Origin of the sequence: Myxococcus sp. CA056 (assembly GCF_013336715.1) — a bacterium.
Taxonomy (GTDB): Bacteria; Myxococcota; Myxococcia; order Myxococcales; family Myxococcaceae; genus Myxococcus; species Myxococcus llanfairpwllgwyngyllgogerychwyrndrobwllllantysiliogogogochensis.
On the sequence record NZ_JABUMT010000003.1, the window covers coordinates 976,713 to 1,024,806 of the forward strand.

The 48,094-nt window shown below is 67.8% G+C and carries 34 protein-coding genes and 1 pseudogene; 12 read left to right on the forward strand and 23 right to left on the reverse strand.

Going from position 1 to position 48,094, the window contains the following annotated elements:
* Positions 1–40: 40 nt before the first annotated feature.
* Positions 41–2,671 (forward strand): DUF3656 domain-containing protein, encoded by a 2,631-nt coding sequence (locus tag HUA76_RS18470; protein WP_174461593.1) that lies wholly within the window; start codon positions 41–43, stop codon positions 2,669–2,671.
* A gap of 90 nt (positions 2,672–2,761) precedes the next feature.
* Here HUA76_RS18470 and HUA76_RS18475 read toward each other — a convergent pair whose 3' ends face one another.
* The 3 genes from HUA76_RS18475 to dnaE form a co-directional block, all read right to left on the reverse strand.
* A complete protein-coding gene (locus tag HUA76_RS18475) occupies positions 2,762–3,805 on the reverse strand; it encodes a prephenate dehydrogenase/arogenate dehydrogenase family protein (protein ID WP_174461594.1) in 1,044 nt (347 codons plus the stop codon).
* Between the two features lie 85 nt (positions 3,806–3,890).
* Entirely contained in the window at positions 3,891–4,718 is an 828-nt protein-coding gene (locus HUA76_RS18480; protein ID WP_174461595.1) for a crotonase/enoyl-CoA hydratase family protein, read from the reverse strand.
* A gap of 75 nt (positions 4,719–4,793) precedes the next feature.
* Positions 4,794–8,345, reverse strand: coding sequence for a DNA polymerase III subunit alpha (gene dnaE, locus HUA76_RS18485; RefSeq protein WP_141640669.1), 3,552 nt, complete (start codon positions 8,343–8,345; stop codon positions 4,794–4,796).
* A gap of 339 nt (positions 8,346–8,684) precedes the next feature.
* Here dnaE and HUA76_RS18490 point away from each other — a divergent pair, with 339 nt between their 5' ends.
* Both HUA76_RS18490 and HUA76_RS18495 read left to right on the forward strand, forming a co-directional pair.
* A complete protein-coding gene (locus HUA76_RS18490) occupies positions 8,685–9,134 on the forward strand; it encodes a Spy/CpxP family protein refolding chaperone (RefSeq protein WP_141640670.1) in 450 nt (149 codons plus the stop codon).
* A gap of 96 nt (positions 9,135–9,230) precedes the next feature.
* Positions 9,231–10,031 carry a hypothetical protein gene (locus HUA76_RS18495; protein WP_174461596.1) on the forward strand — a complete coding sequence of 267 codons (801 nt, stop codon included), beginning with the start codon at positions 9,231–9,233 and terminating at the stop codon, positions 10,029–10,031.
* Positions 10,032–10,057: 26 nt separating this feature from the next.
* Here HUA76_RS18495 and HUA76_RS18500 read toward each other — a convergent pair whose 3' ends face one another.
* Genes HUA76_RS18500 through HUA76_RS18515 form a run of 4 tightly spaced genes read right to left on the reverse strand, consistent with a single transcriptional unit; the run spans position 10,058 to position 13,723 of the window.
* Positions 10,058–10,693, reverse strand: a complete 636-nt coding sequence (locus HUA76_RS18500) for a carboxypeptidase regulatory-like domain-containing protein (protein WP_174461597.1) — start codon at positions 10,691–10,693, stop codon at positions 10,058–10,060.
* Positions 10,693–12,381, reverse strand: a complete 1,689-nt coding sequence (locus HUA76_RS18505) for a caspase family protein (protein WP_174461598.1) — start codon at positions 12,379–12,381, stop codon at positions 10,693–10,695. Before HUA76_RS18505 ends, HUA76_RS18500 begins: the two co-directional genes overlap by 1 nt.
* Positions 12,368–13,147 (reverse strand): hypothetical protein, encoded by a 780-nt coding sequence (locus HUA76_RS18510; protein ID WP_174461599.1) that lies wholly within the window; start codon positions 13,145–13,147, stop codon positions 12,368–12,370. Before HUA76_RS18510 ends, HUA76_RS18505 begins: the two co-directional genes overlap by 14 nt.
* Positions 13,148–13,150: 3 nt before the next feature.
* Complete coding sequence (locus HUA76_RS18515; protein WP_174461600.1) at positions 13,151–13,723, reverse strand: sigma-70 family RNA polymerase sigma factor; 573 nt, start codon at positions 13,721–13,723, stop codon at positions 13,151–13,153.
* 318 nt (positions 13,724–14,041) lie between these two features.
* Between HUA76_RS18515 and HUA76_RS18520 the strand changes: the two genes are divergently transcribed.
* Positions 14,042–14,800, forward strand: a complete 759-nt coding sequence (locus HUA76_RS18520) for a hypothetical protein (protein ID WP_174461601.1) — start codon at positions 14,042–14,044, stop codon at positions 14,798–14,800.
* Positions 14,801–14,908: 108 nt separating this feature from the next.
* On the opposite strand, the gene HUA76_RS18525 is transcribed toward HUA76_RS18520, so the two are convergent.
* From HUA76_RS18525 to eis, 5 genes are all read right to left on the reverse strand, one after another.
* Positions 14,909–16,930 (reverse strand): glycoside hydrolase family 88 protein, encoded by a 2,022-nt coding sequence (locus HUA76_RS18525; protein WP_254614277.1) that lies wholly within the window; start codon positions 16,928–16,930, stop codon positions 14,909–14,911.
* A gap of 226 nt (positions 16,931–17,156) precedes the next feature.
* Positions 17,157–18,365, reverse strand: coding sequence for a substrate-binding domain-containing protein (locus HUA76_RS18530; RefSeq protein WP_174461602.1), 1,209 nt, complete (start codon positions 18,363–18,365; stop codon positions 17,157–17,159).
* Positions 18,366–18,399: 34 nt separating this feature from the next.
* Positions 18,400–19,260 (reverse strand): WGR domain-containing protein, encoded by an 861-nt coding sequence (locus HUA76_RS18535; protein ID WP_141640678.1) that lies wholly within the window; start codon positions 19,258–19,260, stop codon positions 18,400–18,402.
* Positions 19,261–19,323: 63 nt separating this feature from the next.
* Positions 19,324–20,319, reverse strand: a complete 996-nt coding sequence (locus HUA76_RS18540) for an NAD-dependent epimerase/dehydratase family protein (protein WP_141640679.1) — start codon at positions 20,317–20,319, stop codon at positions 19,324–19,326.
* A 150-nt stretch (positions 20,320–20,469) separates the two neighbouring features.
* Entirely contained in the window at positions 20,470–21,651 is a 1,182-nt protein-coding gene (eis, locus tag HUA76_RS18545; protein ID WP_371823493.1) for an enhanced intracellular survival protein Eis, read from the reverse strand.
* Positions 21,652–21,777: 126 nt separating this feature from the next.
* Here eis and HUA76_RS18550 point away from each other — a divergent pair, with 126 nt between their 5' ends.
* Positions 21,778–22,185, forward strand: a complete 408-nt coding sequence (locus HUA76_RS18550) for a hypothetical protein (protein ID WP_174461603.1) — start codon at positions 21,778–21,780, stop codon at positions 22,183–22,185.
* 12 nt (positions 22,186–22,197) lie between these two features.
* Here HUA76_RS18550 and HUA76_RS18555 read toward each other — a convergent pair whose 3' ends face one another.
* The 3 genes from HUA76_RS18555 to HUA76_RS18565 form a co-directional block, all read right to left on the reverse strand.
* Positions 22,198–23,292 carry a PEP-CTERM sorting domain-containing protein gene (locus HUA76_RS18555; RefSeq protein ID WP_174461604.1) on the reverse strand — a complete coding sequence of 365 codons (1,095 nt, stop codon included), beginning with the start codon at positions 23,290–23,292 and terminating at the stop codon, positions 22,198–22,200.
* Positions 23,293–23,393: 101 nt separating this feature from the next.
* Positions 23,394–23,921, reverse strand: a complete 528-nt coding sequence (locus HUA76_RS18560; RefSeq protein WP_141640682.1) for an FHA domain-containing protein — start codon at positions 23,919–23,921, stop codon at positions 23,394–23,396.
* An 18-nt stretch (positions 23,922–23,939) separates the two neighbouring features.
* On the reverse strand, positions 23,940–24,125 hold the full coding sequence (locus tag HUA76_RS18565; RefSeq protein ID WP_174461605.1) for a hypothetical protein: 186 nt from the start codon (positions 24,123–24,125) through the stop codon (positions 23,940–23,942).
* Between the two features lie 134 nt (positions 24,126–24,259).
* On the opposite strand from HUA76_RS18565, the gene HUA76_RS18570 reads away from it, so the two are divergent.
* Positions 24,260–27,562, forward strand: a complete 3,303-nt coding sequence (locus tag HUA76_RS18570) for an Ig-like domain-containing protein (RefSeq protein WP_174461606.1) — start codon at positions 24,260–24,262, stop codon at positions 27,560–27,562.
* Between the two features lie 115 nt (positions 27,563–27,677).
* Here the strand turns inward: HUA76_RS18570 and HUA76_RS18575 are convergent, their stop codons facing one another.
* On the reverse strand, positions 27,678–29,228 hold the full coding sequence (locus HUA76_RS18575; protein WP_141640685.1) for a GspE/PulE family protein: 1,551 nt from the start codon (positions 29,226–29,228) through the stop codon (positions 27,678–27,680).
* 551 nt (positions 29,229–29,779) lie between these two features.
* Between HUA76_RS18575 and HUA76_RS18580 the strand changes: the two genes are divergently transcribed.
* Together HUA76_RS18580 and HUA76_RS18585 are read left to right on the forward strand one after the other, a co-directional pair.
* Entirely contained in the window at positions 29,780–30,211 is a 432-nt protein-coding gene (locus HUA76_RS18580) for an Imm30 family immunity protein (protein ID WP_174461607.1), read from the forward strand.
* 323 nt (positions 30,212–30,534) lie between these two features.
* Positions 30,535–30,687 (forward strand): hypothetical protein, encoded by a 153-nt coding sequence (locus tag HUA76_RS18585; protein ID WP_174461608.1) that lies wholly within the window; start codon positions 30,535–30,537, stop codon positions 30,685–30,687.
* On the opposite strand, the gene HUA76_RS18590 is transcribed toward HUA76_RS18585, so the two are convergent.
* Positions 30,668–31,501, reverse strand: coding sequence for a hypothetical protein (locus HUA76_RS18590; RefSeq protein WP_174461609.1), 834 nt, complete (start codon positions 31,499–31,501; stop codon positions 30,668–30,670). The two genes, HUA76_RS18585 and HUA76_RS18590, sit on opposite strands and share 20 nt — an antisense overlap.
* Positions 31,502–32,476: 975 nt before the next feature.
* On the reverse strand, positions 32,477–34,408 hold the full coding sequence (locus HUA76_RS18595; protein WP_174461610.1) for a hypothetical protein: 1,932 nt from the start codon (positions 34,406–34,408) through the stop codon (positions 32,477–32,479).
* 209 nt (positions 34,409–34,617) lie between these two features.
* Between HUA76_RS18595 and HUA76_RS46460 the strand changes: the two are divergent.
* From HUA76_RS46460 to HUA76_RS18605, 3 genes and pseudogenes are all read left to right on the forward strand, one after another.
* Positions 34,618–34,719: pseudogene (locus tag HUA76_RS46460) on the forward strand (IS5/IS1182 family transposase); the annotation flags it as partial.
* A 25-nt stretch (positions 34,720–34,744) separates the two neighbouring features.
* Positions 34,745–35,395 carry a TetR/AcrR family transcriptional regulator gene (locus HUA76_RS18600; protein WP_174452960.1) on the forward strand — a complete coding sequence of 217 codons (651 nt, stop codon included), beginning with the start codon at positions 34,745–34,747 and terminating at the stop codon, positions 35,393–35,395.
* 105 nt (positions 35,396–35,500) lie between these two features.
* The gene (locus tag HUA76_RS18605) at positions 35,501–37,978 is read left to right on the forward strand and encodes a GH25 family lysozyme (protein ID WP_174461611.1); all 2,478 of its coding nucleotides are present in this window, start codon (positions 35,501–35,503) and stop codon (positions 37,976–37,978) included.
* Positions 37,979–38,049: 71 nt separating this feature from the next.
* Here HUA76_RS18605 and HUA76_RS18610 read toward each other — a convergent pair whose 3' ends face one another.
* Both HUA76_RS18610 and HUA76_RS18615 read right to left on the reverse strand, forming a co-directional pair.
* Positions 38,050–38,604, reverse strand: a complete 555-nt coding sequence (locus HUA76_RS18610; RefSeq protein ID WP_174461612.1) for a dihydrofolate reductase family protein — start codon at positions 38,602–38,604, stop codon at positions 38,050–38,052.
* Between the two features lie 183 nt (positions 38,605–38,787).
* A complete protein-coding gene (locus HUA76_RS18615; RefSeq protein WP_254614278.1) occupies positions 38,788–41,226 on the reverse strand; it encodes an FG-GAP-like repeat-containing protein in 2,439 nt (812 codons plus the stop codon).
* A 459-nt stretch (positions 41,227–41,685) separates the two neighbouring features.
* Here HUA76_RS18615 and HUA76_RS18620 point away from each other — a divergent pair, with 459 nt between their 5' ends.
* Positions 41,686–43,014 (forward strand): M12 family metallopeptidase, encoded by a 1,329-nt coding sequence (locus HUA76_RS18620; protein WP_174461614.1) that lies wholly within the window; start codon positions 41,686–41,688, stop codon positions 43,012–43,014.
* Between the two features lie 57 nt (positions 43,015–43,071).
* Here the strand turns inward: HUA76_RS18620 and HUA76_RS18625 are convergent, their stop codons facing one another.
* The 3 genes from HUA76_RS18625 to HUA76_RS18635 form a co-directional block, all read right to left on the reverse strand.
* Entirely contained in the window at positions 43,072–44,496 is a 1,425-nt protein-coding gene (locus HUA76_RS18625; protein ID WP_174461615.1) for a DUF1552 domain-containing protein, read from the reverse strand.
* Positions 44,493–46,202, reverse strand: a complete 1,710-nt coding sequence (locus HUA76_RS18630; protein WP_254614279.1) for a DUF1592 domain-containing protein — start codon at positions 46,200–46,202, stop codon at positions 44,493–44,495. The genes HUA76_RS18625 and HUA76_RS18630 overlap by 4 nt, the downstream gene beginning before the upstream one ends.
* A gap of 240 nt (positions 46,203–46,442) precedes the next feature.
* Positions 46,443–47,819, reverse strand: coding sequence for a hypothetical protein (locus tag HUA76_RS18635; protein WP_174461616.1), 1,377 nt, complete (start codon positions 47,817–47,819; stop codon positions 46,443–46,445).
* Positions 47,820–48,094 lie beyond the last annotated feature (275 nt).

Consider the following 48,094-nt stretch of genomic DNA (forward strand, 5'->3'; position numbering starts at 1 on the left):
GACGGGCGCGATGGCAGCCTCGCTGTGGTAGAGGGCGGACATGCGCCGTCGTCCTGAAATCCTCGCCCCCGCTGGAGACCTCGACTCGATGAAGGCCGCGCTGGCCAGTGGCGCGGACGCCATCTATTTCGGGCTGGACGAGGGCTTCAACGCGAGGGCCCGGGCGGAGAACTTCTCGCTCGCCACCCTGTCGGAGACGCTGGCGCTGGTGCACCGCGCGGGCGCGCGCGCGTTCCTGACGATGAACACGCTGGTGTTCGAGCCGGAGCTGCCGGTGGTGGAGGACATCCTGCGGCGAGTGGCCGCGGCGGGCGTGGATGCGCTCATCGTCCAGGACCCCGCCATCGCGCTGGTGGCTCGCGCGGTGTGTCCCCAGATGGAGGTCCATGCCTCCACGCAGATGACGATTTCGAGCGCGGAGGGTGCGCGTTTCGCTCGCGGCCTGGGTGCCACGCGCATCGTCGTGCCGCGTGAGCTGTCGGTGGCGGAGATTGGACGGCTGGCGGCGGAGACAGACATCGAGCTGGAGGTGTTCATCCACGGCGCGCTCTGCATGTCCTGGAGCGGCCAGTGCCTTACGAGTGAGGCGTGGGGTGGGCGCTCGGCGAACCGGGGGCAGTGCGCGCAGTCCTGTCGGCTGCCGTATGACCTGGTGGTGGATGGACAGACAAAGGACCTGGGCGACGTGCGCTACCTGCTCAGCCCCAAGGACCTGGCCGGTGTCATGGCGGTGCCGAAGCTGATTGAGATTGGCGTGCACTCGCTGAAGATTGAAGGCCGGCAGAAGGGGCCGCAGTACGTGGCCACGGCGGTGCAGGGCTATCGACGCTGGGTGGACGGTGTGTCGGCGGGCAAGGCGGACACGGGTGCGCTGCGCAAGGACCTGGCTGACATGACGCTGTCGTACAGCCGGGGCTTCTCGCACGGCTTCTTCGCGGGCTCGGACCACCAAACGTTGGTGGAGGGGCGCTTCCCCAAACACCGAGGCGCGTACCTGGGCGTGGTGGAGGCGGTGCAGGGCCGCGACGTGCTCGTGGCGGAGGACCCGGAGGGACGTCCGTGGACGGGCGGGCTGGGGCAGGACGACGCGCGGACGAAGTCGGAGGCGCCGCAGGGCAAGGTGTCTTCGCCGCTGGAGGGCGATGCGCCGGTGGCCGCGGAGTTGTCCCCTCGTCCGGGCATGGGCGTCGTGTTCGACGACGGGCACCCGGAGGACAAGCACGAGGCGGGCGGGCCGCTGTTCCGCGTCGAGCGCACGAGTCACGGCTGGGTGCTGGGCTTCGGCAATCCCGGGCCGGACATGGCGCGAGTGGCGCGCGGGCAGCGCGTCTGGGTGACGAGTGATCCTTCCCTGGCGAAGCACACGGAGGAGCTGCTGGCGCAGGGTGAGCCCGAGGGCCGTGTCCCGCTGGCGCTGACGGTGTCGGGGACGGCGGGAGGACCGCTGGTGGTGACGGGCACGGCGCGAGGAGGCCACGTGGCCACGGCGTCGAGCACGGTGCCGCTCGCGCAGTCTCGCGGGGGTGGGATGGACGCGGCGCTGCTCAAGGACAAGCTGGCGGCGCTGGGTGGCACTTCGTTCCACCTGACGGAGCTGGACACGACGGCGCTGGGTGCGGGGCTGCATCTGCCGGTGTCGGAGCTGAAGGCGCTGCGTCGCTCGCTGGTGGCGGAGCTGACGGAGGCGGTGTCTCGGGGACCGGCGCGCACGGTGCGGGAGACGGCGGTGCTGGAGGAGGTGCGGGCCTCGCAGCGCGAGCGCGTGGTCGCGTCACCGGTGGCTGACAGTGCGTTGCTGTTGCCGCTGTGTCGGACGGACGAGCAGCTCGAGGCGGTGATTGCGGCGGGGCTGCCGGAGGTGGAGCTGGATTGGATGGAGTTGGTGGGGCTCCAGCGGGCAGTGGAGCGGGCGCGGGCGGCGGGGCTGCGCGTGACGATTGCGACGGTGCGGGTGCAGAAGCCCGGCGAGGAGGGCTACGACGCGCGCATCGCGAAGCTGAAGCCGGATGCGGTGCTGGCGCGGCACTGGGGCGCGATGATGCACTTCCTGGAGCGGCCCTTTGCGCCGGGGGAGTCACGGCCGGCGCTGCATGGGGATTTCTCGCTCAACGTGACCAACTCCGTGACGGCGCTGCATCTGTTGGGGCTGGGGTTGGACACGCTCACGTTCGCGCATGATTTGGACGCGGTGCAGTTGGGGGCCATGTTGGAGCACCTGCCGGCCGAGCGTTTCGCGGTGACTGTGCACCACCACATCTCGACGTTCCACACGGAGCACTGCGTGTATTCGCACACGCTGTCGCATGGGCGCGATTTCAAGAGCTGTGGACGCCCGTGCGAGAAGCACCGGTTGTCGCTGAGGGACCACAAGGGCCTGGAGCATCCGGTGGTGGTGGACGTGGGCTGCCGCAACACGGTGTTCAACGCGCAGGCGCAGAGCGCGGCGTCACTGGTGCCATCGCTGCTGGCGCGAGGAGTGAAGCGTTTCCGGGTGGAGTTCGTCCGGGAGTCGCGCGAGGAGGCCACGCGTGTCCTGGGGGCGTATCAGGAGCTGCTCGCGGGCCGCATCTCTCCGGCGGAGACAGTGCGCCGCGCGGCGGTTCATGAGCAGTTCGGTGTGACGAAGGGGACCATGAAGGTCCTCAACCCCACGTTCACCGTCCAGCGCTGAGCTGGGACGAGGCGGCGAGCGAAACGGTCCGGTGTGGTTGCGGCAAGGGCTTTCGCCGAAGCGTTCAGCGAGGGGCGCTACTCCCGGGGCTCACGCTTCCCCGTCGGGTCCAGCGACGGAGTCACGGGAAAGGCGAAGCACGGCACGGAAGACATCGTCCAGCGCGGCGGTGTCGAGGCCGTCCCGCTCGGCCCACTGGCGTCGGGTCTCCATCATGGAGGACTCACGCTCCGCATCGGGAAACGGCAAGCCGTGCGCCGACTTCACACGGGCCGCCTCTTGAACGAGGCGTGCGCGCCGAGCGAGCAAGGACACGAGTTCGCGGTCGACACTGTCGATGCGCTCTCGAACCCCCAGGAGCGCGGGGGGTGCGGACTCAGGCGTCGGACTCGCGGCCCCTGCTTGTGGTTCGAGTCCCTGATGGAGCTGAGTGAGTGCATCCATCAACCGGACACGGGCCTCTCGCGCATACGGGTTCTCCGTCTGCACGACGGCGAACAGGTGTGGCACCTCCAGCCGTGCGTACTCTTCAAGCCGAGCCATGGGCTGGAAGCTGGGAGGCGCGAAGGGCAGGTCTCTGCCCGCCCCTGCCTTCACAAGTCCGTGGGCCAGGAAGAACGTAAGCACATGGGTGCGGGACATCAGCTCGTCATGGGCCTCGGGCGACATCTCCGTCACCTCGCAGCCCAGGAGTTCGAACAGCGCACGGGTGCGGCGCACGGCCTCCGGATGGAGAGTGTTCGGACACACCACGGTGCGCCGAGTATCGCCACGCGCCAGGCTCGCGGGGCCGAAGAGCGGATGCGTGCCCACCCAGGGAATGTCACGCCCCAGGACAGAGGCGAGCACTTGCACCGGCCGCACCTTCACGCTGCCCACGTCGATGACGAGGTGGGTGGGTGACAGCATGGGGCGCAGCTCCATCAACGCATCACGCATGCCGGAGACAGGCATCGCCAGCACGAGGACGGTGGAGCGAGAGGCCAGCTCCGCGAGCGAACGAGCCTGAAGTTTTGGCGGGACCTCGTCCCGCCTCGGGTCAAACACGCTGTGCGGCACGCCCGCGTCGGACAGCAGCCCCGAGAGGGCGCGACCGAAGCGCCCATAACCCAGCAACCCAACCGTCTCCGTCATGCCGTGGGACTCCCGAGACTCGACTTCATGGGAATCCTCGCACTGTGAGAGCAGCGGGTGAAAGCCCCTCGTGAGAGGGGCGGGCTCACCGCCCCACGAATTTCGCGGGGCGACGCTCGGCGAAGGCGGAGAAGGCTTCTGCGAGGTCGTGTGATTGGAGGAACGCGGAGTTCCACACGGCGACGTAGCGCAGGCCGTCCGACGTGGACTTGTCCGCGCAGTATTCCATCACCTGCTTGGCGCCCTGGACGACGAGGGGCGGGTTCTCGGCGATGCGTCGCGCGGTGGCGCGGGCCTGGGTGAGCAGTTCCTCGGCCGACGGGAAGACCTCGTTGACGAGTCCCATGCGGAGGGCGCGCTCGGCATCCACGTCGCCACCGGTGTAGGCCAGCTCACGAGTGTGCCCCTCTCCGATGATGCGAGGCAGGCGATTGAGAGCGCCCAGGTCCGCGACGATGCCGACCTTCACTTCGCGCAGGGAGAACTTCGCGTCGCGGGAGCAGTAGCGGAAGTCACACGCGGCGATGAGGTCCATGCCTCCACCGATGCACCAGCCATGCACGGCGGCGATGAACGGCTTGCGACAGCGGGCAATGCCTTCGGTGGACTGCTGCATGTCGCCAATCAGCTTCAGGAGCTTCGTGCGCTCCAGGGCGAGGTTGTTGTCACCGGTGAGCAGCGGTCCCAGGGACTCCATCATCCCCATCAGGTCCAGGCCGTAGGTGAAGTGGTCACCGTTGCCCCGGACGAGCACCACTCGCACGGATTCATCCTCGTCGAGCGCGCGAATGGCCTCGGGCATCTCCCGCCAGAAGTCCGGGCCCATGGCGTTGCCACGACCGGGGCCCAGGAGAATCACTTCGGCGACTCCATCCGCCTTCTCAATGCGCAGCGACTTGTAGGTGGTGTCCATGACGGCCTCCCGCGTGAGTGGGCGAACCGTACCTCACCCACGCGGAAGCGGCGTGGTGCCAGAGCACCACTGCCGTCACCCGAACTCCACCACCCGCATCCCGAACAAGCGGTCCACCGCCAGCAACAGGTCGTCATGCACCTGCACCTTGAGCGACGTGTTCCCGATGAGCGCCTCCGCCTCACCGTGGAACAACACACTCACGGCCACCGGCGTGGCACCGGCGAACTTCTTCGCCAGCTCATGCAGCTTCGCCACGCGGTCTTCCGTCAGCAGGTCTGCCGGCACGCGCAGCTCCAGCCGCTTGGTGCGCTTCTCACGCACCTCCTTCAGGCTCTGGATGTCGTCGACAATCAGCTCCGGCGTGGGCGAGTCCTCGTCCCGCTGGCTGATCTGCACCGTCCCCGTCACCAGAATCGGGTCGTCCGACTTGAGCAGGTGCTCCCAGTTCTCGAACCCCGGCTTGGGCCCCTGCTTCGCCCACTTGCCATCCCGCCCCATGACGTTGCGCGTGCCGTCCTTGCCCGGGAAGCACACCAGCTCAATCGACCCGGACAGGTCTTCAATCGTCACCCACGCCATGCGCTTGCCCGTCTTCGTGGGCCGCTCGCGCAGCACCGTGACGACGCCCGCCACCGTGAGCTTGTCGTCCTTGCGCGCGCGCTGCACCGACGTAATCGGCTTCGCGTAGCGCTTGAGCTCCTTGTCGTACTGATGCAGCGGATGGCCAGACACGTAGAAGCCGATGGCCTCCTTCTCCAGCGCCAGCCGCTCCTTCTCCGACCACTCCTCCACCACGACGTAGTCGTCCTTCATCGCGGCGCCGCCCGAAGCGGGCCCCGCGAGCATGCCAAACAACGAGCTCTGCCCCGCCGCCTTGTCCTTCTGGCTGGACGAGCCGCGGTTCATCGCCCGCTCAATCGTGTCGAACACCTGCCGACGCGGACGCTTCTCGAAGTCGAACGAGCCCGCCTTCACCAGCGCTTCCAACACCTTCTTGTTGACGCGCCGGCTGTCCACGCGCTCGCAGAAGTCGAAGAGACTCTTGAAGGAGCCGTCCTTGCGCGCATCCAGGATGGACTCGATGGCGCCCTCGCCCACGCCCTTGATGGCGCCCAACCCGAAACGAATCTTCCCCTCCACCGCGCCGAACTGGAGGTCGGACTGATTCACGTCCGGCGGCAACACCTGGAGGCCCGACTCGCGCGCCTCACCAATGTGCTTCACCACCTTGTCCGTGTTGTCCTTCTCGCTGGAGAGAAGGGCCGCCATGAACTCACAGGGGTAATGCGCCTTCAGCCACGCGGTGTGAATCGTGACGAGTCCGTACGCCGCCGAGTGGCTCTTGTTGAAGCCGTACTCAGCGAACTTCTCCATCAGGTCGAAGATTTCGCCAGCGACCTTCAGGTCGACGCTGTTCTTCGCGCAGCCCTCGAGGAAGCCGGCCCGCTCGGCCTGCATGACCTCGGCCTTCTTCTTGCCCATGGCGCGGCGAAGCAGGTCCGCGCGGCCCAGGGTGTACCCACCCAGGACCTGCGAAATCTGCATCACCTGCTCCTGGTACACGATGACGCCGTACGTGTCCTTGAGCACCGGCTCCAGCGCGGGATGCGGATACGACACCTTCTCCCGGCCGTGCTTGCGGTTGATGAAGACGTCCACCATGCCGGAGTCCAGAGGACCCGGGCGATAGAGCGCGCCCGCGGCGATGACGTCTTCGAAGCAGGACGGCTTGAGCTTCACCACCATTTCCGTGAAGCCACTCGACTCCATCTGGAAGACGCCGGCCGTGTCGCCCTTGGCCATCAACTCCCAGACCTTGTCGTCATTCAGCGGAATCTCATGCCGCGGAATGTCCTTCTCGTGGTTGCGCTTCACCAAATCCAGCGCGTGCTGGATGACGGTGAGGGTCTTCAGGCCGAGGAAGTCGAACTTCACCAGGCCCGCCGCCTCCACCTCGTCCTTGGCGAACTGGGTGATGAGCGTCTTCTCACCCGGCGGCTGGTAGACGGGCACGAACTCCCACAGCGGCTTGTCGGCGATGACCACGCCGGCCGCGTGCATGCCCGGCTGACGGTGCAGGCCCTCCAGCGCGAGCGCGATCTCCAGCACGTCCTTCGTGGTGACGGGCCGCCCCTCCACTTCGCCGATGTTGGAGGGCTTCTCCATCATCTCCTTGAGTCGAGGCTCCATTTCGATGGCCTCCTTCAAGGTGATGTTGAGGACTTCCGGCACCAATTTCGCGATGCGGTCACCTTCGCTGAAGGGCAGCGCGAACACGCGGCACACGTCGCGCAGCACGCTCTTCGCCTTCAGTGAGCCGAAGGTGATGATCTGCCCCACGTTCATCTCGCCGTACTTGCGGCCGACGTACTGGATGACCTCGTCCCGCCGGTCCTGGCAGAAGTCGATATCGAAGTCGGGCATCGACACGCGCTCCGGATTCAGGAAGCGCTCGAACAGGAGGTTGTACGGAATCGGGTCCACGTCGGTGATGCGCAGCGCGTACGCGACGAGGCTGCCGGCGCCGGAGCCACGGCCCGGGCCCACGGGGATGCCCATCTTCTTCGCCCAGTTGATGAAGTCCTGGACGATGAGGAAGTAGCCGCTGAACCCCATCTTCTGGATGACGCCCAACTCCAGCGTCAGGCGCGCCTGGTACTCCTCCCGGTCGATGGGATAGCTGACGGTGGCCGCCAGTTCGATGAATCGCTCGCGCAGGCCCTCGTAGGCCAGCTCCGACATGAAGCTGTCCGGCGTGTGGCTGTCCGGCACCTTGAACGTGGGCAACATGGGCTTGCCCAGCTTCAGCTCCAGGTTGCACTGCTCGGCGATGCGCTGCGTGTTGTGGACGGCCTCCGGAATCTCCTTGAAGAACTCCAGCATCTCCGTGGGGCTGGTGACGTAGAGCTTGTCCGTGGCGTGCTTCATCCGCTTGCTGTCCGCCAGCGTCTTGCCGCTGGCGATGCACATCAGCAGCTCGTGCGCGCGCGCGTCCTCGCGCTTGATGTAGTGCGCGTCCGCGGTGGCGCACAGCGGGATGTCCATGTCCCGCGACAACTGCATCAGGTTCACGTTCGCCTTGTCCTGCTCAGGCATCCCGTTGGACTGCACTTCGAGGAAGAAGTGCCCGGGCTCGAAGATGTCCTTGTACTCCTGGGCCGCGCGGCGGGCGTGGTCCATGTCCCCACGGAAGCACGCGCTCGTCACCTCACCACCCAGGCACGCCGTCAGCGCGAAGAGTCCCTTGCTGTGGTCCGCGAGCACCTTCTTGTCGATGCGCGGGTGGTAGTAGAAGCCCTGCATGTACGCGGTCGAGGACAGGTAGCGCAGGTTCGCGTAGCCCTCCGCGTTCTTCGCCACCAGGATGAGGTGGTGGTTGACCTTCTCCGAGCGGTCCTCGCGACCCTTGGCGCCCGCGACGTACGCCTCCATGCCGAGGATGGGCTTGATGCCCGCGTCCTTCGCCTTCTTGTAGAAGTCGATGGCTCCGAACATGTTGCCGTGGTCCGTCACGGCGACACTCGACATCCCCTTCTCCTTCACCGTCTTGATGAGGTCCTTCATCCGGATGGCCCCATCGAGCAGTGAGTAGAGCGTGTGCAGGTGGAGGTGGGTAAAGGACATGGCCCGAACACTACGTTCGGCCCCGGCCTCCCGCTACTCTCTCGAACGCGTCAGGGTGGCCCGTCCCACAGGCCGAGAAATCGGCCTCGAAAGTCGTTCTGTCGGGAGCGGAAAGGCGGGGCGCGGCCCGAAATCGGGGCCCCCAGGGCCGGTGGGCCGGGCTCTCCCTCCAGCCGTCCAGGCGGGCGCACCCGGGGCGAAACTCCAGGGCCGGGGGGCTTCACACTTCTTCACGCCCGGTACAAGCGCCCGAAAAAGCGGCCCGGCACATTGGGCAACATCGCCAACACGGCGAAGCCACCCGGGCCCGCGTCGGGCCCCGCATTCGGAGAGAGTCCCATGATGAAGAAGCTCGCCATCGCCGGTTCCGCCGTCGTCGCCGTCGTCCTGCTCAGCGGTTTCGCCTTCCGCGGCGGCCACCACGGCTGGGGCCACAACCCCGAGCGCATCAAGCAGATGGTGTCGTGGAAGCTGAACGACAAGCTGGACGACATCGACGCGACGGACGCCCAGCGCAAGTCCATCAACGCCGTGAAGGACCGCCTCCTCGACGAGGGCGCGAAGCTCGCGAAGGAGCAGCACGCGGTGCGCTCGGAGGTCGTCACCCAGCTCGAGTCCACCACGCCCGACGCGCAGAAGCTCCACGCGCTGGTGGACGAGCGCATCGACGCGATGCGCGCGTTTGCCCACCAGGCGACGGATGCCGCGCTGGAGGTCCACGGCACGCTGACGCCGGAGCAGCGCAAGGAGCTGGCCACGGAGTTCCGTGAGCGCACCGGCATGGAGTGAGAAGCCCCCTCGGTGCCCGTCCCCCACTCAACGCCCACCCATGACCATGGGTGGGAATGGGTAGGCGACGGGGAGCGTCACGCATAGGTTGAAGGTGTGAGATACACCGACTACGCGCAACGCATCCGTTCGTTCGAGAACCTTGGAGAAGTGGCCGAGTACGGCCAGGTCCTGGAGGGCGGACAGCCCTACCCGCTCTTCCGCATCACCGTGCCGGGAGAGCGTTGGCTGGTCATCACCTCGGGGTTCCACGGGGAAGAACCCGCGGGTCCCCTCACCCTGGCCGAGCGCTTCCCCGAAGTGGTGGCCTATGCCCGGCAACGCGGCGTGGGCCTGCGCGTGTATCCATGTATCAACCCCTCCGGCTTCGAGGACGGCACCCGCTACAACCGCTCCGGAGAGAAGCCCAACAACGACTTCCTTCGCTATGAAGTGGCACCCGGTGAGTGGCGGGGTGAGCTGAACGAAGGGCAGGACCACCTGCGCTGGGCCCTCTACGACGGCGGGCCCAAGGAGACGCGCCTGGTGCGCTCGGACCTGGCGCGCTTCCGGGCGCCGAACGCGGCGCTGGATATCCACCAGGACAACTACCTGGGCGGCGCCGCGACGTACGCGTACACCTTCGGAGACAAGGCCTTCTACCGCCCCTTCGTCGAGGCCTCGTCCAAACACGCGACGGTGGTGCGCAACCAGAAGGTCGACGAGCAGAACATCACCGACGACGACGGGCTCATCGTCTACCACGACGGCAGCGTCACGGACTGGTACGCGCGCCAGGGCGTGCCCTACACGGCGACGCTGGAGACCACCACGCCCATGAGCATGGAGGCGTGCCACGCGGTGAACCTCATCTGGATTCGAGGCTTCATCGACCTGGCCGCGCGCACGGGACGCTGACCGGGGACGGAACGCGCCGAGGACACTCAGCCGCCCTCGTCTCCTCCGTCGTCGTCACCGCCCCCATCGTCGTCTCCGCCGAGGTCGTCCTCACGCAGGACGAACTCGCGCTCCAGTTCCTCGCCCTGGCGGACGCAGACCTCTTCCTCCACTTCCTCGAGACCGTCCGCCTTGACCTCCAGCGTGTAGCACCCCTCGGGAAGAGGACCGACGCGCACCTCTCCGCTCGACGCGTCCATCTCCAGTTCGTCCAGCGCGGTCCCCTCCACCTCCACCTCGCCACGCGGTGGCACGTTGCCAGCGCTGTCCCGCAGGCGAACGGTGATGAAGGCGCCCAGGGGCGCGTCGATGTCACCCAGTTCGGTGATGCGCGCGCCTTGCGCCACCACCTTCGTGCGGGCCGCGTGGGTGCGCGAGGCCACCAGGAACAACTCCACGGAGGTGGCCGGCACGCCGCCGAGTTCGAAGCGTCCGTCCGACGACACACGCGCCCTCAACTCGGGCTGGCCCAGCACGCTCACCACCGCCACGTCGGCCTCGGCGCCGAGGATTCGCCCGCGCACGGTGCCCGCCTCCAGCGGCCCGTTGTTGAAGCCACCACACGCCCCCATCAGGGCCAGGCCCGCCCACGCCAGGGGCATCACGCGTCTCGGAGCACGCATCAGAAGCGATATCCTCCGCCCAGAAACAGGCCACCAAAACCCACCGCGCGAGTGCGCCCGTCCACGGGGACGTAGGCCCAGAGAAGCTGGCCCTTCGCCTCCAATACAAACCTCGTCCCCAGACGCCATGACACTCCCGCCATCCAGCCAGGCCACACCGTGAGGTAGCGCTCGTCCTGGCTCAACAGGTCCAACTGGAAGGAGCGCTCCAACCACAAGGCGGCCACACGAGGCCCCGTGGACAACCCCAGCCGACCCCATTGCCACGAGGGTCCCACCGTCACGCCCAGCATCAACACCCGATGGCGCACGGGCACCGTTCCGCCCACGTCGAGCAGCAGCGCCCGACGCCCCTGCCCCGCGGCCAGGTCCACGCCCACGTCGAGCCGCTGCTCCAGCAGCACGCCCCCCAGCCGCAGCCCCACGCCCGCCAGCGCCGTGGGCGGAAGCACCTCGCGGCGGCTGCGCGCGTCGAGGAAGCCCAGGGCGCCGACCTCCAGGGCCACCGTGCGCTGGGGGCCGGGCGACACCTCGCGCAGCAGCGAGTCCAGCGCCCGGCGCTCCCCCGCTCGCAGTGCCACGGTGTCTTCCCACAGCAACTGGCCACCCTTGTGGAGGCCCAGCTTCCGGCTTCCCTCCGGCAAGGCCACGCCGCCTGGAAGCTCGCCCGCGTCCACGCCATCCACCTTGAGCGTGAAGCCCTCCAGGCGAGGACTGTAGGAGAAGACTTCCGGCTGCCCGGGCTGGGTCAACGCGCCCGCGAGCAGCACCGGGTCCGCGCCCACTTCCGTCATCCGTGCGCTCGGGCGCTGCCGGCCCTCCGTATAGGTCCACGTGTGGCGGCGCGCCCAGTCATGCGCCTCGGTCGCACTCACCGCGCCATCCCGGTTGCGGTCCCCTCGGCCGTCGAGCGACTGGACGAAGAAGTGCGTGTAGATGTCATTGGCGAGCGCATCGTCCTCGCGCGCCGTTTCGCCCCAGTCGCTGGCGGACAGGACGAGCGAGGCGCGGCTGTCCTCTTCCAGCGGACGCGGTGGGAACGCCCCCTTGGTGCGCTCCAATTCCTCGAGCACCGCCGGGGGAAGGAGCGACTTGCCCGTGCCGCTGTGACACGTGGCCAGCACCAGCACCCGTCGCCTGGAGCCCAGCTGCTCCAACTCCCGCTCCAGCGCCGCCATCTCCAGCCCCGTGCCCTGCACGTCCCGGAAGCGCGTGTCGCGCATCACCAGGTAGCGCTGGAGGTCACCCCGTGCATCCCGCGCGAGCGTGCCATGGCCGGAGACGTAGATGACCACCACGTCCTTCGGGTTCCAGGGCCGTGCGGCCAGCGTCCGCAGCGCCTGCAGCACCGCCGCGCGCGTCGTCTGCTCCGGACGCGTCAGCACCGTCACCGAGCGGAAGCCGCCGCGTCGCGGGTCCGCCAGCACACGCCCCAGGTCCTCCGCGTCCTTGCCCGGGTAGCGCAGCCCGTGCCAGGAGGCGTCCTCATACTGATTGATGCCGATGAGCAGCGCATGCCGCTCGCCCTCATGCGCCGACGCCAGCTCCGCCGAATCCAGGCGCACGCGCACCGCCCGCCCCTTCTCGCCCACGCTCGCCGCACCGCACGCGCAGAGCGACGCGAAGGCAAGCCACAGGACGACGCGGAAGCAGGGACGACTCACGAAGGCACGCTCAGGGGGCAACATACCCCGGCTCCACCCGCAGCCGGAGCCTCGCCTGGGCGGCTTCCTCGGGTACCCTGCTTTGAGTGAGGGCCGTGTCCCGCTCGGCCGCCGAGCGAGGCCCCCGTGGCCACGCGGCCAGCACCAGCACCCGTGGACCGTGCTCCCCGGCCAGGGACACACCCGCCAGTTCGCCTGCTTCCTTCAGGTCGTGCGTCCCCGCCTCCAACGTGTAGCCGCCCAGCATCTGCGCGGGACCCTCCGGGGACTCCAGTACGAGCATCGCGTCGGAGACCTCGCTGGCGCGATAGCGCACCAGGACCACGGCCTCGGGAGGAAGCAAGGCGTCCTCCGTCACCGCGTGCAACGTCCCGTCCGGCAGGCGCGCCACGGCGGTCAGCTCCAGGGACATCGGCGCGACACCCTTCAGTCGCCACGAGCGGTCCTCGTGCTCCTTCGACGCCAACGGGGGGAGCACGGCGATGGCGACCACGGCCGCGGCGGCCACCGCCAGGGCTCCCGCGAGCCACGCGCGTCGTGGCGTCCCGAGGCGACGGCGCAGGCGAGCCCACCCCACCGCGTCCTCGCGCGGGGTGGACATCGAGCCCAGCGCCTCATCCGCCAACGACTCCACGCCGAACGCGTCGTCCTCGTCGCTCCGTTCGAGGAACGCCTCGCACACCGCACAGGGCTGGGACAGATGCGTGGAGAAGTACGCCACCTCTTCGGGCGACTTGTCGCGCAGGGCCTTCCAGCTCCGCGCGTCCAGGTGTCTGCTCGCGTCGCTCATGGCTCACTCCACTCCCGCGGCCAGAAGCCGCGCCAACAGCTCACGCTTCACCCGTGCCCGGAAGCGCTCCAGGCGCATCGTCACCGCGCTCTTGCCCAGCCCCAGACGCTCCGCGATCTCTCGCGCGCTCAGCTCGCCCTCCAGATAGAACAGGCGGACCGTCTCCTTCTCCGGGCCCTCGGGCAGTCCCTCGATGAGCTCGCGCACCACCACCACGCGCCGCTCCAGCGTGAGGGCGGGAGGAATGGCTGGCATGCTCGTCTCCAGCTCCAGTGCCAGGTCCTCCGCCGCGCGCCCTCGAATCCGCGCGCCCCGGCTGAGGGCCTGGGAATGGTGGCGCGCAATCGTCACCAGCCAGCGCCCGAAGGCGCGGGGATGCTCCAGCCGCGCCAGCTCCCGGAAGGCCCGGACGAACGTCTCCTGGACCACGTCCTCCACTTCCGCCGGACCCAGCGCGGAGTAGCCCAGCGCGACACGACGCACCGACGCGTGAAAGCGCTGGTACAGCTCGCGGTGCGCATCCTGCGCGCCTCGATTCGCGCGCTGGATGCAGGCGGAGATTTCCTCCTCCGTCACGGCCCGCCCCTCTCACCCACACGCCGAGCAGGCCCCTGCCGCGCCCTCGCACCCCACACGAAGGGCGCTCCGGACCACCGGACACACGCTGTTGCTGGGGTACGAGCACCGGTCATGTCTCCCCATTCAGTACCGCGCCTATCAGGAAGGAGTCACGAGGCCTCTATCGGCCACAGGCGCCCCCTTCACGAAAGGTCCCCGCGTCGCGATGTGGCCGATAAGCGCGCCGATGCTCCTTCTTTTCGAACAGGGGATTTCGTGCGGCCCAGGCCGGAGAAGTCGCGCGCCAGGTCCTCTCGATACCAGGAGATGAACGGTATGCGACTCATTGGCTTGTGCACGTCCATCATGTTGCTCTCGGCCTGCGGCAACCCGGATTCCGTCAAGGTCGGGCTGAGCACCCGAGTCGGCGCCGCGCGTGGCGCCCAGTCCGCGCCCGGCCACATCGAGCAGCGGCTCGAGGCCCCCACTGGCATCACCATCGACCGGGTCCGACTCTCCGTGCGGGAGCTGGAGTTGGAGCTGGAGGGCGACGACGCCGACGACGGCCACACGGGTGGCGCGGATGACGGCACGCGGGACGATGATGACTCCGAGCAGGAGGTGGGCCCCCTGCTCATCGACCTGACGAGCGAGGACCTGAACGGTCAGGTCATCCGCGTGGGCAACCTGCAGGTGGAGCCCGGAATCTTCGACGAAATCGAGTTCGACATCGGCAAGGTCTCCACCACCGAGGCAGGTGAGGATGCGGCGCTCCAGGAGCTCGCGCGGCTCGGCGCGTCCGTGGTCATCGACGGACACATCGACGGGCAGCCCTTCAGCTTCGTCTCCAGCGTGCGGCTGGAGCAGGAGCGAGAGGCCCGCTTCGAGGTGAAGGCCGGAGAAGAGCCGAACATCACCATCAATATCGACCCGAGCGGCTGGTTCGTCGACGGCCAGGGCCAGCGACTGGACCCGCGGGACGACGCCGCACGCTCCACCATCGAGAACAACCTGCGCCGCTCCATCGACGCCTTCGACGACGATGACGAGGATGGCGACGAGGACGATGACCACGACGACGACAACGACGACTGACGGTCGTCCCCCACGCCCTCCCACGCGCACCTGGGCCGGGCGGGCGTGAGGTGAGTGAACGGCCCGCCCCTCGACAAAGCGAGGAGCGGGCCGCTGTCACACCGGGCCTCAGCCGCGCGCGGCCTGTTGCTTCCGCCTGCGGTTGCGCCAGCTTCGCAGCGCGAGCACGAGCAGTGGCAGAGGCACCGCGCCCGCGGCTCCGCAGCCGAAGCCTTCAGGCATCGCTTCGTTGGCCACGACCCGCGCCGCCTCCGCGACCGCGACTTCGTCCACGTCGCCGGGCAGGTGGTCGGTCGGCACGGTCCCCCAGCGCTCGAAGTCCGCCAGCAGCGACAGCAACGACGCGTCCTGCGAGAGCCACGTGAGCACCGGCGAGACCTCGTTCCCGGACATCGCCGTGTGCTCGAAGTCCACCGGCGTCCGCACAGGCCCGGGCAGCACCTCCGCGACCCCCGCGGCCGTCGTTCCGCCGGGAGTCACGGTGTGCCCCAGCACTCGGAAGTCGCTGTCCGCGATGACCGTCCGCACGGACACGCGACCCAGGTCATTGATGGCCGGAGCCCCGGTGCGGAAGACGTACCGGTTGGCGATCTGCACCTCGCTCCCGCCCGGAGGACGGACCCACACGCTGTAGCGTTGCGCGGGCAGGTCCGCGACCATGCGCACGTGGTACGTCTGCCCATTCACGTAGGGCACCTGGACCAGCGACGCGTAGGCCCCGCCATTGCGCACGTCGAAGTACCCGTCCAGGTTCATCCGCACCGTCATGTTCAGCACGGAGTAGCCCGTCACCGACGTGGAGCTGTCGGTGTAGCCCACCGTGCCGTCCTGCGAGGATGCGAGCGGTGTCACGTCGAACTCGACGGTGCGCACGCCCGTGTTCGTGGTGCCGAGCAGGTGCTGGCTCTCGAAGAAGGCGACCTTCGAGTACCAGGGGTACGGAGGGTTCGGGTTGAAGCGAAGCACCGCCTCCAGGAAGTAGTAGTCGCCGTAGATGAGGCTGACATCAATCTCCTGATTGGCGGGCAGGTGCCCCACGCCATGCAGCAGCAGGCCCGGGCTGTTGGTGCCCTGCGCGAAGTAGGCCGGTGACACCAGCGTGTCGAGCGTGCGCAGCGCCGCGTCGCGGTAGCGCGTCTTGCGCGCGGCGTCCGTCTCCAGGTTGCTCAACTCCTGCAGCGCCGAGGCGACGATGGCCGCCGCCGAGGAGTCCTTCTGCGTCCCCGGCGCGTTGAAGTCCCACTTCGGCACCATGTCCGCCGGCACATTGTCCAGGTACCAGTCCGTCACCTTGCGCGCGGCCGCGAGCATCCGCGCATCACCCGTGTACCGGTACACCATGGTGTAGCCGTAGATGAGCCACGCATGGCCCCGCGCCCAGGTGGAGTTCGTGGAGTACCCCTGGAAGGTGCCCTTCGAACGGATGGCCCCCGTCGCGGCGTTGTAGTCCACGTAGTGGAAGGAGCTGCCATCCGGGCGCACCGCATCGCGCAGCGTGGTGAGCGCGTGATTGATGGCCATCGTCCGCAGCTCCGCGCGTCCCCCGTTCGCCGCGGCCCACAGCAACAACTCCAGGTTCATCATCGTGTCCGTGACGAGCGGCACGTCCCACGCCGAGTTCCAATCACAGCAATCGATGATGCCGATGCGTGAGTTGTACCGCGTCGCGAGCGTCTCGGCCGACGTCAGCAGCACGCCGCGATAGTACGGGTCTCCCGTGAGCCGGTACGCCTGGCCGTAGCTCGTGAACAGCTTGAAGCCCAGGTCATGCGTCTGCCGGTTCGTCTTCTGTCCCTCCAGGGGCCTCGTCCACTGGTCCGCCTTCTGCTGCCACGACGGCTCCAGCCCCACCTGGAACAGGTGCCACATGCTTCCCGGGAAGAAGCCCTGCGTCCACGCCACCGCATCCGTGTTGGCCACCGTCGACCACGTCCCGTCGGCGCGCGACGCCTTCGGTGAGCGAGCCGTGCTCGGCATGGCGGTGGCTGTCTTCCGGAGCTGGGTTCGCGCGAAGCCCACCACCTTCAGCGCATCCGCGTCGTTGAACGCGTGGGCCGTGCTGGTGACCAGCAGCAACGCCACCCCCAACACCCCCATGGTCTTCCTCATCCCCTGCGTGGTTCTCATCATGAGGCACCCCTTCCTTCACCCGCGGCCAAGGTGGCCGCGTGCCTGGCTCGAGTCCAGCGAGGCCCGACATGACGGCGACTGGCCGCACGCCCGAGGAGCACTCGCACCCACCGGTCCAAGCTCGGCGCCAGGGGTGCAGTGACAGGTACGCGACGACCTGGATGTGAAGGATTGAGCCGCGCCCCCATCCCCCGGGGCACGGCAGACGTCGGGGAGACCCGAGGCGCTAACGACCGGAGGTCAACACCCGCGACCACAACGTCAGCAGGTCGCGGACCACGGGGCCTTCGGGAACTTCCGCCACGGGAGGCACGTCCACGCGGACTCCATGGGGGGCCAGCCGTGTGAAGGGATTGTTCGGGTCCGGAGTCTTGAGCGGCACGGCCGGGTCCGCGGGGCGGAAGCCGAAGTCCAGCGCGCGCTCCTGCACCGGACGGCTCTGCAGATAGCGCAGCCACTCCAGCGCCGCCGCCTTCTGCTCGGGTGTCACCCAGTCCGCCTGGAGCACCGCCGCCGGATGGTCGCTCCACAGGGTGAGCGCCGGGTAGTACACCCGCAGCTCACCCCACCGGCCCTGCGCGTGCGACAGCTCCGCGATGGCGAGGTTCTCGTACACCACCGCGATGTCGTAGCGGGACGGGCCGAAGCGGACCATGTCCGCCATGAAGGTGCCCGTGGAGGGCTCGAAGCGCGTGACGCCTCGCTCCAGCGCCTTCATCCAGTCCTGGTAGCGCGGGTCCAACAGGTCCGCCACCGTGAGCCCGCCGCGCTTGCCGTAGTACTCCAGCGTGGCCAGCAGCAGCGCTTGCAGTCCGGAGTTGGAGCGCGTCGGGTCCGTGTGGCCCAGCTTCACGAACCCCCACTCCGGCTTGCCGCCAATCGCGGGCCAGCCCTGGGGACTCGTCACCGCTTTCTGAAGCACCTTCCACGACACCGCGCCGCCTCCGCTGGCCTTGCGCAGCACCTCCGCACGGTCCGCCCACACCACGAAGACCAGCGGCGTGATGACCAGCGGACGCGGAGCCTGCTCGCCCGTCTCCGCGAACAACGGCCCCCGCGTGGGGTCCGTGGCCCAGTCGGAGGCCAGCATGCGCAACACCGCGCTGTCCGCCGGGCTCCACACCGTGGGCTGCTCACGGCCATCCAGGATGGCCTGCGCCGCATCCAGCGAACCGCGCCCCATCAGCTTCAGCCGGATGTGGGGATGCTGCCGCTGGAAGTCCTCCGCCACGGCCTCCACCCACTCCTTCTTCTCCGTGCTGTAGAGGAAGGAGATGTCCACCACCTGGCCGGGCCTCGGAGGACGGGGCGGCGTGGGCGTCGACGTGCCGGCCTCCTGCACACCCCGAGGCTGGGGCTCCCGGTCGGCGGACAGAAAGAGGACCCCGCCCAGCGCGAGAAAGAGCCCGACGACGATGAGAACCCTGGGTGTCATGTGTCGATGCGTCCCCCTCGCGCCGCGTCGCGCCTCACGCCTCCAGGCGCGAGAGCCGACCGGCGAGCTGCGTATCGCTGCCCGGGCTCACACCCTTCACCCACTCCGTCAGCGAGCCACCCGACGAGGACAGCTTCGCCTCGACATGCGGGCGCAACTGGCCCCAGCGCTTGCCCCAGCCTTCCTCGGACGCGCTGCCCTTCATGCCGGGACGCTCCGCGAGCAGCAGCCCCAGCCGCAGCGCGAGCTCCGGCTCACCGAGCGACTCCGCCCGCCGCACCATGGCCAGCGCCTCCGTCTCTGGTGCGCGGCGCCACGCCTCCACTGCGCGGGAGAAGGCCGCCACGTCCAGCTCGCTCAGCAGCCCCAGCGCGTGACGCAGCGGCAGCCGGCCTTCCTTCGGAGTGGCGACGACGCGCGCCATCAGCGCATCGAAGGTCGCGGCCAGCTCCGCGTGCGCGGCCGGGTCCACGCCGCCCAGGGCCCGCAGCGCCCTGCGAGCGCTTCGAGCCCGTGACGTCACCTCCCAGCTTCGCCAGCCCAGGCGCGCCCGCAGCGCCGCGAGCGCATCCGCGGCGGCCTTGAACGTCTCCTGCGTGGGCGTGGCGACGGGCACGCGGCGGGGCAGCGGAACCTTCTCGGGCGCACGCGGCGCGGCGGCCGGAGTTGGGGTGGCCGCAGCGCCACCGGCCGTCACCTCCTGATAGCCCTCGCGCACCTTCTCGGCGACCTTCTTCTCGTACTCACGCTCGGCGCCAGCCGCGTCGGGGAACGCCTTCTCCTTGCGCTGCCCCGCGGTGCCGATGCGCCCGAACGTGACGATGAAGAGGTTGCCCTGAACCTCCGGCTGCCAGAACTTGGAGCTGGTTCCCTCGACGAACTCGAACCTTCGCATGGCCCATCCTCCTCGTGTGTCAGCCGCCGCGAACAAGGCTAGCGCACACGCACGTGTCGCGCCTCACGCCGCGCGCGATGACCGCTCCTGGAACTCCGCTTCCATCTCCTTCAGGCCGATGGCGCGCGGCATCCGCCCCTCGTAGCCCAGCTCCTGGCGGGCCTTCTCGTCGCTCACCGTCACCTCGCGCCCAATCAGCAGCACCTCGGTGCGGCTGAGCGGCGGGCGGCCCGGCAGGCCGAAGGTTCCCCACGCTAGGTCCGCCAGCGTTGCCACCGTGGCGGCCAGCCCGTAGGGAATCGTGCTGTTGCCCGGGTCCACGCCCTGCGACTTGAGCATCGCGGTGACGAAGTCGCGGAACACCACCGGCTCGCCGTCGGTGAGGAAGTACGCCTCGCCGCCCCGGCCCTTCTCCGCCGCCAGCAGCATGCCCTCCACGCAGTTGGCCACGTGGCAGGTGGACGTGAGGTAGCGACCATCCCCCACCCACTTGAAGCGTTTGGTGCGCACCGCCTCCACCATCTGCGGCAGCACCGACGTGTCCCCGCGTCCCCAGACGAGGCGCGGACGCACCGCCACGGTGGTGAAGTCCGCGGAGTTCACGCTCAGCACCCGGCGCTCGGACTCGCCCTTGGTGGACGGATAGTCCCCGATGGGGCGCTCCGGCAGCGGCCAGGTCTCGTTCACCTTCACCAGCGGCGTGCCGTCCGCCATCACCGCCTCCGTGCTGACGTGCACCAGCCGCTTCACACCCGCCGCGCGCGCGGCCTCCAGCACGCGCTCCGTGCCGCGCACGTTGGCCTCGTAGTACTCCGCGCGAGGCGCCCACGACTTCACCAGCGCGGCCGAGTGGAAGACGGTGTCACAGCCCTCCATGCCCTCCCGCAGCTTCGCCACGTCCGACAGGTCGCCCTCGAAGGGCTCCGCCCCCGCCGCCACCACCGTCGCGACGGACTCCGGCGAGCGCGCCAACGCGCGAGCCTCGTCGCCGCGAGCCTTGAGCGCCGCGAGAAGGTACCTGCCCACGAAACCGGAACCACCGGTGACGAACGCCCGCATGGACTGCTCCCCTGTCAATGAGGTCTCGGGCTCCTACCATTACCCGCCCTCGGCGCGGTAGCCACCTGACGGCCGGGCCCCCCATCCAAGCGCCCTGGCGCCCGACGGAGGGCCACCAGGGCCTGGGGGTGGGGGCCCGCGCGTCCCCTCTCAGAACATGTCCCGCAGCGACGGCTGAGGCCCGGAGAACAGCGCCATCGCCGCCTGCACGGACGCGTCATCCGCCTCCACCAGCCCCACCGAGCGCAGGGAGGCCGCGGACTGGAAGCCGGTGTACAGCGGGCCCAGTTGGCGGATGTCCAGCCGCAGCCGGCCCTCGCCGCCCCGCTTCACCCGGCCCACGCCGTCCACCACCTCCAGCACGAAGCGGCCCTGGTTCTCCGGGAAGAGTTCGTCCGTCACTTCCAGGTGCAGCGAGCCGGAGAGCCCCGGCGTCCAGCCACGGGCCTCCAGCGCGGAGACCACGTCCAGCACGCGCACCATCCAGTGCATGTACACCTTCACCGAATAGGACTGCTCGCGCAGCAAGAGGAGGAACGGGTCGTCCGGGCCGCCGTACCAGACCACCTCCGTGCCCAGGGAGTGGTGGTCGCCCAGGAAGCGGAGGAGCCGGCGCGCCGCGGCGGGCGTGGTGGCGACGATGTCCGTGAGGGCCAGCTCCTGCTTCAAGTCCTTGAGCGGACGGCGCGCCAGGTAGACGTAGCCCTCCACTCCGGCGCTGCCCTCCACGAGGTAGCCGTGGACGGGCTCGGAGCGAGGGTTGCGCACGCGCCCCCAGGAGAACTCGCTCCGGTCCAGCCAGCCCTGACGGAAGCGGGCCACGCTCGTGTAACACGCGGCGATGGCCGCCTCGTCGCGTGACTCGATGGCTCGCAGGGACAGCGTGCGCTCGCCCATCTCCAGCGCGGACATCTGCACGCGCGTCTCGTAGCGCGCCCCGGCCTGCTCATAGCCCGCGCGCCGATAGAGGGGCTGGGTGGCGGGATAGAGGATGGAGAGCGCCGCGCCCGACTCGCGCGCCTCTTGGACCAGTCGAGTCATCAGCCGCGTCGCTGTCCCCTGCCCCCGGTGCAGCGGCGAGACACCCACGCCGCCCACACCGACGACGGGCACGCTGCGCCCGCCGAACCACTGCCCCTTCCGGATGGAAACCAGCGTGCCCGCAACCTTCCCTCCGTCGCGCAAGAGGCGCAGGTCGCGCGCATCCAGCCGCTGCCTCCACGCGAGGCAGTCCGCGGGCGTCATCGCATAGGCATGCATCAGGATGTCCGCCACGGCGGACAGCTCCTGCTCATCTCTCGGCGGTCCAAAGTCGTCCGGCTTCGCGTCCACGTCCCCATCCCTCCAGGGGTGCGCACACACACCCGAGGGACATCCTACCGGGGGACCCGGGCCTCCACACGAAGACGGCGCTCCACGCGTGACATTCGCGTGACGGGGAGTCCCTACGCTTCTCCCATGGCCACTCCCAAGCGCCCTGGGTCCTGGCGGTACAAGCTGGGCCTGGGCGGAGACTGTCAGGTCTGCGGCACCCGTCTCCGCGAGGAGCCGGAGGTGAGGAACGGGGTGCGCGTCTGTCAGGCCTGCGCTCGGAGGACCCTCGAGTCCAAGTCGTTGCCGGACCTCGCCTCCGAGGCCGCGCTCGGGCTGATGGTCCGCGGCCTCTTGTTCATGGCGGTGGGCTCGGTGCTGCCCATGATTCTTCTGTCCATGGTCCTCATCGTGCTGGTGCTGGGCGGGGTAGGCTTTCTGCTCTACCTGGGCGTGAAACACGCCCACCTCCCCTTGCCGCTGGCGGTCATGCTGGGCTCCGTGGTCTTGCTGACCGCCTGGTTCCTGCTCAGCTCGCGTTCCAGGTCACGGTGACGCGCCGGGCCTTCAGCGGCCAGGAACGAAGGCGATGCCCACCGGACGCAACAGGTCCGTGGAGGGCGGCACGAGGAGGGCGCCGCCGTTGCCTGGAGAAGGCAGCGGGCTGTCATCGCGGCCATCGAAGCGCAGCACCGCGCCGCTCAGCGCCGGGTCCGTGAAGTCGAAGCCCACCGTGTAGATGCGCTCGTGGGTGCCGAAGACCACGCCGCCACGGAAGTTCTTCGTCGGCACCGTGCCGGTGTAGTTGGTGGACAACGTGGACTCCATCCGCCGCGTCCAGAAGTCATAGCGGTGGATGTCGTTGGCGAAGTCGCTGACCAGCAGGTCGCAGTCACCAAAGAGCCGCGAGCAGCCAGGACTGAAGGCCAGCCCGAGCAGGCTGATGAAGCCCGCTCCATCCGGTGACGGCGCGGGCTGGTCGATGAACACCTCGGACCGTCGAGACCAGAGGTCAAAGCGCAGCACCTGACTCGGCAGGCCGGGGAACGTGGGGACGCCGTCCACGGCGACCGAACCCTGGGTGGTGACATAGAGCCGATGGTCCGGTCCGAACGCCAGGAAGTTGGGACCATTGAGGCCACCGGGCAGGCCGTTGCCGGAGGCAAAGACATCCACGAAGGCGCCCGTCCGGGCGTTGAAGCGGAGAATCTTGTCCGTGAGGAAGCTGCTCACGTAGAGCAGGCCATCCGGTCCGAACGCCTGTCCATAGGGGCGGAACAGGCCCGCGCCCGACGCGAAGGTGTCGATGAACGCGCCCGTGCGGCCATTGAAGCGAAGGATGGCGGAGTTGGCGAGCGTGTCACCGCTGGCGACATAGAGATGGCCATCCGGCCCGAAGACGAGCGAGTCAGGGTTCACCAGCCCGCCACTGCCAGAGGGGATGAAGTCTCCGAGGAACTCTCCGGTGCGTGCGTCGTAGCGCACCACGTTGTTGCCTCGGGTATTTCCGACCAACAGGGTGTCGCGGCGCGCGGGCGCTCCGTCCTCGGCGTGGGCCGGGAACAAGCCGAGGAGGCAGGTGGAGAGGGTTGTGAGCAGCAGGGCCTGGCGTGCGAGTCGACGGCCAGGAGACGAGACGGCGTCAGGGGTGTGGGTCGGCATGGTGGGGCCACGTTGCGGCACGCGGGCCCCGGAAACCAACCGACTCGAGGACAGGTCCGCCGCGTTCCATCACATACCCACCACTCACCGGCCGCTGGCGCTCATGGGGCGACGCGCTTCATCTTCGAATAGAAAGAAGGCGCGAGCAGATAGGCGAACGTCGCGTCGCCGAAGCCCAGCAGGTCCCCGTCCCGCACGTGCATCTCGCCGCCCGCCTCCACCTCCCTGGCGTTGACGAACGTGCCGTTGCTCGACTTCAGGTCCACCAAGGTGCAGCCGACCGACGGGCCCCACCAGCAGAGCTTCGCGTGGCGCTTGGAGACGGAGGGCTCGTTGACCACCAGGTCGCAGTCCGGCTGGCGTCCCACGGTGAGCACGTCCTGTCCCTCCACGGGCGGAAGCGTGGCCACGGTGAGCGCGTCGAAGTGCAGCCAGAGCGCCACCTGCTGCCGCTCCAGGCTGGGCAGGTCCCGCGCCATCGTCGTGCGCGCCGCGCCCATCTTCATCGCCAGTTGCGCCATCACCGGGCTGGGCGGCCGCTGCACCAGCACGAACGGGCCCACCTGTTTGCAGAAGAAGGCTTCGGTCAGGCGCGAGCTCAGCGCACGCAGTTCCTGGACGGTCATCATGATGGTTGCTCCCCCGAATCACTCACGCGCGCGATTCTGCGGGGGACGCCGCCACGCGTCGAGTCTTCTCGTGTCAATGCCTCGACGAGAGGGCCGCTCCGCCGGCGCGCGTGCGGACTTCGTCCAGCAGCCGCCCCGGAGCTTCACCTGCTCGGGCACGGAGGCGGCGACGAGCACCAGGCCCTTCGGATTGGAGCGCGGCAAGCACCTTTTCCCTCCACATTCCGACAATGGAGCGCAGGACGCAGGGGTCCCTGAATCACCGGGAAATGAGTCCATACGCCAGAGGGGGAAGTCCGATGAGATTGCGCAGGTGGTTGTTGGGCGGTTGTGTCTTCATGGTCGCAAGTTGTGATTCCGCGCCGCTGGACGAGGCCGCGCGGGAGAAGTCTCCGTCACGGGTCCAGGCGGAGCGGCTCGCCGCCGAGCACGGCTTCGACCTCCGGGAGGTCACGCTCGTCCCGGCGCCCGGTGACACGGGGGACCGCCACTCGCTCCACTTCCAGGGCATCCCCATCCAGGGACTGGAAGCAAGGACGACTCAAGGAGTGACCTCCCTCACCAACGTCCGCTTCGCGGCCAACACGCGTCCCCAGACGCAGGTTCGGGTCACCGCCGCCCAGGCGGAGGCCACGGTCCTCGCGGAGATGAAGGACGCTTCGGCGCGGGTGGAAGAGTCCCGGCTCATGTTCCTTCCCCAGGAGGAGCGCCGCCTCAAGCCAGGCATGCCCATCCCCGCCGCCGGACGTGCCCACAACGCCGACCACTTCGAGCGCGTGGTGACGGGCCTGACGCTCGTGCACCAGCTGCACCTGCTCACGGGGAATGAACCGGCCGGCGTGGAGCGGCGTTGGAGCGCGCAGGTGGACGCCCGCTCCGGCCAGTTGCTGCGGTTGGAGCCGCTGGCCATAGACCTGGCAGGGGGGACCTACAAGCCCGTGTCGGGCTATGGCTACTTCTCCGGCAGGCTCACGCACTCCGTCCTCTTCGAGAATCGCCTCTATGTGCTCCAGGATCCACGGGGCAACAAGTACCAGGCGATGCTGAGTACGGAGAGCCTCCCTGGCTCTGTCATCGAAGACTATGTGAGCATTGACGCGAAGTTTGGTGACGGGCGCCTCTTCAACCCCACGAACGCGCAGAACGGCGAGAACGGCGAGAGCGCGGCGGTGGACGCGATGTTCGCCGTGAACCTGGCCTGGGGCGTCTACGAGACCCTCCTCGGCCGCGATGGCCCCACCGGAGCGGGTCTGCCTTTCGAGGTCTGGTTGCACGCCCCCATGGGCAACGCGGAGTACAATCCCAGCAACACCCGTCCGCGGTTGGAGCTTGGCTATCGCACCTTTCCCGCCGGCGTCACGGCCGCCGGGGGCTTGCTCGTTCCAATGTCGACCACCGACATCATCGGCCACGAGCTGGGCCATGACTTCTTCATGCGGGAGCTGGCCAGGAACCCCGCGACCTTTCCCTCCGGCAGGACGGAGATGCATGGCATGAATGAGGGAACAGGGGACATCTTCGGCTTCGTCACCGAGCTCGCCCGCGACGCCGCGCGGGTGGGTGGGACGGCGCTCGACATCGATGCCGTGCCCCTGAAGACCACCAACCTCACCATGGGTGAGGAGGCCGGCCCGGTGATGCGCAATCTCATCGATCCGATCATCGACATCTGGTTCGACGGCATCGGCGGTGAGGAGACCCACCGCGCAGGTGGCCCCCTGGCGCGCATGTTCCTGCTCCTGGCCTATGGCTGTACTCCCTGGCAAGGAGAGCAGAGCACGGACCCGTGGAGCAGCTTCCTGGTCCCCGAAGGCTTCTCCGGCCTTGGCCCCACCGCGGCCTTGCGCCTCTGGAGCCGCGCGGTGCAATCCATGCCCCTGGGCGCGGACTACGCGCAGGCCCGCCTGGCCACGCTCGAGGCAGTGATATCCCTGTACGGCGCCTCGGGAAGCACCCAGATGAAGACCGTGGGCTCCGCGTTCGCCGCCATCAACGTGGGCGACCTGCCCGATACGAACCCTCCCACCGCCGTTCTGAGCTGCACCCAGGTGTGGGCGGACATCGAATGCACCGGCACCGTCACCGATGCGGAGACTCCCAACAAGTTCCACACACCCCCACAGCTGATACTGGATGGTGGAAATCCGTTCCCGCTGCCGGGCTGGCAGTTCACCCTGCGAATGCCGGGGGCCGCGCTCAAGGACGGGACGCATACGGTCCGACTGAAGGCCTGGGACTTCTGGCAGAACGCCACCACCACGACGGTGTCCGTCGTGTTGGACAAGAAGCCGCCCGTCCTGTCGGTCACCCGCCTGGGCCCGCTGAAGCAGCCCTACTTCTCCGTCACGGCGACCGACGACTCCGGTATCGAACGGGTCGAGTACTTCGACAACTCCGTGTGGAGGTCAACCGTATCCATGGCGCCCTTCGACAACGAATACGACACGTCGACCTGGCCTGACGGCACCCACGACATCTTGATCAAGGCATTCGACCGCTTCTTGAATGTCACGATGGTCCACCACGCCCTGGATGTGGACAACACGCCTCCCAATGTCTCGATGACAGTGGGAGGCAGTGCCCCGCCCTTCATCGTCAACGCGAGCGTGTCGGATATCTCGACCATCACACGGGTCGACTTCAAGGTGGACGGGGTGGTCTTCGCCACGCGCACGAACTCCGCCACGTCATATGTGGTCCAGTACACGCCCATGGATCCGCTGGCCCACAACCTCTCCGTGGAGGTGACGGATGCCTTTGGCAACAAGAGCGTGAGGACCCTGGCCGCGCCTCGTGACGTGACGCCCCCGGCGGTGACCTTTGAGAAGACCCAGCTGGGCTCCTTGGTGAGGCTCACCTTTGGAGCCTCGGACGTCTGTGGCCTGGTCTACCCCTATGGGTTGTATGTGGATGGGACCCTGGTGGCGCTGCCCACCACCCCGGGGTACGTGCTGGAGTTCGGTGCCAACATGGCCGACGGCCCGCACGCCTTCCACGCGGTGGTCCATGACAACTGCGGCAACACGACGAACTTCGAGACCGTGTTCTTCAAGGGAATCACGCCTCCCGTCATCACGGGCATCACCCGTGACGACTCCCAGCCGAAGTCCCCGAAGTTCACCGTGCAGTGCGTAGACACGGATGGCGTTCACCACGTCGAGATGCGCGAGAACGGCGTCGTGATGCAGATAGACACCACCGCACCCTACGAGTTCATCGTCGACACCTCGGCCCGGCAGGACGGGGACTCCATCCTCTTGTTCCAGTGCAGCGACCTCCAGGGCGCGGCGAGCACGCCCGTGACGCGCACGGTGACCGCGGACAACACCGGCCCCACGTACACGTTCACCGTTTTTGGTGCCGGTCGCACCTACTTCGTCTCAGCGGGGACGGTGAGCGACCCGCGGGGCATCCAGTCCGTCGTCCTCAGCGGAGGCCTGATCCCGGGCTTCAACGTCACGCTGACGCAGGCGCCGTACTCGTTGACGTGGTCCATCCCGAACATCTACTCCTTCGACACCCAGCTTCCTTTCTCGCTCCTGGCCACGGACAAATGGGGCAACACCTCCAACACGAGCCTCGCGTGTCCGGTCGACACGGCCTCAACCGAGCCCGCGTTGCTGTTCTGTCAGGTCCTGTGACGCAAGGCTTCAGGCCCGTCGCGAGTTGAAGCAGTCCCCTGGGCCAGCACCTCCGAGAATCGTGCTCGGAGGTGCTCCTGGCCTGGCGAGGCCCGCCCTCCACTCGGGCTCGGGCCTACGCCTCCTCGTCCGACTCCGCGCCGAAGCGCTCATCCCGGGTGGTGAGGATGTGGCGATAGGGCACCACGCGCACCAGCTCCGCCACCGTGGTGGTGCCAGCGTTGACCTTGTCGAGCCCGTCCTCCATCAGCGTTCGCAGGCCGTGCTTCCGCGCGTGTCGGCGCAGCCGCACCGTGGGCTCACCGTGCGCGATGAGGTCCTGGAGGTCCGGGTCCACGACGAGCAACTCGAAGATGCCGGAGCGACCTCGATAGCCCGTGTGATTGCAGGCGGGGCACCCTCGTCCGGCGCGCGTGTGGACTCCGTCCAGCAGCCGCCCCAGCAGCTTCGTCTGCTCCGGCGTGGGCTTCGTGTCCTCCACGCACTGCTCGCAGATGCGCCGCACCAGTCGCTGCGTCAGCACCGCCAGCAGCGAATCCGCCACGTCCACGTCATCCAGCCCCAATCCACGGAGGCGGGCCACCGCGCCCACTGCGTCCGCGGTGTGCAGGGTGCCCAGCACCACGTGCCCCGTGGCCGCGGCCGTCAGCGCCATGCTGCCTGTTTCCAGGTCTCGAATCTCGCCCACGAGCAGGACGTTCGGGTCCTGGCGCAGCAGCGCGCGCAGCAACGTCGCGTACGGCATCTGCGGCGTCACCTGCTTCTGGTTCACCTTGGGGACGTAGTACTCGATGGGGTCCTCGGCGGTGACGATCTTGCGCCGTCCATCGTTCAGCCGCGCCAGCGCCGAATACAGCGTCGTCGTCTTCCCGCTTCCCGTGGGGCCGGTGACGAGCACCAGTCCCTCCGGGTTGGAGAGCAGTTGGAGGAAGACGGCCTGCATGGCGGGCGACAGGCCCAGCTTCTCCACGGGGACCAGGCCCACGCTCGCGTCGAGGATGCGGATGACCACGTCCTCGCCCGCGGGGCTGGGCACCACGCTGACGCGGAAGTCCACCACCTTGCGGCCCTCGGGGCGCTCGACGAGGGCGCGCAGGCGACCGTCCTGGGGGCGGCGTCGCTCGGTGATGTCCAGTCCGGCCAGCACCTTCACGCGGCTGACGACGCCCGGCAACGAGCGCGGGTCGATGTCCGTGTAGGACTGATGGAGGATGCCGTCGACGCGATAGCGCAGGTCCACGTCGTCGAAGTAGCTCTCCACGTGGATGTCGGAAGCCTTCATCTCCACGGCGCTGAAGAGGACGTGCTCCACCAGCTCCACGGTGGTCGGCGAGTGGGTGAGCTTGAGGCCGGGCTTCAGCACGATATCCGCCGTGACACGCGGGCCCGCGCCGAAGCCGACTTCCAGCGCGGATTCGATTTCGTAGGGGTTCAGGCGCACCGTGTTGAGGGGGCGCCGGAGGAACTCGGTGACGAGCTCCAGAATCGGCCCATTGTCCGGGTTCGTCGTGCCCACCGTCACCGGCACGTCGGGGGCTTCCGGGTCCACCTTGCCCAGCACCACGACCTGGTTGCGGCGGCAGAACGACTCGGGGAGCAACCGGAGCGAGGCCCGGTCCAGGGTGAACTGCGCGAGCTCTGCGAAGGCGGGGGCGTCCTCGGACATGGCGGAGGAGGGATTATCAGCCTCGCGTCTGGCTGACCATCACCGCTCCGGGGGAGGAAACCCTCCCCGCGCCGAGGTCCCCCATCGAGAATTGGCGGCGCTTCCGTCGGGAGCATCAGCCCGACACGACGGCGATACCGTCAGGGCCGCACTGAAGCCATGCAGCGGCTCATGGCCATCGAACTCAAGGCATGGCCCCAGCCTCGCCCAGCTCCCCATGATGAGGGGCAACGCCGCGGACCCGCGTGTTGGCCCCTGATGTGGAGAAGCGCAGGTCAGACTTACCGCGCCCCAGGCCCTTGGGCCGATGGCAGACAGCGCGGTTCACATGGAGGCCCGCACGCGCGCGCGACGCTCGTCCTGAAGTGAGCTGGCAACTCGCCCCCTGGATGTCGCGGTCAGGACGCAGCTCCACGAAGGCGCCGGATTCTCATCCGGGCTCATTCTCGGCGGGTGGAGGGCCACTCGTGTGACGACGCGCCGTGGACACTTTCCTCGCGCACACACCAGAATCTGGAGGAAGTGGATTGTCACGATGCGAGGGAGGCGACATGGAGCTGCGGAGAGAACTGGAGTTCTACTCGAAGTTGAGCACGCCTTCGGATGTCGAGGCTTTTTCCCGGGTCCTGGGACGCATGGCGTTGAGCAAGGACCGGAAATACATCCCTGTGATGCTGTCGTATCTCGATGATAACACGGAGCATGGAGACCTGATGAAAGAGATCATCGGCATGTCGGAGTCGTTCGGCGCCGATGACTACGTCTCGACGGTCGTCGACATGACAGGCACGTTGCAGGACAGGGCCTGGGATTGGCTGGAGATCATCCACTACCGCATCTTCAACTCGGATGAGTTGACGACGGTGTACAAAGACGCGCTGGCAGGACATGCGGAGGAGGCGGCCGTCAGGGGATATCTCAAGGAGTTCCTGAACGGCAACCCCGAGAAGAGGGAGCACGTCGAGTTCGTCCTGGCGGATTGACTTCAGCGTCTGTCAGCGCCGTCTTGGACCATGTCGGACAGCCGGCTCGGTGCTCCCGACGTTCAACGAGTAGCGGACCGCTGGCGCATCACACAAAGTGAGGGAGAGTCACGGAAGCGGGTGACGCTCATGCTCTCGCGCAAGAAGGTAGGAAGAACCTGCACCGGATGGTGCGGTTCTCAGCCTGCTGAGGCCAAACGCAGACACCGCTGAATGACCTTGCCAAGGAGCCTTCCCCCCGAACTCCCTCCCGACCGACTACACACAATTCGAGACGTGACCGCCCGGTTCTCCTTCTTCCCGTACGGGAGCGGTGGGCACCGATGGACGACGAAGATGACACGCCGGCGCCTCTCTATGAGGAGAAGGTGGTCAGCCTCAACCTGGAGCTGGCCACCCGGGTTCTGAGCACGCGCATTCCATGGAAGGCACAGGGCATGGATGCGGTGAATGTGTCTACGGGCGCAGCCCGGTGAACAGGTCGCCACTCCACTGGATGCTGCTTCGCATTTTCGTGGCGGCCTCCGCGCAGGCCCCCCGCCCGGTCTCCAGCCGAAGCACGTTCCCGTCCAGAGTCAGGTCCCCAGTCGCCAGACAGCCCGAGATGTCGATGTCCTCGAGCCAATGATCCATCTCCAGGTTTCCACCGAAGGCGGCGGGGTGCTCCGAGAACTCCTCGGGCAGTCCCAGCGGCACGCCCCGGTATTCGAAGCGCATGGACTCGTCCGATTGGAAGGCGAACTCCAGCACATGGGGATTTCCCTGGTAGGTGAAGCGCGCGCGAAGCTGGAAGCTGGGGTGCTCCGGTGTCCCCGGGACCCACCGCGTGTCGATGGCGGGATAGGAGACACGGGGGATGAACACTTGCTTGCCCCCCGCCGACAGGCGCTTGCCGGTGCCCACCTCCACGGGGCCCGGGAGGTGAAGCACGCCAGGCAGGTCCTCGGTGGGATCCAGGAGGGGGTCCGAGCCAGGGCGCCTCACGGAGTTGCTACAGGACATCTCCGGGGAGAGCACCTCCTCATAGTCCTCGCAGCGGACCGCAGGCGACAGGTCCATCCGCAAGTCCGCCAGCCTGTAGGTCAGGGTCTCCACCGTGAAGAAGAGGTCGTCGGACGAGACAAAGCTGTCCGGAGCCAGCTCGAAGGTGTTGTCCGAGGTCATCCGGATGGTGTTCGAGCTGTAGACGAAGTCGAGCAGATACCGGTCGCTCTCGTCGGGCCCTCCGCAGGCGCAGAGAGCCAGAGTGGCGGTGATGCCGACGGTACGGTGCCAGGAACGTGAAGGCATATGGGAAGGGAATCGATGCGCGGAAGAAGGTGCGTACACCGGAGCTGGGCACGTCGATGGAGGCCCCGGGGAGACTCACTCTATACCGATGGTCCGGGAAAGGGACAAACACGAACGGTCATGGCGATTCCCGCGCCAGCAGTACGGCCTGGTTCCGCAAGGAATAGACTTTCGGACGACTGGGCGCGCCTTCAATCAAGCGCTTCGGCATGACTTGATGTGGGCTGCGCGCGAAGGATGCGCCACCCTCCGCCTGGCGACGACCCGAGGCGCAATCATTTTGCGAGTGCACTTCGTTCCAAAATCAAGTTCCTGCGAGAGCAGACCCGAACTGGGGCGTCCGCCGCTGGCCTGAAAGAGCTCGCCGCAGGACTTGCCATCGTTGACGGCAGTGGCTCGGCTGCAGTGGTGCTCGACGAAATCGCAGGTCCTGGCCCATGGGACCACTCCATCTGTCTCAGTGCCGCCGCGTGATTGTTGATGGCTGGGGTCATCTTCCCCGCGAACACTGTGTTCGCTTTGGCCGATTCCGGCTTTGAGCGCCCAGCGAAATGGATGCGGGATTCAGACAAATACCGCTTCTGGGTTCTGTCGAACCGAACATCGGCAGCATCGTATGAAGCTGGCTCAGCGCCGGACGGAGGTGACCACGCGGCTGCTGGAATTGTGCGAACGCGGCCTACCGGAGTTCAGTCGGCGCATTCTCTCGAATGTCATGAACTCGCCAGGCTCGCGCGAGGCGCTCGCTGCAAATCCATCCCTTTCATCGCGAGGCACGCGTTAGACAAGAAGGCCCTGCCAGTTGGCAGGGCCTTCTTTCAGCTCCCCCTACTCCCGCCCGCTACGCCCAATAGGGCTCCTCTCCTTCTCATGCTCCGTTGCAGGCGACCCACCGCGCAGGCGCCTCTCCCCCTGGCGCCGATGGAGTGTGCCGAAGCGTGGCGAGCGAATCCCCGCCACGCTCCGGGATAGGACTCACAACGTCTTCATGTATTCGATCAGCGCGGTGCGCTCCGCATCGGTCAGCACGTCGGTGAACGTGTGGCCTGAGTTCGACTGGCTGAACATCCGGGTGTTGTAGATCTTGCGATCCTCGATATCCGAGTTCGAGAAACTTGGGGACACGATGCTGCCGAGGAGGTTCCAGGCCAGCGCGCCGTTGCCGTACAGCAGCGACAGCCCGCTCTCGATGAGCGGCGTCTCGTTCGGATCCCACGGATTGCAGTGGTTGAACGGCGAGAAGGTCAGGTGGCTGCACGCAATCGTGTCGTACTTCCACCCGACCTTGGCCTGGTCATAGGCCTTCGCGAGGTCGGTCTCGAATCCCATCACGACGCCGAACCTCGGCGACTTCGACTTGCGACGCCAGATCCGCGGGCGGTCCGACGACTTGAGCAAGCTCCAGAGGTCGGGCACCGAGCCGTTGTGGAAGTAGGGGCCGGACGCCCAGATACCGTAGAGCGGCTGCGCGAGATAGCCAATCATGTTGTACTTTTCGGCGCACCCGTCCTGACCGTTGTACCCGAAGAAGCTGTATTTCGCCTGGGTCTCGACGGCTCCGTCGTTGGCGAGCAGTCGGGCTTCATCGGTGTCGATGACGTTGATCGCCGTGACGTTGGCCGCCATGCCCTCGAACAAGGGATTGGCGAGGAAGCTCGGATCGTTCACGTAGCGCGGCGCGTAGGCTCCATGGCAGCTCGCGCACGAGCCGTTGCCGGCCTGCTGCGGCTTCACGACCGGGTTGTTGCGGTTCGCTGCCCACAGATCGAGCGTGTGGAACAGGAGCGACCCCTGCTGCGCGAGCGCCGTGTTGACCGGTAGAGGGTATGCCGGCGACTTCAGACCGAGCATCCAGGTGTTCGCCTCGTACTCGTTTTCGAGGATCCAGTCGTAGCCGCCCTCGTAGTTCGGCAGTGCGGCGCCCGGCATGTACCACGAGAGTTCGATGCGCGTGGCGTCGCTGCTCATCCCGGCGTCGAAGAACTTCACCGGCCGGTGCCCGAGGTTCCACCAGTTCGGCGGGTCTTCCGTGCCGGTCGAGCCGGCCGCCCAGATCTCCGGATTGAGGATGACGCCGGGGATGGTCCCGTCGGGGTCGAAGATGGTGAGCAGGGCGAAGAGCTGGAAGTTGGTGATGTTCCCCGTGCCGCGGATGCGGTTCAGGGAGGCAATCGTGAAGGCGGGGTTGAGGCCTCCGAGCTCGCCCAGGAACAGGGACGCGTCGGTGAGGCCGTTGGTGCCGTGGAGTGCCCCCAGGCCCGCGCCGTCGCTCGCCTTGCCAATCTGGCCGCTGTGACAGACCGAACACGTGACGCCGATCTGTCCGCTCCACGAGCCGTCGGGATTGCGTGTCTGGGTCAGTGCCATCGGCAGTTGGCCGGAGCCACCGTTCGTGCGGTTCGGATCCTCGAACGGGAGAGGATACGGATTGCGCTGCGCGCTGAGCGGGGTGCCGTAGCGCTCGGCGACGAGGTTGTCGAAGTCGGAAGGGCGGAACGGCAGGCCCCACCTCAGCCACAGCGCGTTGTACTGGGACGCCGACATCGACCAGAGACTCCAGGCGGAATGGCCGCTGAACTCCCAGCCGGCATCGGGACTTCCGTTTCCGCCGAGCAGCCGCCCTCCAGCCGCATTGGTCGACCGCAGCTCGCCACACGTCAGCGGAGCCCGGTTCATGCACGAGTTCCATCCCACGTTGAAGACGACGTTCTTGTTCGCCGTCGGCGTCACGAGTGACCGTGGGTCGGGCGGTAGGAGCGTCGCATCGGACTTGCCCGTACAGAAATCGAACCAGTAGTGCCCTCCACGCTTGCTGCCGAGCAGGTCCGATTGTGCTGCCGCCGGTGTGCTGCCGACACAGACAAAACACATCGCGACGAGAACGCTTCGAGTCAGACGTGCCGCCATGACGTCCCTCCTCCTGACAGCCTGTGGGTCGGTCGGATGGGGCTTCGGTCCGACCGGCTGGGCGCGTGCTCGGAGACATCAGTTTCCGAGACGCACGCTCGGTATGAGCGCACTTCACGTGTACCCCGAAAAGGGACATTTGTCGCCAAAGTGCCGTAGGCGACATTTGTCGCCTAACCGCCTCTTGCGAAAGTCAGGGCTGGGCGGGTGCCCGTCCGGGCGTCGAGTCCAAGGAAGGACTCGGCCGCCACCGCCAGGTTGTCGAGCGAACCCTGGCGTGGAAGAACCCGCTTGGCCGACTGCGAGTCCGCGACGGACGCAATGGAGTCAAGCGCCATGGCTGACGATGCGCGTCAATCCGCTCCCAACCCAGACTTCGTGGCGCGCAAGCCGCAGCAGCAGCGCGCCAAGGTCCGGGTCGATGCCGTGCTCCAGGCGGCGGAGGAGCTGCTGCTCGAATCAGGGCTCTCGGCCTTCTCCATCCCGACGCTGGCGGAGCGTCTCGAGTACCCGCGCTCGACGATCTACAAGTTCTTTCCGACCCCCCAAGCCCTGCTCAACGAGCTCGCGGAGCGCCAACTGGCGGCGCTGGAAGCGCACCTGACGAACTATGCCCAAAGCCTCCTGGGGGCCAAGGACTGGCAGGAACCGCTCACGCGCATGGTTCAGGAGGCGGCGGATTTCTACCGCACGCATCCGGCGGCGCAGGTCGTCCTGCTGACCGGACCGGTCTCGGATGTGAGCTTTCGCGCGCTCGAGTCCACGATCGCGCGCCTCGGCACGCTCGCGCGCAACCTGCTCGCGACGCACGGCATCGACATCCCGCGGGGCTCGCCGGACATCGCGGCGCTGGCGGTGGAGTTCGGCACCGCGAGCCTGCGTATGTCCTTCTACCTTCATGGCCGCATGACGAACGAATACACCCAGGCCGCGGCCGACGTGATGATTTCATTCCTGGCAATGCGGCTGGGATTGCCTCTGCGCTGATTCAGGCCCAGGCGTCCAGCAGGGGAGCAGGACACCTCCATCGCAAGAATTTCACGTTTTCATGCTAAATCTGCTCTGGTTCGAGTCATCCAACCAGGGAGCGACATGAATACCCGAGCCCGTCCAGGGCGCTTCAACCCGCGCCGCCTCTCGACCCCGACGAAGCTGCTGTGGGGCCTGCTCGTCGTCCTGACCGCCTGCGGAGGCCCGGACACGGGAGGCTCCGGGAGCCCCACCGACGTGGGCCAGGAAGCGCAGGCCCTCGCACCGTCCAACGTGCAGGCCTTCTACGCGGAGTCCCGGTGGGGGACCCGCTTCGGCGTCAAGGGCCCCTACTACGGTCCCCTGGGGCACCGGGGGCTGGACCTCTACGCGAGCGCGGGCCAGGCCATCCCCGCGCTCCGCTCGGGCATCGTTCGCCGCGTGCAGTACTCCTCCATCGTGGGCCACACCCTCGCGGTGGAGTCCGCTCCGGGCGACTTCTCCGGGTACGCCCACGTCATCCGGACGCGCTTCGCGGTGGGCGACTCCGTCCAGCAGGGCGACATCATCGCGTACGTGGCGGGCGCGGGAGACGACCACGGCTCGGCGTGGACCGGGCCCCACCTCCATATGACCCGGGGCACCACCAACAACGCCGCGTTCGGCGAGAACGTCAGCGACCCCGCGCCGCTCATCCGCAACGTGCTCGGCACCGGCAGCGGCGGAGGCACCGGCAGCGGTGGAGGTTCCGGGGGAATCCAGATCAGCATCGACGAGGGGAAGATCCTCCAGCGCGTGGCCCAGCGGGGCGGCTACACGGGCGCGGTGGACGGCGTGCCCGGCGTCAACACGTGGAAGGGCATCCAGACGGTCCTCACCGGCAAGGGCTTCTACTCCGGCCCCATCGACGGCGTGCCGGGTGAGAACACCTGGAAGGGAGTCCAGCGGCTCGCCCAGCTCGGCGGGTACACGGGCCCCGTGGATGGCTTCCCGGGGCAGTACACCTACGCGGGGCTCACCACCTGGCTGGCCCAGGACCCCGGAACGCCGCCCCCGTCCGGGATGAGCGGTGTGTATGGGATTGATGTCGGAACGACGCAGCGGGACCTGGACTTCAATGCCATCAAGAGCGCCGGCTACCAGTTCGCGATCGTCAAGGCCGGCGGCTCCAATGTCTCTCCCCTCTACGTCGCGCCCTACTACACCCAGCAGGTCGCCCGGGCCCGCGCGGCCGGGCTGCTCGTGGGGCACTACTGGGTGGCGGGCTCGTACACCCCGGCCGGTGACGCGCAGTACTTCGTGGACCACCTCTACGACCACCGGCCCGGTGACCTGCTGGTGCTCGACAACGAGGCCATCGACAACGGCATCTTCTGGAACGACTCCCTGACCGCGAGCTTCATGCAGGCGGTCAAGACGCGGCTGGGCAAGGCCCCGTTCCTGTACACGTACTCGAGTCTGCTCAAGGCCCACACCTGGCCCCAGACGCAGGCCGTGGGCTCGAAGCTCTGGATTGCCCACTACACGGGCACGCCGGGCAACCCGTCCGTGGGGACGGCCTATCCCACGTGGGAGATCCACCAATACACGTCGTCCGGCAACCAGAACGGGATTCCACTCGACCTGAACGTCGCGAAGCCGTCCGCGTTCGTCGGACTGGCCCAGCCCCCGCTGGGCGCGACGGCGCCTCCGCCCACGGCCATCCCCGGAGGGAGTGGCGGCGGAGGCACCCCCGTCATCACCGCCCAGCAGGGAACCATCCTCCAGAACCTGGCGCGCCGCGGGGGCTATACCGGCCCCATTGACGGCGTGCCGGGGGCCCAGACCTGGACGGGCATCCAGAAGGTCCTGCGTGAGCTGGGGTATTACTCGGGGCCGGCCGACGGCGTCCCGGGCGTCAACACGTACAAGGGATTGCAACTGCTGGCCCAGGACGGTGGCTACACGGGCCCCATCGATGGCGTCCCCGGCCCCAATACCTATAACGGCATCCAGGCGTACCTGGACGGGTCCTCCGGTCCCGTGCCGCCCGTCACCCAGGCCCAGGGCGTGACGCTGCAACGGATTGCGAGCGCGGGCGGGTATACCGGCGCGGTGGATGGCGTCCCCGGCACGAACACGTGGAAGGGCGTCCAGCAGGTCCTCGGGGGGTATGGCTATTCCGGACCCGTGGATGGCGTCATGGGCACCCAGTCCTACGCGGCGCTCCAGCGCTTCGCCGCGAAGGGCGGCTACACGGGCCCCATCGACGGTGCCATGGGCACCCAGTCCTGGAAGGGCGTGCAGACCGTGCTGCGGGGCTTCGGCTACACGGGCCCCATCGACGGTGTCATGGGCACCCAGTCCTACGCGGCGCTGCAGCGGGTGGCGCGCCTGGGCGGGTACATGGGCCCCCCCGATGGGGCCCCGGGCGTGAACTCGTGGCGGGGCCTCCAGACCTTCCTGAGCGGCGCCGGGTACACGGGGCCCGTTGACGGGGCCCCCGGGACGAACACGTACAAGGTGCTCCAGTCGCTGGCGAACCGGGGCGGCTACAGCGGGCCGCTCGACGGCATCCCCGGCCCCAACACGTACGCGGGCCTGGCGAACCTCCTGGACTGACGTCTGGCCCACTGCCCCAGGCCCGCTCCCGTGCGTCGGGAGGGGCCTGGCGCGGAGTTACAGACTCCAACTCATCCCGCTTTGCGACGGAAGTGGAGCGCCAGTACGCCGGACTTGAACCGCTGCGTCGATAGGAGCTCGAGCTGCCGCGCACTCGACAGGCCCTGAAACAACGTCGGCCCGCGGCCACTGATGATGGGATGAACGACGATGCGGTACTCGTCGATGAGCCCCCACTCCTCCAGCGCGGCCGCGAGCTTGGGCGCTCCGACGAGGACACCCCGCTCGGTCTTCGCTTTCAGCGCCGAGATCGCCTCGCGAAGGTCACCCTCCACCTTGATGGTGTTCCGCCACGGAAAGTCGCTCCGCGAACCCGACACGACGTACTTTGCCTTCGCCTCGAGCTTCTGTGCCCACTCGCGCATCGCGCGCGGCGCCTTTTCGTCGCGTGCCACCGCGGGCCAGGCTCCCTCCATCAGCTCGTAGGTGTTGCGCCCGAAGAGCATCGCCCCGCTCTGGTCCATGAGCTGCGTCCAATAGTCGTGCAGTTCGTCGTCCGCGATGCCCTGGGTGTGATCGATGCACCCGTCCAAAGTGACGTTGAGACCGAAGGTGAGGAGGTTCATGGCGTGGGACTCTACGAAAAGCGCCCCCAGCGCGCAGCAGCCCGAGCCAGCGACGCAATGCCCGTCAGGCGCCTGCGCGTCTTTCGGTGCGCCGCGCTCGAAGCACGCGGCGCACCGATTCTCCTACCGAGACCGCGCTGAAATCAGGGCACACGGCCCCATCGCGGCATCGCGGACAGCTCCTCAGAGTCCGTTGGGGACCACAGTCACGGTGGCGGAGCCCCTGTTGGTCAGGATGAGATCGGCGTACCCATCCGCATCCATGTCCGCGGTGGCGATGGCGTTGAGGCCAGGCGAGGCGCCGGTCGTGACGACGGTGTCCGCGGTGAAGCCTCCGTTGCCGTTGCCGGTCATCGGGCGGACGCCGCCCGAGGCCGCTGTCACGAGGATGTAGGCGTCGAGCTTGCCATCGCCGTTGAAGTCACCGGCCACGACGCCCAGCGCCGAGTTGGTGGCCGAAGTGGCCGAGGCGGTTGACTGAACGCCGCTCGCGAAGGTGCCGTTGCCGTTCCCTCTGAAGAAGAAGAGGAACCGGCCGGCCGCGCCGTTCGAGAGGATGTCGAGCGTGCCGTCGCCGTTGGCGTCGCCGAAGGCGATGCCCGCCGTCAGGCCGCCGGCGGAATTGCTGTAGGCGACGGGTGCGGCGAACGAGCCGTTGCCCTGGTTGATGAGGACCGACAGGCGTGCGCTGGAGGGGCTCGTCACCACGATATCGGAGAAGCCATCGCTGTTCAGGTCACGGCAGGCGATGCTCGACTGCACGCCGCCGGTGTTCTGGATGCCGATGAACGTGGGCGCGCCGAAGTTGCCCGCGCCGGTGCCGAAGAGCACGCTCACCTGGCTCTGGGTCACGCTGGTCGTGGCGATGTCAGCCACCCCGTTGTTATCGAAGTCCCCGGTGCAGAGGTGGACGGAGCCCGGAGTGCCCGTGGTGAAGCTCGTCGGCGCGCCGAAGGTCCCGGGCGCGCTCGAGCCCAGGTTCTTGTAGACGCTGATGTTTCCGTTGATGAGGGGCAGGTTGGTCTGGCCGTCGACAGTGACGGCGTCGAGCCACCCGTCACCGTCCACGTCCACGGCCACGACCGCGTTGCTGGAGAGCGAGGCGCTCCCGTAGTTGACCTCCGACTGGACGCTGGCGTCGCCATTCCCCAGGAAGACGGAGAGCGAGCCAGAGGGAGTCTGGGTCGTCCCGGATTCGGCGTTGGCCACCAGGATGTCGAGCTTGCCGTCGCCATTCACATCGGCGACCGCCGGGGCCAGCGGGCTGTGGTTCGCGGGGGTGCTGACCGGCGTGCCGGGGACCTGGCCGGGGGGCGGGGCCTGGCAGGTGGCGTTCGAGCAGATCTGGCCCGTCGAGCACACGATGCCGCAGGCGCCGCAACTGTTGGCGTCGCTCTGGAGGTTCACCTCGCAGCCGTCGGACGAGGTCCCGTTGCAGTCCGCGAGGGTGCCCGAGCAAGACTGGCAGATGGGCCCCTCGTAGGTGGGCGCGCACTTGCAGGTGTAGCTGCCCACGCCGTCGATGCAGGTGCCGCCGTTCAGGCAGGGGTTTGCGGCGCACTCGTCGATGTTGGTGCAGATCACCCCGTCGCCTTCGTACCCCGCATTGCAGGCGCAGGTGAAGGAGCCTCCGATGTTGGTGCAGGCGGCGTTTTCGCTGCAATTGTCGGTACCGGCGGCGCACTCGTCGATGTCGGTGCAGGTCACGCCGTCGCCCTCGTAGCCCGCGGTGCAGGCGCAGGTGAAGGAGCCCCCGATGTTGGTGCAGGTGGCGTTCTCGCTGCAATTGTCGGTACCGGCGGCACACTCGTCGATGTCGGTACAGGTCACGCCGTCGCCCTCGTACCCCGCAGTGCAGGCGCAGGTGAAGGAGCCCCCGATGTTGGTGCAGGTGGCGTTTTCGCTGCAATTGTCGGTACCGGCGGCGCACTCGTCGATGTCGGTACACACTGTCGGCTGTCCCGTGCAGGTGTAGCCCGGCTCCAACTGGCAGACGCTGTTGCAGCCGTCTCCCGAGAGTTGATTGCCGTCGTCACAGACTTCGAATCCGCCCAGCACCCCATCACCACAGACGGCCCGCAGCGACGTCTCCACCGCGTCCACGAGGTAGATGGCGAGCGCGCCCTTCAGGCGCACATAGCGATAGGGGACGTTCCCCGGGTAGAGCGCCACCGCCACATGCGTCCCCAGGCCCAGCTCCACCAGGTGCAACGAGCTGGAGCCGATGAAGGTCCCATCCGCCTTCAGGAAGTCCACCTGGGCCACCAGCGCCAACGACAGGCCCTTGTAATAGACGCGCAGGTCGCCGGTGCCTTCCTCGCCCGCACCCAGGTCCAACACCAGCGCCGCGTTGAGCAGGCCCAGCAGCGTCGCCGCCTGTCCATCCGGAGCGCCCAGCGCCGCGCTCGCGTTGAGCACCGCCGCATTGGTGCCCGACGCCACCGCGTCCGCATACGGGTCCCACGTCAACGAGGCTTCCAGCGGCTCACTCGTCAACGCCCCGGAGTCTTCTTGTGACACCCCATCCGCGGGAGGACGGGAGTCCACACCACACGCCCCCAGTGACAAGGCCAGTGTCACGCCCAGCCCCCACGACCACAGCACACCTTGACGGCTTCGCATCTTGTTTCTCCCCCAAGGAGCAGGATGGAACCCGGAATGGACCAGCCCCCCCATGAAATGAAAGACACTATTCCTTTCTCCCTCCCGTTCGGCCAGCAACATGCGAATGGCCAGCGTCCTCTGGCGACCAGCCAGAAAGCACTTGAGGACCATGGACACAGAGTCCATGACATGCACTTGATCGTCTCCGCGTCTGTTCCCGCACGTCCGCGAAGGTGAAGGGGTCTACTCGTGTGGTTACGCCTGGAACCCGAGTCCTGGCGTTAAAATCTATACGGGGAATCCACATGTACCCGTTCGCCTTGGCAAGCATGAATGCATATGCAGCGCATCTCCTCCCTGCGGCGAAGGCACCGGGGCATGCCGCGAATTGATGAGGATCATCAATTCCAAACGACAAATGTCAGAGCGATGTGATTGCCTCCTGCTCCCCGGAATGCCTTCCGGAAAGGAGGCACCATGCTTCGAAGCACATTGAAGTCCGCGCTGGTTGCACTGTTCATCCCCAGCCTGCTGCTCACCGCCTGCGGTGAGGGACTGGAGTCGCGTCCCGCCCTGGACCCGGAGATGGCCCGGGTGCCGGCTGGCGCTCCGGTTCGCGAGGGCTACGCCTGGAACGCCGCGAGAGGGAAGCTGGTGCCCGTAAAGTACGCCGAGGTGGATGGACTGGCCATCCTCGATGGAGACATGATTCTCGGCACGGTGGAGGAGATGGAGGCGCGCGTGCGCGAGGTGAAGGCCCGGGGAGGTCTCGACGCCCCGGGAGTCCACGCCCAGGGCGTGGCCATCACCGGAGCAAACTTCCGCTGGACCAACTCCGAGGTGCCCTACACCATCGACGCGGCTGTGCCAAACCAGGCGCGAATCACGGACGCCATCAATCACTGGCAACAGCGTACGCACCTGCGCTTCGTGCAACGCAACGTGCTCAACGCGGCGCTGTACCCGAACTACGTCAATTTCCAGACGGGCGCCGGGTGCAGTGCCCACGTGGGACGAATTGGTGGCAGGCAGGTGGTGACGCTGGAGGCCGGGTGCACCACGGGCAACACCATCCATGAAATCGGACATGCCCTGGGGCTGTGGCACGAGCAGTCGCGCGAGGACCGCAATAACTACGTGCTCGTCCGGCCCGAGAACATCACCGCGGGCTATGAGCAGAACTTCAACCAGCAGATCGCCGACGGTGACGACATCCTCGCCTATGACTACGGCTCCATCATGCACTACCCGAGGACGGCGTTCTCGAAGAATGGGCTGCCCACCATCGAACCCCTGGGGGGGCAGGCCATCGGGCAGCGCGATTCGCTGAGCATCACGGACGCGGCCACCGTGGCGCGTCTCTACTCGAGAACCATCTCCCTGCGTGCCTTGCGCGGCCACTACGTGGTGGCCGAGGGCGGCGGCGGCGGCGCGGTGAACGCCAATCGTGCCGCCGTGGGTCCCTGGGAGAAGTTCCAACTGGTGGACCGCAACGGTTTCGAGCTGCAGACCGGCGACCTCATCCACCTGCAGACGGTCAACGGCAACTATCTCATGGCCGTGAACGGTGGCGGCTCGGAGGTGACAGCCACCCCCACGGCGCCTGGCAGCTATGAAACCTTCCGCATCTCGAAGATATCCGGCACGGGCCTGCTCACCATCGGCACCGGAGACACCGTGGCCCTGTCGACGAACAATCTCCTCACCCCCCGCTATCTGTATGCCGATAACGGGGGCGACGGCGGGGTGTATGCCGCCGGTGCCTCCGTGGGGCAATGGGAGCAGTTCACCATCACCTTCTACTGAGGGATGCGGTAGAGCCTGCTCCAGCGTCGAACACTGGAGCAGGTCGCCATCGTCTACTCAGGCGATGAGCTCGGAGAGCACGCCCTTGGTCAGCGCCGGGTCGCCGAAGTCGTCCAGGCTCCCGCCGGCCGCGTTCCTCAGCCCCACGGCGGTGCCAATCGTGTTCAGCATCCGGTTGTGGTTGGGATTGCCGCCGCCCGACGCCTCGACGTAGACGCCCTGCTTGAGGAAGCCATTGCAGCTCCCCGCCAGGACGAAGGGCACATTGCGCGCCGAGTGAGCCGGCCCGTTGCCCAGGTCGTTGTACCAGACAGACACGCCGTGCTCGATGAGTCGCTTTCCGTCCGGCATCTGGTAGGCCGCCAGCCGGTCCAGGAGGTGCTTGAAGGCGCGCGCGAACTGCACGTCCACGTGGTGGTGCAGCAGGTCCGAGCCGGTGATGATGCCGCCGCTGGAGTCGTGCGACGTGCGACGGTGGGACACGTAATGGAAGTTCTCCATCAACTGCCCCGTGTCCGGGTCGCGGTAGCGCGTATCGCCGTCGTTGCCGTTGCCCACCTGGATGACGGCCGCGCGGTTGGTGCCGCACGCAATCGCCATCACCGCGATGTCCATGTGCAGCCTGGCGGTGGCGAGCACCTCGGTGCCGTCCGTGCTGTCATAGCCGGGTGACTGCTGCTGGAGGATGAGCTCCTGGTCCGCGCGCATGCGGCAGCTCAGGGCGACCTCCAGGTCCCGGACGTTGGACAGGTGCAGGTCCAAGCGCTCATGGTCGGACGCGCTCAGCTCGGGACGCTGCTGGAGCGACTGGAGCTGGGCCTTCACCAGGTCGTTCACGCTGCGCTGCCGGACGAGGAGCTGCTCGCGAGCCTCGGGAGTCAGTCCTCCCGGGCCGCCAATCATCGTCTGGTACGCATTCCACGGGTCATGCAGCGCGGCCCGGCGCACGTTGCTGCTCCGGTAGGAGAGGCAGGGCCCCCCGAGCCAGCCGCCACGCCGGCCCGCGTAGAAGACGAGCGAGTCACGCTGCTGCGGATTGAGCTCGCGGCCGATGCGGTGGTCAATGGACTCGCCTCCGGACTCGGAGCCGCCGCCCGCGCCCTCCACCACGGGGCCCCGCGCGGTCAGCCCCTGCATGGCACCGCGGGCGTGGCCGTCCCCGTAGTTGTAGTCCTTCATGTTGATGTTGCGCACCAGCAGCAGGTCCGCGAGGTGGTCCTTGAGCACGTCCACGGCCCGCCCGGCGAGGCTCTCCGCGGTGAGCGCCCCCAGGGTGCGCGGCCAGAAGCGCTCCGGCTCCGCGCCGAGCTCCGACGTCGTCTGGGCCGAGGCGACGCCGTTGGCCTGCCGGAAGAAGATGGCGTACGGCAGCGCCCCCGAGTCCGCCGCGCGGGCGGTCCTCGGCACCAGCCCCTCGAGAAACGGCAGGCTCAGCATCGTCCCGCCCAGGCCCTTCAACACCATCCGGCGACTCAGCTTCATGGCAGCTCCTCCGGGTGGCGATTCACGAAGCCCTCGCTGGTGACGACCTCCACGACGAGGTCGACGATGGACAGGTTGCCCTCCTTCGACAGCTTTCCGAGCCGCTCCACCAGCGGCCCATCCTCGTGGGCGAACGGGCGCCCGTGGAGGTACTCCACCCAGTGCTGCGCGTAGCACGCATGCACCCCTTCATTGGCCGCGAGTGCGTCCGCCAGGTCGAGCGCGTCGCGCACCGGCACCTTCTCTCCGTTGATGTTGGGAGTCGAGCTGGCGTCCACCGGATGTCCGTTGTCCGTGGTGCGGTAGCCGCCGATGGCGTCGAAGTTCTCGAAGGGGAAGCCGAGCGGATTGATGAGGTGCGAGTGGCAGCTGGCGCACGCACTCCCGGGCACTTCGGTGTGCGAGGCGACGACCTCGCGATTGGTGCGGCCCTGCGGGGCGGGGAGCGGTGGGATGTTGGCCGGCGGCGCGCCAATCTTCCGGCAGATGATGCGCTCGGACACGAAGACGCCGCGGTGGATGGGGTCCGGGTCCACCGACGTCGCGTGCGCGGCCAGGAAGCCCACCTGGGTGAGCACGCCCTTGCGCTCGCGTGAGTCCAACGTCACGGGGACGAAGTCGGCGGTGAACGCGCCACTCAGCCCGTAGACGCGCGCCAGCTCGTCGTTGACGAAGGTGGCCGGCGAGGTGAGCAGGTCGCTGTAGCCGCCCTTGCGGGAGAAGACGACGTCCTGGACGAAGAGGGTCGTCTCCCGGGCCGCGTGCTCCCCGAGGCGCTCGGACACCTGCGGGTAGCGCGTGAGGGAGGGGCGGATGGTGGCATAGCGGGGCACGTCGAAGAGGGTGCGGTGGAAGGCCTCCACCACCTTGTTCGAGCGCGCGTCCTGGAGCATGCGCCGTGCCTGTGTGGCGACGCCCTCGCGGGAATGCAGGGTGCCCTCGCTCGCGGCGGCGAACAGGGCGTCGTCCGGCATGGCGCTCCAGAGGCCGTAGCTCAGCCGCGAAGCCACTTCGTAGTCGTCGAGCGGCACCCGGTCCCGCACGGCCTGCGTGCTGCGCTCCACGCGGTAGAGGAAGTGGGGCGACTGGAGAAAGGCTTCAATCACCAGCCGGATGCCCCCCTCGAAGGCCGCCATGTCCGCGTAGGCCTGAGGGCCCCTGCGGTACAGCCCGAGGTAGCTCTCCACCTCTTCGGACGTCAGCGGGCGCCGGTGCGCGCGCAGGCCGAAGGACTCCACGAAGGCGCGGGCGCGCGCTTCGCCGGTGTCGGCCGACGGAGGCAGCACACGCGCGAGCTTCGTCGCGTCCGTCGTCACCTGGCCGGCGAGCTCCGCGGCGGCGCGCTGGTAGGCGCCCCAGAGGGCCTCGTCGACGGAGAGGGCGCGCGCATCGTTGTCAAAGAGGAAGCCGCTCTGGGCGGGGTCCGCGCGGAAGGTGCCCGCAAGCGTGGTGGGCGGTGCATCCAGCCTGAGCAGCTCCTGCACGCTGTTCGTCCACTGCACGTGCGTCAGGCGCGCCATCCGCACGGACGGGGCTGGCTTCTCGATGGCGGTGGGCGTACCGGGGCCGGGTCCTCCACCGGGGCCCTCCGGGTTGGAGATGTTTCCTTCGCAGCCAGCAGCCCCGCTCAAGACCAGCCCGAGCACCACCGGGCGCCACCACCGTCCCCGCTCCGCTGGCTCTCGTGACAACCGTTGTGACCGCATCCTCGGCACGAGCGCCTCCATCATTGGGAGACATACCAATCGGATGGATTACGCGTTCCTGTCAATGTAGCCGCGACTCGCACGCGCGTCGGTCAAATGGCCCGATGACACGGATACTGAAAAACTCGTGTCACACGTGCATACGCGTTTCATCAGACCCGACTTTTCGTGCGGGCCTCGCGCAAAAGTGTGGAGGAGGCGCCACATGCGTGGGGGACAGACCCCCTCAATGCGCCGGTGCTACAGCCTCAGATACACGCCGAGCTGACCGCTGAAGTACAGGTCCTTGGCGCCGCCGGCGAAGACCGGGGTGCCCTCCGCGGCGTTGGCGGTGAAGGAGTAGCTCCGCATCTCTCCGCCCAGCCGCAGACCCAGCATGCGCGTCAGGGCGAACTCCACGGCGAGCTCGCCATCGAGTCCGGAGCCGCTCAGCTCCGGGAGGTAGTCGTCCGAGGACAGCTCGCCGCCGCTCAGCACGTGCTGGTAGCCCACGCGCGCGGCGATGGCCCATCGCTCGGTGAGCGCCTTGCGCAGGCCCAGCTCCACGTGCGCGAAGCGGTAGTCCACGTCGGGCAGCGTGAAGGTGCTCTCCGGCGGGAGTTCCACCGCGAAGGAGTGGGTGCCGTACAGCGCGCCCACCGAGACCTCCAGCCACCGCAGCGGCAGGCGGAAGCGCAGGCCTCCCTCCAGGAGCTGCGCGGTGGTGGCGTGACTGGAGCCATCCGGGAGCCGCGTGGACAGCCCGAAGGCGCGTGAGCCCCGCGCCACGATACCCAGGTTGTGCACCACCCCATCCGTGAAGTGGGAGAGCGGGAAGTAGCTCACCGCGAGGCTCGCCGCCGCGGCGCTGTTGAGGCTGTAGTCGGGCAGCTCGTCGGCGTTGTTGCCCGAGAAGTTGAAGCGGCGGAACAGCCCCTGTCCGGACAGCAGAACCTCCAGGGTGGGGCCGTCCAGGTCGCGCGGGCCGGCTGCCTTCGGCTCGGGCTCCACCGGCGGCTCCTCCTTCTTCACGGTGGGCGGAGGAGGCTTCACCACCGCCGGGCGCGGTGCCTCCGCGACGGGGGCCGGGGGCGCGACCTCGGGCTCGGGCTCGGCGACAGGAGTCGGAGGCGTGACGGCGGCAGGCGGGAGGCTCTGCTCCGAGCCCTCCGTCAGGGCCGCGCCCAGCCTGGGCTCGAGCTCTCGCCGCACATCGGGGAAGGCGCGGTTCGTGCGGACGGCCCAGCGCTCCTCCGCGAGGAGGGTGCCGTCCTTGCCGGAGTAGGCGCGGACCTCCACGTCCCAGCGCTTCGTCCCCTTCACCGAGGCGAGGATCAGCACGTCCGCGCCGAGCTTCTTCGCCAGCGCCTGCCGCTGCTCGTCCGTCTTCGGACCGCCGCGGATGAGCTTCACCTGGGCATCCACCTTCTTCGCGGGCAGCACCTCTCGCCCGCGTCCCTTCTTGCCCAGCTCCTGCGTCAGCACCCTGCGCAGCGCATCCGCCTGGCGGCCCTCCGGGCGCAGCACCGCCACCTGGGTCTTCTTCGCCTGAGTCTTCTTCGCCTGCGCGGCCTCGGCCGGGCGGTACGATACGACCAGCGCGAGCACCAGCAACACCCATCCCGCGACGCGGCTCACAGGGCCACCTCCCTGGCGCGGACAGACGAGGTGGAAGCGGCTGGGAGGACAGAGACGAAGGGGCGGGAACGCATGGGTGCTCGGCTTCCAGTGACGAGATGAGGGGCTGCCTCTGCCCAAAGCAATTGAGGGGCCAACATCCCGGAGCTTAGAGCCTCTATCAAATGTGAGGATAGAGGCTTCGGAAGAGCATGACGCAGCAGCCGAGGACGAGGAAGCCGAAGTGGACGTCGTCCCTGCGCTCGTCACGGACACGGAGCCGACGAAGTTGATTT

Bases quoted from the DNA above. Each gene is read 5' to 3' on its own strand.
- HUA76_RS18470 (WP_174461593.1), top strand. From the start codon at position 41: ATGCGCCGTCGTCCTGAAATCCTCGCCCCCGCTGGAGACCTCGACTCG.
- HUA76_RS18475 (WP_174461594.1), bottom strand. From the start codon at position 3,805: ATGACGGAGACGGTTGGGTTGCTGGGTTATGGGCGCTTCGGTCGCGCC.
- HUA76_RS18480 (WP_174461595.1), bottom strand. From the start codon at position 4,718: ATGGACACCACCTACAAGTCGCTGCGCATTGAGAAGGCGGATGGAGTC.
- dnaE (WP_141640669.1), bottom strand. From the start codon at position 8,345: ATGTCCTTTACCCACCTCCACCTGCACACGCTCTACTCACTGCTCGAT.
- HUA76_RS18490 (WP_141640670.1), top strand. From the start codon at position 8,685: ATGATGAAGAAGCTCGCCATCGCCGGTTCCGCCGTCGTCGCCGTCGTC.
- HUA76_RS18500 (WP_174461597.1), bottom strand. From the start codon at position 10,693: ATGCGTGCTCCGAGACGCGTGATGCCCCTGGCGTGGGCGGGCCTGGCC.
- HUA76_RS18505 (WP_174461598.1), bottom strand. From the start codon at position 12,381: ATGTTGCCCCCTGAGCGTGCCTTCGTGAGTCGTCCCTGCTTCCGCGTC.
- HUA76_RS18510 (WP_174461599.1), bottom strand. From the start codon at position 13,147: ATGAGCGACGCGAGCAGACACCTGGACGCGCGGAGCTGGAAGGCCCTG.
- HUA76_RS18520 (WP_174461601.1), top strand. From the start codon at position 14,042: ATGCGACTCATTGGCTTGTGCACGTCCATCATGTTGCTCTCGGCCTGC.
- HUA76_RS18525 (WP_254614277.1), bottom strand. From the start codon at position 16,930: ATGATGAGAACCACGCAGGGGATGAGGAAGACCATGGGGGTGTTGGGG.
- HUA76_RS18530 (WP_174461602.1), bottom strand. From the start codon at position 18,365: ATGACACCCAGGGTTCTCATCGTCGTCGGGCTCTTTCTCGCGCTGGGC.
- HUA76_RS18535 (WP_141640678.1), bottom strand. From the start codon at position 19,260: ATGCGAAGGTTCGAGTTCGTCGAGGGAACCAGCTCCAAGTTCTGGCAG.
- HUA76_RS18540 (WP_141640679.1), bottom strand. From the start codon at position 20,319: ATGCGGGCGTTCGTCACCGGTGGTTCCGGTTTCGTGGGCAGGTACCTT.
- HUA76_RS18550 (WP_174461603.1), top strand. From the start codon at position 21,778: ATGGCCACTCCCAAGCGCCCTGGGTCCTGGCGGTACAAGCTGGGCCTG.
- HUA76_RS18555 (WP_174461604.1), bottom strand. From the start codon at position 23,292: ATGCCGACCCACACCCCTGACGCCGTCTCGTCTCCTGGCCGTCGACTC.
- HUA76_RS18560 (WP_141640682.1), bottom strand. From the start codon at position 23,921: ATGATGACCGTCCAGGAACTGCGTGCGCTGAGCTCGCGCCTGACCGAA.
- HUA76_RS18570 (WP_174461606.1), top strand. From the start codon at position 24,260: ATGGTCGCAAGTTGTGATTCCGCGCCGCTGGACGAGGCCGCGCGGGAG.
- HUA76_RS18575 (WP_141640685.1), bottom strand. From the start codon at position 29,228: ATGTCCGAGGACGCCCCCGCCTTCGCAGAGCTCGCGCAGTTCACCCTG.
- HUA76_RS18580 (WP_174461607.1), top strand. From the start codon at position 29,780: ATGGAGCTGCGGAGAGAACTGGAGTTCTACTCGAAGTTGAGCACGCCT.
- HUA76_RS18585 (WP_174461608.1), top strand. From the start codon at position 30,535: ATGGACGACGAAGATGACACGCCGGCGCCTCTCTATGAGGAGAAGGTG.
- HUA76_RS18590 (WP_174461609.1), bottom strand. From the start codon at position 31,501: ATGCCTTCACGTTCCTGGCACCGTACCGTCGGCATCACCGCCACTCTG.
- HUA76_RS18595 (WP_174461610.1), bottom strand. From the start codon at position 34,408: ATGGCGGCACGTCTGACTCGAAGCGTTCTCGTCGCGATGTGTTTTGTC.
- HUA76_RS18600 (WP_174452960.1), top strand. From the start codon at position 34,745: ATGGCTGACGATGCGCGTCAATCCGCTCCCAACCCAGACTTCGTGGCG.
- HUA76_RS18605 (WP_174461611.1), top strand. From the start codon at position 35,501: ATGAATACCCGAGCCCGTCCAGGGCGCTTCAACCCGCGCCGCCTCTCG.
- HUA76_RS18610 (WP_174461612.1), bottom strand. From the start codon at position 38,604: ATGAACCTCCTCACCTTCGGTCTCAACGTCACTTTGGACGGGTGCATC.
- HUA76_RS18615 (WP_254614278.1), bottom strand. From the start codon at position 41,226: ATGCGAAGCCGTCAAGGTGTGCTGTGGTCGTGGGGGCTGGGCGTGACA.
- HUA76_RS18620 (WP_174461614.1), top strand. From the start codon at position 41,686: ATGCTTCGAAGCACATTGAAGTCCGCGCTGGTTGCACTGTTCATCCCC.
- HUA76_RS18625 (WP_174461615.1), bottom strand. From the start codon at position 44,496: ATGAAGCTGAGTCGCCGGATGGTGTTGAAGGGCCTGGGCGGGACGATG.
- HUA76_RS18630 (WP_254614279.1), bottom strand. From the start codon at position 46,202: ATGCGGTCACAACGGTTGTCACGAGAGCCAGCGGAGCGGGGACGGTGG.